We start from the raw sequence: 55,765 nt of genomic DNA on the forward strand, positions 1-55,765 counted from the left end.
ACAATCGCTTGAAGCTCATCAAACGCTCTGGCTACGGGTTCAGAAATTTTGAGCGATTCAAATTACGCTGCCTCATTAGCTGGCATTTTCCTACTGCAACTGCATAATCAACCCGGTAGAGCCAAAAATTTCTCCCAAGACTAGACGGCAAAGAACAGCACTTGAGGCTATAACCATTATGCTAAATGGCTTCTAGAACAGGCACCCTAGCCGGAATTGTCTGGTAGGTATTCCCGTTGACCAACTGCATCAGGTATGAGCCATAATCACTTTTAGCTAAAGGTTCAGCTAGGCGATGGAGTTGTTCGCTAGAAATATAACCCCTCTGATAGGCAATTTCTTCCACACAAGCAATTTTAAGACCCTGGCGCTCTTCTAAACTTTGTATAAAACTAGAGGCCTGATGAAGAGATTCATGGGTACCCGTGTCTAGCCACGCAAAGCCTCGACCGAATACTTCAACCTGAAGTTGCCCTCGATTGAGATAGCAACGATTGAGATCAGTAATCTCTAATTCTCCGCGAGCAGAAGGGGTTAGCGTAGCCGCCAAGTCACAGACTTGGGAGTCATAAAAGTAAATACCTGGTATGGCATAGTGAGACTTGGGGAACTCAGGCTTTTCTTCAAAGTCAAGCACTCGTCCAGCCTGATCAAACTCAATCACACCATAATTTTGCGGATTAGAGACCTGATAACCAAAGATTAAAGCACCCTGCTGCAGGCGGGCAGCCTGCTGCAATAGCCCCCCTAAGCCATCGCCATAAAGGATATTGTCTCCCAGAACTAAACAAGCCGGTTCGCCATCTAAAAATGAGCGGCCCAGGATAAAAGCTTCGGCAACCCCTCCCGGATGGGGTTGCTCCATATAGCTAAATTGCAAACCCCATTGACGCCCGTCGCCAAACAATTGTTGAAACAAAGGTAGAGAGTTGGGGGTAGAAATTATTAAAATCTCCCGAATACCTGCCAACATCAATACCGACAATGGATAATAGATCATCGGCTTGTTATATACAGGCATAAGCTGCTTATTTACGGTAAGCGTAAGGGGATAAAGGCGGGTTCCAGTTCCACCTGCTAGAATGATACCTTTCATAAAAATACTCCAAAAGTTTATAACGTCATCAATAGAAATAAAATCAGCGAGCAGAGGTGTATTTCAGAGGCCGCTTAAAGAGAGTAAGAATGCAGTTCTGGTCTCCCAGCAGTTCCTGCCTATCCTTTCAAAAAGAGAAGATCTAGAATTCGTTTCTCTAGGATAAGTCTAGATAAATTACAGCCTTTAATATGAGTAATGGCAGCCGAAAAACATTTAAATCACCGAATTGCATAATTTTTGTGCATCCAGTCGTGGTAGCTATCTGATTGCACTTGCTCGACCCAATCAAAATTTTCTAAATACCATTTAACAGTCTTTAAAAGACCACTTTCAAAGCTTTCATTAGGTTTCCATCCCAGCTGTGTGTGAATTTTGTCGCAGTTAATGGCATAACGTTTGTCATGACCAGGGCGATCTTTGACAAAGGTAATCAAGGATGAGTGCTTGATATCAGTCTTGGGGGCTAGATCGTCTAGTAAAGTACAAATAGATTCGACTACGGCAAGATTAGTTTTCTCATTAAGTCCGCCTATATTATAGGTTTCGCCTATGTTTCCTTGATTCAGCACTTGATATATTGCATCGCAGTGGTCTTCGACATAAAGCCAATCCCGAATGTTTTGGCCATCTCCGTAGATCGGCAATGGATTACCTTTAAGGGCACTGAGAATAGTTAAAGGAATTAATTTCTCTGGAAACTGATAAGGGCCATAGTTATTGGAACAATTAGTCGTCAGCGTCGGCAGTCCATAGGTGTGATGATAGGCTCGAACTAAATGATCCGATGCTGCTTTACTCGCAGAATAGGGGCTATTAGGTGCATAGGGAGTGTCTTCACAAAAAGGTAGATCATTAGGCCCAAGCGATCCATACACCTCATCTGTAGAAACATGCAAGAATCGAAAGAGACTACGGGCTTTCTGAGATAGATTACCCCAGTAGCTACGAGTAGCCTCTAACAATCGAAAGGTGCCCACAACGTTTGTCTGAACAAATGCCTCAGGCCCAATAATAGAGCGATCGACATGGCTTTCAGCCGCAAAATTGAGGATGGCATCAGGACGATGATGGAGCAAAATACTAGCAACCAAATCGAGATCGCCAATATCCCCCTGAATAAATTCGTAGCCCGGATCACCCGTCAGTACCGCTAGAGTATTGGGATTACTAGCGTAGGTGAGTTGATCTAGATTGATAATATTAGCCCATTGCCCATAGCGAGCTTTGAGTATGAAATTAGAGCCAATAAATCCTGCCCCACCAGTAACCAAAAAAGTTTTCATCGATTGTTCACTACGAATATAAGAGCAAAAGACTAAAGCAAGTTAGACAAGGACATATTTGTTTCTACCGAGTTAGCAATGGCTACTACTATGAATTGCTCTTGTGTGGGCAAAATTACACCAACGCTAGCGGCTTTGTAGTGTTAGCCAGGCTATGAGTAGCCAACCATTGCTGCCCATTGAGACTCTGATTGATCCATCGGTTGGCCAGGTCAGCCCATTTCACAGGTAGGCGCAGTTTATGCCAAGTCTCGTGGGAAGTTTTAGAGATACACTCATAGAGATTTGAGTTAGTCAAGACATCTTCAACACAGGCTGATAGCGCCGAGACATTACCCTCTGGGAAAATCATGGCGTTGACACCGTGTTTTAGGTAACCTCCAAACATTGGATGATCAGACGCCACGATAGGGGTGCAAGCTCTTAACGCATGATGAATGACTAGAGGAAATCCCTCGGGATATGTGTGTCGACTAGGAACAACAACTACATCGGCCTGATTCATCAAGGGTTCGACGGTATGGTTAGAGACAAAGCCCAACAACTCAACACACTCTCCTATGTCAAGCGTAGAGATTAGATCCTTGGCAAAGTTTGAATTATCTGAGCCCACCACACCTAGTTTGACGGGTATGGATTTTTCCTTTAAATCCTTAACAGCTTTAAGCAAATCGCCGACTCCTTTAGCTTCACAAATATTACCCACATAACATAAATTCCAGTTCTTTTTATCTGAAGGAAAAGGTTTTGGCAAAAAATCTCCCGGGTTAGAGTCAACCAAAAAATCCCAAGGTACGATTTTTTCTGGCTTTACTCCTAATCGCTGGAGTCTTTTTGATGAATTAATGCCGTAGCTACCAACCCAGTGAATATTAGGCTGATTTAACAGACCGACAATTCTCTGATTTTTAATTCTCCGAACCAAACTATGGACAACGCTAGCATTTTGGGTAGGAAGCGTACCCAGGAATGTGGTAATCGTCGGAATATGATGATTTACGGCCCAATTCAAGACATCTGTATCAAACAGAGACACAATTAGGTGAGTTGGGTTGTACTCTTCAATGCGTTGAATTATCCTTTGAATACTGATATCTTCATAATGTTGAAATCCACAGCCGATCGCCCGAATCCCATTAGAAAGCACCACATCATAGGCTTCTTGCGTTAGATAGACAAGGTTGGCAACGTCATCTGCGTACTGCCTGAGTTCGGCATAGGCGTTAATAGAATACTTTTGAGCGTAGTAGGTTTCATCGCCACCAGATACAAGGCGCTGAAAGTCTGTGCGGATATCACCCGCAAAGTTAACAATTAAGAGCCGCATGCAAATTAACTCTCCTTGAGAATTACTGAAAATAGCTTTTGCCTAGTGAGATATTTATTTTTTTGATTCTTAGAGCAGTGACTCATGTACCAGTGAAATAATGAAGTCTGCTTCTTCAGAAGTCATATTGGCAAACAGGGGTAGCCGGACAATGCGATCGCAAATTTTCTCCGTAACCATTAGCTCACCTGATTGGCGACCATACTTTCTTCCCGCTGGGGCACTGTGTAGTGGAACGTAGTGGAAGGTCGCTTGCACACCGTGGTGCTTCAGATTGGAGAGAATCTTAGTGCGAGTTTCTAAGCTATCTACCAGCAGATAATAGATATGAGCATTATGTTGACATTTTTGAGGAATTATGGGGCGCCGCACTTTTTGCTTTTTCTCAAGCGGTTCAAAAGCTTGATGATATCGATTCCAGATAGCTATCCGGCGCTGGGTAATGCTATCAGCGTCTTGAAGCTGAGACCATAAAAAAGCAGCGAGAATATCGCTGGGCAGATAGGAGGAACCAATATCAACCCAGGTGTATTTGTCAACATCACCCCGAAAGAATTGGCTACGGTTAGTACCTTTTTCCCAAATAATTTCTGCTCGCTCTATTAGGGAAAGATCGTTGATAGCTATTGCACCACCCTCCCCTGATACTATATTTTTCGTCCCGTGAAAGCTAAAGGCAGCCAGGCTTCCAAAACTTCCAATGGGTTGACCAGCATATTTAGAGCAAATACCCTGAGCCGCATCTTCAACTACTTTTAGCCCATACTGCTCAGCTAAATCAAGAATGGCAGTCATTTCACAAGCAAGCCCTGCGTAGTGCACAGGTGCGATCGCTTTTGTTCGTGTCGTAACTGCGGCTTTAATCTTAGCTTCATCTAGATTTAGCGTGTCCGGCCGAACATCGACAAAAACCGGCACACCTCCTCGAAGAACGACAGCATTTGCTGTAGAAACAAATGTATAGGATGGCATGATTACTTCATCACCCGGCTGAATATCAGCCAGGATAAAAGCCATTTCTAGAGCGGCGGTGCAGGAGTGGGTCAGCAGCACTTTTGCAGCGCCAAGATGTTCTTTCAGCCATTCCTGACACAGTTTTGTATAGTGACCATCTCCTATGATGTAACCACTAAGAATTGCTTTCTCAATGTACATCAACTCCTCGCCACTTGCACTTAACTTGCTAAAAGGAATGTTCTTAACTATATGTTCTGAAGATTGAGAGAGCATCTTATTATGAGGGAAATTTACGGATACTTCCTACTAAATGAGGCCTATAACTTGATTAACTCGAAGATATTCCCAGGGTCTCCGATCAAAAGACTTGTGGAAGAAACACTCAATGATGAACCAATTGTGCCAAACTGCAACACAAGCGGACTGTTAACTTCCGAACGCTTGATCTTAGGAGTTTCCTTTTGAGAATAAATAAGATCTGATTTTCAACTCATTGACAAATAACTTCCAAACCGTACTTCTTAATACTAAATATGCACTGCTACGAGCACGATCAAACTAGCCGTCCCAGCAACTGGCAATCTATTTATATTTCCACTTCAGTGGATAAAAGCTTTATGAAGCCGGGCTTATTGCTGACAGTTTGATTGGTTTTCCGATCGAGCATTATCACGTAGATTTCCCATTGCCATAATATTGATTTGCCGCCGTACAAGTTCTGGGCAGGCCCCTAGACTCCTTACAGAGACGCAGTTCAAATATCACTTTAGAAACATGCGTCTATATAAAGTATCGGAGGCATCGATCGCCGTAGGGTGCGTTCGCGCAGTAATGCACCAATAGGAAATATGACAACTGGCACCTTATTTTCTTGCGCGTCCCTTAGGCTTGGGGTTTCCCGACGGCAAGAGAAAATGGCTGTGTCAGGGCCGCTGGTTGACGCTATTAATCTGCAATCTGCTTCTTACTCTTCGCAGGCGCAACAGTAGCGAGATCTCGGCTACCCTGCTCCTGGAGGGTGGGGGTTAAATGAACTCATGCCCTCAAACGCGCTTGGATCGTCGCTAGAACCGACTGACTCAGAGCCTCATAGTCGTAGCCGCCCTCAAGGCCAAATAAAATCTTGTCGGTGATGGTCAGGCACTGGCGGGTAAAACTGCCAAAATCTTGGGGTTGTAGGTTGATGCTAGCCAACGGGTCGGTGGCGGTGGCATCGTACCCGGCACTAACGATGAGTAAATCGGGACTGAAAGCTTTGAGAAAGGGAATCACCTTTTGATCGAACTGTACCTGGTAATCGTCGCTGGCGCTGCCGGGGGGCATGGGCAGGTTGAGCACGTTGCCATGGCAGCCGGTTTCGCTGCTGCGGCCGGTGCCAGGATAGGCGGGCATTTGGTGCAGAGAGCAGTAGGCGATCGCCCCATTCCCTTCCACCAAAGCTTGCGTTCCGTTGCCGTGGTGGACATCCCAGTCAAGAATGGCAACGCGGTTGACGCCAGGTTGCTCTAGGGCGTAGTGGGCGGCGATCGCCGCGTTGGCAAACAGACAAAAACCCATGCCGCGATCGCGCACCGCGTGGTGTCCCGGTGGCCGCGCCAGCACAAAGGCCGAATGCCCCGTTTCTAGCACATAATCCACGCCATCTAGCCAGGCGCTCACCGCCAACCGCGCCACGGCATAGCTATTCTCAGAGACTACGGTATCGCCGTCGATATGCCCGCCGCCCGTGTGGGCGATTTCCCGCAGGGCCGTGACGTAGCGAGGGTTGTGGAGTTGGGCAATCAGGGTATCTACATCAGACCGCTGAATTACCGGAGTTGGTTCGCGCCAATCGAGATGGTCGGCCCAGGGTGCTTTCTCCAAAGCAGCCACAATTGCTTTCAATCGCCCCGCATTTTCGGGGTGAAAACTGCCGGTATCGTGGGTCAAAAATGCGGGCGAATAGATGACGGCAAAATCGGCCAGGGTGAGAGGAGGGTGCACGGCAAACTCAGGGGTAGTGAACTACTACAAATTAAGGATTCGGTCGGGGCGGCAAAACGTCGCTAAATCAGGCCTCTCGCGCCCCTAGATCTACCATAGCGCCCGCTGATTTGAACCGGGGAATTTGTGCTAAAATATAACTCAGATGAGTCCGCAAAAACACACTGATTAAGCGCTATTCAGCACCGCTCGGTGCGAGGGTCTGACTAGCGCTTTGTTGTTCGCAAATTCGGAGCTTTTTAGCCTATGGCAACCCCAGAAGAGCGCATCGTCCCTACCGATCTGCGCGTCGAAATGCAAAGCTCTTACCTGGAATACGCCATGAGCGTGATTGTGGGTCGGGCGCTGCCAGACGCCAGGGACGGGCTCAAGCCAGTGCATCGCCGCATTCTCTACGCTATGCACGAGCTGGGTTTGGCCGCCGATCGCCCCTTTCGCAAGTGCGCCCGTGTGGTGGGGGAAGTGCTGGGTAAGTACCACCCCCACGGCGACACGGCGGTGTACGACGCCCTGGTGCGCATGGCCCAAGACTTTTCCATGCGCGTGCCGTTGATCAACGGTCACGGCAACTTTGGCTCCATCGACAACGACCCCCCGGCGGCGATGCGATACACCGAGTGTCGTCTGCAATCGCTGACCAGCGACTCGCTGCTGCAAGATATTGAGTCTGACACGGTCGATTTTGCCGACAATTTCGATGGCTCCCAGCAGGAGCCTGTGGTGATGCCCTCGCGGCTGCCCCAGCTGTTGCTCAATGGCTCCTCCGGCATCGCCGTGGGCATGGCTACCAACATTCCCCCCCACAATCCAGGGGAACTCATTGACGGCGTCATCGCGCTGATCAACAACCCCGACATCTCTACCGCCGAGCTGATGGAAATCATCCCCGGCCCCGACTTTCCCACGGGGGGGCAGATCTTGGGTCGCAGCGGTATTCGCGATGCCTACATGACCGGGCGCGGCTCGGTCACCATGCGCGGCGTCGCCAGTATGGAAACCATTGAGCACCGGGGACGGCCCGATCGCGAAGCCATTATCATCACCGAGCTACCCTACCAGACCAACAAGGCGGGGATGATCGAGCGCATCGCTGAAATGGTCAACGAGCGCCGTCTGGAAGGGATTTCAGATATCCGCGATGAGAGCGATCGCGACGGCATGCGCATCGTCATCGAGCTGAAGCGTGACGCCTACCCCCGGGTGGTGCTCAACAACCTCTACAAGCAGACGCCCCTGCAAAACAACTTCGGCGTCAACATGCTGGCCCTGGTCAACAGCGAACCCCAGCTCCTCGGCCTCAAGCGCATGCTGGAGGTCTTTCTGGAGTTTCGCGAAGAAACCATCGTTCGCCGCACCCGCTACGAGCTGCGCAAGGCCGAAGAAAAAGACCACATTCTCCAGGGCTACCTGATTGCGCTAACGAATCTGGACGCCATCATCGCGCTGATTCGCGGGGCCGCCGATACCCCCGCCGCCAAGCAAGAGCTGATGGATACCTACAGCCTGTCAGACCTCCAGGCCGACGCCATTCTGCAAATGCAGCTGCGTCGCCTCACCGCCCTGGAGGCCGACAAAATCCAGCAGGAGCACGAGGAGCTGGTCGCCAAAATCACCGACCTGCAAGACATTTTGGCCCGCCGCGAGCGCATTCTGGAGATCATTGTCACCGAGCTGGGCGAGCTCAAGGCCAAGCACGACAGCCCTCGCCGCACCGTGATCGAGATGGACGATGCGGAACTGACCGACATCTCCCTAATCGCCAACGAGCAGGTGGTGATTTTGGTCACCGACCAGGGCTATATCAAGCGCATGCCCGTGGCCACCTTTGAGGCCCAGAGCCGCGCCACCCGGGGCAAAGCCGGTGCCAAGATGAAGGAAGACGACGGCGTGCAGCACTTCATTACCTGCTACACCCACGACTACCTGCTGTTCTTTAGCGATCGCGGCGTCACCTACGCCCTGCGGGCCTACCAGATCGCCGAGGGTTCGCGGGCCGCTCGCGGTATGCCCATCGTGCAAATGCTGCCCATCCCCAAAGAAGAGGCGATCACCTCGGTACTGGCGGTGCGCGAGTTTACCGACGAAGACTACCTGGTGATGCTCACCCAGGGCGGCTTTGTGAAGAAGACGGCTCTCTCAGCCTTTAGCAACATTCGCACCAACGGCCTGATCGCCATTTCCCTTGAAGAGGGCGACCATCTGCGGTGGGTGCGCCTGGCCCGCAACACCGACAGCATTTTGATCGGCTCGCGGCGGGGCATGACCATTCACTTTAAGGCCACCGACGACCAGCTGCGGCCCCTGGGTCGCCCCACTCGCGGCGTGCGGGCCATGTCTCTGCGCAACGGCGACGAGCTGATCAGTATGGATATTCTGCCCAGCCAGGTGGTCGAAGCAGTGCAGGCCGCCGAAAATGACGACGATGAGGACGATACCGTCACTAACGGTAACGAAAGCGGCCCTTGGGTGCTGGTGATCACCGCCTCGGGGTTGGGCAAACGGGTGCCGGTGGCCAAGTTCCGCCTGCAAAACCGGGCCGGGATGGGGCTGATGGCGATCAAGTTCCGCAAGGGCGACGACACGTTGGCCTCGCTACTGGTGGTGGGCGATGGCGACGAGCTAATGCTGGTTACCAACCGGGGCATCATCATTCGCCAGCGGGTGAACGATATCTCAATTCAGTCGCGCCCGGCGACCGGGGTGCGGTTGCAGCGATTGGATGCGGAAGACGCGATCGCAGCGGTCGCCGTTGTGCCCCCCGCCCTGCAAATCGAAGGTCTCGATGACGCTGAGGGCTCTACCGAAGAAGCCGAAACCGCAATCGAGGTATTCGCTGAAGCCTCGACTGAAGAAGAGTAACCCTGCATTTTTCCCCACCTTTGGGGAAGTGAGCCGCCGTAGTAGATCTTGGCCCAACCCACATCGCCCGACCTGTCGCTGACGTGGAGAATTTGGCTGACCTAACCTTAGGCGGCCTGGTCTGTAGCCTCAGCGGGTGCCGTTAGGGGAAGGATCACTGCGTCGGCAGACTGGGGGTTGAAACTGTCCCATCGATTGAGGTACTGGACGAGGTGATGGTCGCCCTGGGTAATGCGATCGCCCACCATCCCCCGCACCCGCCCTTCTTCCTCGATATATTGCGCTGCGCTAAAGAACCCAGCAAACCTGGCCGCCCGCAGCCACAGCAGGTAGGTACTCAGCGCGTCGAACTGGCTCTGCGCCACAATCGATCGCAAATCTCCCTCTACCCACCAATTCACCACATCGTGAGGTTCCGGCCCCACCTGGCCCGGAATACCCATCGCTGCCGCCAGTTCGTGCAGGGTGGGCGTCGCAATGCCCCAACCGCTAAGGAGGCTTTTCAAATCGACATGGGCATCACCATGGCGGCTAAAGTAGTCACTGCCCCAGCCCTTGTCGGCCCGGCGGCAGAACTCTGCCGCCGAGACACCTGACACCAGCCCCCGCTGAAGCAAGATCGGCAGATCAGCGGTTTGCGAATTAAAGCCCACGAGTTGAGGATGGTGCTGCCCCACATAACCCAGAAAAGTAGAAATCAGTTCGCCTTCATCCATGAGGCGATCGCCCTGTCTGGGCAAAGTGGTTAGCCGCAGGGTAACCTCCCCATTATTTTGCTGCTCTCGAACCACTGCCGAGACAGCAACCACGCGACACAGTGCTGTTTTGAGATGGGGCCGAGGTTTTTCTGCCGTGGCTCCAGCTTTGGCCCACATCACCTCAAACACCTCGGCATCCGGTAGCGTTGTGGGCAAGCCGTACACGCGCCGCCCCGATATTGGGTCGGGCACCCACTCTAAGTCAAAGGCGCATACGTGCCGACTAACGGATTTAAACATGGTTGCTCCCTGGGCTGCGCTAAAAACTTACCCAGGCCGTTGCCCAGGCGATATTTCTAGCATTCCCAGCACGCTTAGCCTAGGGAACCTGCCAGGCTCGCTGATGGTAGTCGTCGGGTTGGGGAAAAAGATCTACGGGTTCGCCGTGGTGATGCTCGTGACCGTGATCATGGCCGTGATTGTGATCGTGACCTTGTTCGTGAGTATGCCCGTGGTCATGACCATGACTCTGCTGACCGCCCCCGGCAGCGAGGCGAAATTTGCACATTTCACAGTTCATCGCCACCTGGCCCAGGTGGGTTTCGATCTCGCGATCGCGCAAAATCTGCATCAGCTGCGGGTGACTCCCCATCTCTGGCAGGTAGCTGACTAACTGCTCAGGATGAGCCGCCTGCTCTTGCTCACAGATGCCCATAATTTTTTTGATTAGCACTCCGGTAAAAAGAAAGTAAGGCAGCACAATTATGCGTTTCGGTTCATACATGCGGGCACGACGAAAGCCCTCTTCTAAGCGCGGATGGGTAATGCCAATAAAACAAATTTCTACCGTCTTATAGCGACTACCCTCCCATACAATGCGGGCTAGTTTGTAGACATCGCCGTTGGCATCGGGGTCACTAGCGCCCCGACCCACAAACAGCAGCACCGTGTCTTCGCGGGCAATGTTGTCGGGGTTAAAGCGCGGCGTATCTAGCTCTGCTAGACGCTCTTGCCAGAGCTGAATGATAGCGGGGGTAATGCCAAAGTGGCGACCGTAGTGAAATTTTACCTGGGGATGGCGCTGGCGAGCCCGATCCAATTCGTTGGTGACATCAAACTTGTTGTGGCGGGCGGCAAACAGCAAAATAGGCAGCACCGAAATGTCGGTATAGCCCTTTTCTATACACAAGTCTACCCCGTCTTGAATGGTGGGTTCCGTTAACTCTAAAAAACAGGGAATCACCGGGCGAGAATTGTCGAGTTTTTGGTAGGCAGCGGCGAATTCTAGAACGCGATCGCGCCCCTCCATATCTCGGCTACCATGGCCCACCAGCAGCAGCGGTCGTTGGGTCGGCAGCGGCGACCAGGTGCCCATTGCGCTGGGTGAAAAATCGTCAGGAGTGGTAATAATGGGTGCGATCGCCATAGGTGCTCAAATTGCCGCAGTAATACTAAATCTAACTCTCAGCCCAACCCAAAAATATCATCTATGGAAATTTAGCTAATCGCAGCCTGAGCCAAGGGGTGAACGTTAACCTAGACCCAGATCAGACCTTTAACACCAAATCAGCCACCAGATAACCCTAGTGCTAGAACCGAGGCAGCCAAAAAATCGCAGCCAGATAAAAATAAGTCTGCCCGGCTATCTTAGCCCAGGCCAGAGCACAGAACCATCCTGGGGGTGGGCATTTACACCATGAAGGAACCAATGGAATTGGAGCCAGCCACCTGGCGCGATCGCCTGCGCGGCAACCTAGACACCACTGACACCCTGACGGGGCGGGTGGTAAATGGGGCGATCGTGCTGCTGATCTTTATGTCGGCCGCTATTTTTGTGATCAAAAGCTATCCCATCGCTCCTGCCCTAGATGAATGGCTAGACATCCTCGACTGGCTAATTGTGGTGGCGTTCACCCTCGAATACGGTCTGCGCCTCTGGACAGCCCCGCGCCCCTGGCAGTACGCCTTTAGTCTCTACGGCCTCATTGACCTGATCGCCATTCTGCCCTCTTGGATTGGCGTCTTTGACATTCGGTTTTTACGCTTTTTTAGGTCATTACGAATTTTGCGCCTAGTGCGCATCTTCAACGACCGGCTCTGGTTTGGCCAAGTAACCAGCACCGACAGCCTAATTTTGATTCGCATTTTGCTTACTTTAGGGACAATTATTTTTATCTACTCCGGCCTGATTTTTCAGGTCGAGCACCCCAGTAACCCCGAAGACTTTGGTACCTTTTTAGACGCGCTTTACTTCGCCGTTGTCACCATGACCACCGTCGGCTACGGCGATGTCACCCCCATTTCCGAAGCCGGTCGCGGGCTTACGGTGATGATGATTCTTACCGGAATTGCGCTCATTCCCACCCAGGTCAGCAGCCTGATTAGGCAGTTGGGCCAAGTGGGGCAGCACCGGCCCTGCCCTAGCTGTGGCCTTACCCTGCACGACAGAGATGCCCAATTTTGCAAACGCTGCGGTACTCTTCTAGAGCTGTAGTCTTCCGGCGTCACTGGTCACTGATATAAGCCTTTCAGCCCTGCTGTTCTCTAGGTAACAAAGCATAACGATTATTGAAAAAACAAATATGCCTTTTGCCAGATACGGTCTTTCCGGTACAATAGCCACCCAAAAGCCCCGCTAGCCCTGTCCTCGGTGCTGGCCGCGCAGTTCATACGTTTTTGTCAGGCTCACCCCGAGTTTGTCTAGCCCATCTCAGTTAGGACGTTCCATGACTTCTGTGCTCCATCGCCCCACCGACGACACTAAACTATCCAGTCTTCCCGAAGACGTGAGAACCCGGCTACAGGATCGCTTCAAACTTGTAGTACCCGCCCGCTCCGCCGCCGACCCGTCACCATCCCCCGTGCTCGACGAAGCGCCCCCCAAAGCCCCCGACCTTCAGCCCATCGTTTCGCTCAACAACGTCGAAAAAATCTACGCCAACGGCAGCAAGGCTTTGGCTGGCGTAAACCTGACCGTCAACCCCGGCGACTTTCTCTTCGTCACTGGCCCCTCAGGCTCTGGCAAATCAACCCTGCTGAAGCTGCTCTACGGCTACGAGCGTCCTACGGGTGGCAGCATTCTGGTGGGCGATGAGCCGATTTCTAATCTGCGGGGCAACCGACTGGCCATGATGCGCCGCCGCATTGGCGTAGTGTTCCAAGACTACAAGCTAATTCCCAAGCGCACCGTGGCCGAGAATGTGGCCTTTGTGCTCTGGGCCCAGGGCTTTACCCGCAAAGAAATTCACCGTCGCCTCTGGCCCACCCTCAAAATGGTGGGTCTGCAAGGCAAAGCCCAGTGCTTCCCCGACGAACTCTCCGGCGGCGAACAGCAGCGGGTCAGCATTGCCCGCGCCGTGGTCAATACCCCACCCCTGCTGCTGGCCGACGAGCCCACCGGCAACCTCGATGCCGAAAACTCCCTTCAGGTGATCAAAATTCTCAAAAAGCTCAACTCCATCGGCATTACCGTCATGGTCACAACCCATGACGAGCACCTGGTGCGCATCTCTAACCATCCCGTGGTGCAAATTAAGAACGGGCGCTTGCACCATCTGCGCCGGTAACGCTACATTCCTTAACACCAAGCGGTGCGCCTTATCCAATCAATAGGATAATGATCAGAGCTAACGTTCAGAAGGTCTTGGCTTAGGCCACTGAACGACTTTGGACTCTGAGAGGAACGTGCTTTGGTCAGTACAGCCCCGTTTAAAACAGCGAAATCACAGGAAATTTTCTCTGCCGCCCAAAACCTCATGCCGGGTGGCGTTAACTCTCCGGTACGGGCCTTTAAATCGGTGGGTGGGCAGCCCATCGTGTTTGACCGGGTTAAGGGTGCCTACATTTGGGATGTAGACGGCAACCAGTACATCGACTACGTCGGTACCTGGGGGCCTGCTATCTGCGGCCACGCCCACCCTGAAGTACTAGCCGCCCTGTCGGCGGCGCTCGAAAAAGGCACCAGCTTTGGTGCCCCTTGTTTTCTCGAAAACGTGCTAGCCGAAATGGTGATCCAGGCGGTGCCCAGCATCGAGATGGTGCGATTTGTTAACTCTGGCACCGAAGCCTGTATGGCTGTGCTGCGGTTGATGCGGGCCTACACCGGGCGCAACAAAATTATCAAGTTCGCGGGCTGTTACCACGGCCACGCCGATATGTTCTTGGTGCAGGCGGGGTCTGGGGTGGCTACCCTGGGCTTGCCCGACTCCCCAGGGGTGCCCAAATCTGCCACCAGTGACACCCTCACCGCCCCCTACAACGATCTCGAAGCGGTGAAGGCCCTCTTTGCCCAAAACCCTGGGGAAATCGCTGGGGTCATCCTCGAGCCGGTGGTGGGCAATGCCGGGTTTATCACCCCCGATGGCGGCTTTCTAGAAGGGCTGCGAGAAATCACCCGCGAAAACGACGCTCTGCTGGTGTTTGACGAAGTCATGACCGGGTTCCGCATTGCCTACGGCGGTGCCCAGGCTAAGTTCAACGTTACCCCCGACCTCACCACCCTCGGTAAGGTGATTGGTGGCGGGCTGCCCGTGGGAGCCTACGGCGGTCGCCGCGACATTATGGAAATGATCGCCCCCGCTGGGCCGGTGTACCAGGCGGGCACTCTGTCGGGCAACCCCCTGGCTATGACCGCCGGCATTAAAACCCTAGAGCTGCTCCAGCGCCCCGGCACCTACGACGAACTCGATCGCCTGACCAAGAAGCTGATCGACGGCCTGCTTCAGGTGGCGCGAGATGCTGGCCATGCTGTCTATGGTGGCCACATCAGTGCCATGTTCGGCATGTTCTTCCATGCGGGGCCGATCAGCAACTTTGAAGATGCCAAAGGGGCTGATCTAGAGAAGTTTAGCCGCTTCCACCGGGGCATGCTAGAGCGCGGCGTCTACCTGGCACCGTCACAGTTTGAAGCCGGGTTCACCTCCTTGGCCCACACCGATGCGGATATTGACGCCACTATCGCAGCCGCCCGCGACGTGCTGGCGACGCTGTAGATAGCGAAGCAGTCTGTCAAACCAAAACCCCGGTTTCTTAGAGAAACCGGGGTTTTATCGAAAAAGCTCGGCTATGGGGGTGCTGAACTCGGGCAGCAGTGGGGAGGTGAGGGTGTCACCCATCAAGAGAGTGCTGACAAGCTGAAGCTGAGCGTCGGTGCGGCGATAGATTTCTAGGGTTTTAAGCTGCCAGTTGACGATCCAATATTCCTGCACGCCGTAGCGAGAGTAGAGTTTGGGCTTGACTTCTTTATCGCGCTGCTCGTTGAGGTCGCCGGGGGAGAGCACTTCGATGATGAGTTCTGGGGCGACGATTAGGTGACCGGCGTCGTCTATGCCGTTGACCAAGCGCTCTTGGCTCACCCACACCACATCGGGAATAACCGCATCAGTTGGGGAGAAAACGACTCCGGGGGCTTGAAATGCTGCGCCTAAACCAGTTTGCTCGGACCAATGCTCTAAACGCATGTACAGCTTTCCGGCTGCACCCTGATGGCGAATGTGGGGGGCGCGGGTCACGCAGAGTGCTCCGTCGATGATTTCGTAGCGCTTCCAGCCGCCGTCATCGGGCATGGCGGCGAGATCGCGGATTGTCCAGGGCTGGGAGTTGGCAACCATGGCAGGTAAAGGTTGGTATGCCTCTAGTGTAATGGGTCTGCTGAGATGCGTTAGCGGACTGGTGGGGAGGCTCCTCCATACAGGTGGTTTCTACCAAACCTATCCAAAACAAAGCCCCAGACTCGTCAAGAATCTGGGGCTTTAGTATTTCTGGCTGGTAGACTAAGACCTACGACATCGCTTGGATAATGTAGTCGAAATAAGGCTGGGCCTCGGCAGCGTCTTCGTCAGACAGCAGATTTAGAGACGATTCCTTGAGGCAGCGGATGGCTTCGGCCATGCCGGGCACAGGCACCTCTAGAGCGTTGTACATTTCGCGAACGCCCACGATGCCAATGGCTTCAATCGGGGTTTGGTCGCCAGCTAGTACCCCGTAGGTAACCAAGCGCAGGTACCAGCCATAGTCGCGAATGCAGAGGGCGCGCTGCTTTTGGCCGTAGGCATTGCCACCGGGGGCGATGAAGTCTGGCCGTCGCCGCCATAGCTCTCTGCTGGCCTGGTCCACAATCTTTTTCTCATTCTCAGACAGAGTGGCGGCAATGCGGGTGCGCTGCTCGCCAGTCTTCAAAAAATCTTCAATGGCCTTGAGCTCGCCGGTGGTTGGGTAGCGCAGCTCGTCGTCGGCATTCAAAATAACTTGGCTAACAACAGACATAGTTAAAAATGACGGGGATGACCTTTTTCATTGATAGTTTAGCGACTTGGGGGGCATCAAGGAAAGTTAAATTCTCATTTAGTTAGCTACAAAGCCTGGCTAAATGAGGGGTATTGGTGACTAGCTTAGGAGCTGAATCGCTTGAATCTTAAGGGAATTTCAACCTCTGAACTGGTTTTTGGAGAATGAGAACGGGGTGGGAGATTTGTAACTTTTTCGACATATAGTTGCAGTACCGAGTGAGCCCGCTGCTGCCTTTGTGTTTCTGCCCAGGCCTCTGCTAACGCTGTCTGTTTAGCGAATGCTCTGGTAGAAGCAGGGTTGAAAATAAAATTATGGAATGGGTTGGCGAGGTGCTAAGGCGATAGCCTTAGGTATTGGGCGCGATCGCCCAAGGCCGGTCTTTGACCATCGCGCCCACCCCCAACCACCTCCTTTGCCCCTATGGACAAGCGATTGACCGATGACCAGGTGCAGCGCCTAGTGGCCGAGGTACAGCGACTCTCCGATCGCCACCACGCAGAGTTAGACACCGCCGAGGTGCAGGATATTTTGCAGCAGCTCGACCTGTCGCCCGAGTTTTTAGACGATGCCCTGATTCAACTCAAGCGCCAGGATGCCCTGGTGGTGCAGCAGCGTCGCCGACGCTGGCTGGTCGCCGGGGTGGCGGGAGCGGTGGCGCTGGGTCTAGCGAGCTGGCTGTGGCTGGGGAATCAACAGCAGCAGGAGCTAAGCCAGGTGGTGGCCCAGGGCGATCGCATCACCCTGAGCCAGGACGACGGCGGCAGTCTCAGCCGGGTGACGCCCCAATCGGGTGGCAGTGAGCTGGTCTACCGCATTACCCTGGCCGACGCCCCGGTGGGTGAGCAGCTAGCGCTCTCCTGTAGCTGGAGTGACTCCGATGGCCAGGTGGTGCACCAAAATCAGTACCGCACCAAGACCATTACCACGGCGGTGTGGCCCACCTACTGTCGCTACACCGTGGGCTCTGAGTCGCCCAAGGGAAACTGGACGGTGGCGGCCTTTGTCGGCGATCGCCAGCTCAGCGACGCTACCTTTACCGTGGAATAGAGGCTCTATGGGGTGGGATGCGATCGCAGCCATAGCGATCCAGGCCCAGGGCTGCCTCGGCTACTGGGGCTATGGTGATGAAGACTTTCTCCGGCCAACCCTGAGTGACCTGGTGGCCCAAACGCAGCTAAGCGACTGGCAGCTCCCATCTGTCCAGGGAGATTGCCGGATTGCCCTCTCGGCTTCTGGGATGCATGCTGATGCCTGGGTCACGGTGACTACCGACCGCCTCACTCTAGGGCGCGATGCCTTTGGTCGCATGACCCTGTATTGGATGCAGCGCGACCAGGGGATCTGGTTTGCTTCGCGGCTGCAATGGCTGCTGCCCCTGGTGCGTTCTCAGGGGAAATCGCCCCCGGTCAACTTGGCGGCGCTGTACGGCTACAGCTGCTTCTCCTACGTGCCGACGCCCCTTACCCCCGTAGAAGATGTGATGGCGCTACCGGCAGGCGTGGAGCAAACCTGGGCGGGACAGGTGCTCTCTCCCACCTGCCACAACCTGGTGAACTGGCGGGAGAGTGCTAGCCAACTAGACGATGAGGCGACGGCGATCGCCCAACTTCAGGCATTACTAAAAACCGCTGTGGAGCGCCAGGTTGCTGACCTGGGGGATGAGCCAGTCGGGGTGCTGCTGTCGGGCGGGCTGGATTCTTCCATTGTGGCAGCGCTGCTGGTGCAGGCGGGGGTGCGGGTGCGGGCCTATACCCTCGATTTTGGGTTCGATTTTGGCGAGGGCAGCCTGCCCGAGTGGCCCTACGCTGAGCAGGTGGCCCAATCTCTGGGGATTCCGCTGGTCAAGGTAGAGGCGATGCCCCGGCGCATTCGAGCCGCCCTGGGGGCAACGGCTAAGGCGCTAGATTTGCCCTTTGGCGATGGAGTCACCGTGCCCCTATACCTGCTCAACCAGGCCGCCAGCCAGGAGGTGGGGGTGATTTTTAACGGCGAAGGGGGCGATCAGCTGTTCGCCGGGTGGACGAACAAGCCCCTGATTGCCGCCAGCCTCTACCAGGCCGACCACCCCGAGGGCATTGAACCCTTTGCCCAGCAATATCTACGCACCTTCCATCGGCTGTGGGGCTACGAGGCCCAGGTGTTTCAGCCTGCGGTGCTGGGCGAAATTCAGGCGCTGAATTGCCAGGACTGGCTGTACCCGGCCCTCGAACCGACGGCGGCCCAGGGACTATTGCATCGGCTGCGGCGGGCGAGTTTGATGCTAAAGGGGGCGCAGAATATTCACCCTCGGGCGACCAATTTGGCCCTGGCCCAGGGGCTAAGGGTGCGATCGCCCTTTTGTGACCCCGACCTGGCCCAGTGGACCTTTGGCCTGGCCGGTACCCTGTGCCTTCAGGGGGCCTGCGAAAAGTACATTCTCAAGCGGGCGGTGGAACCCTGGCTACCCGCCGACATTGTGTGGCGGCCCAAGCGCGGCATGGGGGTGCCCTTAACCGCCTGGTGTTTAAATGAGTGGTGGCGCGACCTAGGCCAATGGCTGAATCCTGGGGTGCTGGCCGCCGAGGGCCGCTGGCAGCCGGATCTAGCCCTGCGCACGGCCCTGGGCGACCTCAGCGGTACCATTCAGGGGCGGCGGATGGGCGAAGTTCTGTGGCTGCTGGTGATGTGGCAGCAGTGGCGATCGCAAGTGCTGGGCGAACCCCTAGAAAATCCGCTGTGGCCGCATCCATTTTGGTTGCCCCCCCAAGTTTGGAGATACCGCAAGCGATGGCCCTAACCACCCAACCTAGACCCCAAACCGTCCCCATGCCAACTGCGTTTCAGCCCTCGACGGCGCTGGCGGCAGATCTCTTGCGGGTCTACGGGTCGCCGCTGTATGTCTACGACGGCGATCGCTTCCTCCAGACCCTACACCACATTGCCCAGGCCATTCCCTACCCCCGCACCCGCTTTCACTTTGCCACCGTCACCAACGGCAGTGTGGCGCTGCTGCAAATTGTTCGGGATGCGGGCTGGGGGCTGCACGCCAACACTCCGGGTGATATTTACCTGGGGCTACAGGCGGGGTTTGAGCCGAGGGCAATCGTCTACAGCGGCAGCAACCTCAGCCGCGATGATATGGCCCAGGTGTTGACCTGGGGCGTCGCTACTCTCAACCTAGACAGCCTGACCCAGCTTGAGCAACTCTGCGAGATCTATCAAACTCAGGACAGCGCTGCTAAGCACCCCTCCCTACGCCTGGGCCTGCGCCTTAACGATCCTGCTCTCACGGGTGACAGCCGCATTGGGGTCAGGCCCGAAGAGTTTGCGATCGCCCAAGCTCTCGTCACCAGGGCCAACGAATCCATCGGTGCTGCAAACCTTAAGCTCTGCGGACTGCATTTTTACCGGGGCACCGGCACCAACGCCACCCAGGCCTTTACCCAGGTGATTGACCGGGTGGTAAGCCTGGGTCAGCAGCTCCCCGACTGGGCCTATCTCGATTTTGGCGGCGGCTTTGGCCACCCCTACCGCCACGGGGGAGCGGTGTTTGACTGGGCAGTGTTTGGGGAAGGCATCACAGCGAAGTTAAACCAGCTGTCGCCGCCAGTGGAACTGGTGATTGAGCCGGGGCGGGCTGCGATCGCCGGATGCGCCGCCCTACTGACCACCGTAGTCTCGGTGAAATGGCAGGGCGATAAGCAAATCGCCGGGGTCGATACCACCGTGGCCAACCTGTCGGTGCCCTCCGTCCATGGCGGCTACCGCGAGATTGTCGCTCTGGCTCCCAGCTCATCCCCCCAGACCTACCCTACCGATGTCTGCGGCAACACCACCTATTCCCGCGACTACCTGGGGCGCAACTGTCAGCTGCCAAAGCTGGCCCCCGGTGACACCCTGGCTGTTTTGGATGTGGGGGCCTACGGCTACGCCATGGCGTCTCACTTTTTGCACCGTCCGCGACCGGCGGAAGTGCTGCTTCAGGCCGGTCAGCACCGCCTGATTCGTCGGCGAGAAAGTTACCAAACGCTCATTCACAATCAAATTTTTTAGCTTCTATTTTTTAGTTCAAGGGCAAGGGAAACGGCTATGAAATGCATTCAATGCGCCGCTGAAAACAATCTCAAAGACCGCACCGCTAACTCGGGTCGCTGCAAAAACTGCAACCACCCCTTTGCCTTTGAACCCACTATTATGGATGTCAAAATCCGTTTCACCGATGGGTTCTTTGCGAAGGCGCTATCCGATATTTCAGCCAATGACACGCTTTATTTCACCCCCAAACAGCTGCTCTACCTATTAGAAAAACGGCTAGGTCGCAAAGTGGCTATGGGTGAGCGGGTTGCTAGAATTATTCCTGGCGTTTTCTTAGTCGCAATTGGCTTTTTTACCGCCGTCTTTGGCATTGGCCTGCTCATAATTCCCATTGGCCTGTGGCTGATTATTTCCGGTCTGCGCCGACCCGTTCGGCGATCTGAGCCCCATCGAGATGTTGTCCTAACCAACACCATGGTGAATACCTGGCTCCAGCAGTGGCAGCGATATAATCCACCCCCAACTAAACTGCTGCCGCCCCCCAGTGCTGCCGCATCCCTAGCCCCTGCCGCTGACGATGTGACGGCCTACAGCTTTGACCGAGTGCTGGTGTGCGACAGCGTGGCGATCGCCCAACTCCTGATCGCCAACAACATTCACTTCGAGCACAACTGCGCAGTGCTGAGCATCACTGGCTACCCCCGCACCATCTTTGCCACCACCATGGCCATGCTGCGCCGCAACCCAGATTTGCAAGTAATCGCACTGCACAACTGTAGCCCCCGAGGCGTGGCCCTGGTACAGGAACTGCGCACCAGCCCCGACTGGTTTGCCGAAAATACCCCGATGATTTTTGACCTGGGCCTGCTGCCCCGGCAGATCGAAGCGGCCCGGCAGCAGGCCTATATTCAGGTTTCGACCGACTCGGCCCAGGCGGCTAAAACCATGTCAGCCGAGGTGCGTCAATCGCTGTCGGAGACCGAGTTGCAGTGGCTAGAAGCAGGGTATTTTGTCGAGCTAGAGTCCTTCACTCCCCAACGGCTGATGCAAATTGTCAGTCGTGGCATTGCCAGGCTGCAAAACCTGGGCGAAGACGTTGACGACAATTTGATTTTGGTGGGCGATGTCGGCAGCAGCGGCGGCACCTTCATTTACGCCGCTGACAATTTTGGTTGACCTGTAGCCAAATTTCTAGACTGACCAGCAGCCACAGCTTGACGCCGTAGCGTCGCCAGGGGTCGCCCTGATAATTCAGCCACTGTTGAATCAATGTTTGATTGAGGTAGGGGGCGATCGCCGCCCGACGACTCAGCAGCAACTCCCTGGCTGCCCGCTGCCATTCGCGCTGAAACCCGGCCTGCACGGGCACCATCATGCCGCTTTTGGGGCGCTTGAAAATGGCCTCGGGCAGCAGATCGCTCACCGCCTGCTTGAGCACAGCTTTTTCCTCCACCCCCGACAGCTTGTATTGCGGGGGAATAGTCATGCTCAGCTCGACAATGCGCTGGTCAAACAGGGGCGATCGCCCCTCGACCCCGGCGGCCCGGGTGAGGTTATTAACCTTGGTCAAAATCTGGTCAGCCCCTTTAAATTTAATGTTTAGCGCCATCAACCGATTTAGGTAGCTAGCCGAGCTGTGCAGATCTTCGGCAAAGCAGTAGGGCTCATGCTGCACCGCTGCCCAGAGATCAGGCTTGAGCAACTGGGGCAGGTCGGCGGCGCACTTGCGAAAGGCCAGCAGGTACGCCTGAAGCGGGTCTTGCGGACTGATGGAACCGTAGAGCTGGTTGATCAGCATCGGCTGGTTTTTGGGGCCGCCAAAGCAGGGGTCGCCCCCTTCGCCATTGAGCACCACCGCCACCTGCTGCCGCGCCAGCTGCCCCAGCAGCAGGTTCGGCACAGTTAATGGGTCGCCGATGGGGTCGTCGAGCCAGGCCATGGCCTCGGGCAGCTGCTCCCACATTTGGGCTAGGGGAATTTCGAGAATGTGGTGCTGGGTGCCGCAGTGCTGGGCCACTAGGCTCGAAAACTCTAGCTCGTTGGGGTAAGGGTCGCCAAAGTGAATGGAGTAAGTGTGGACGGGATCATGGTGATATTTAGCGGCCAATGCGGTGATGGCGCTGGAGTCGAGCCCGCCGGAGAGAAATACGCCCACTGGAGCGTCTGGCAAAGAGTCTTGTACGACCTGGTTCAGGTGCGATCGCAGCCGCTCCCCATGCCATTCCAAAGATTCTCCGTTGCCCTCAGCCTCCAGCCGCTCCTCCAGGTGCCAGTAGGCTTGGCAATCATCCCCAGGCCAGGAGATCCGGGTGCCGGGGCGCAGCTCGCGCACATCTTGCCAGAGGGTGCGATCGCCCGGCACAAAGGCGCAGCACAGATAGTCGCGCAGGGCGATCGGGTCAAGCGCATTGGAGCGGTAGGGGGCGAGCGATCGCAGATCCCCCGCCGCCCACCGGGTTGCCCCCTGGGCAGTGTAGTACAGCGTTCTGGCCCCCGCTGGATCGCGCCCCAGCTCCAGCACCTGCTGCTCCCGATCCCACACCGCCAGGCAAAAGGAGCCCACCAGCTTGGTCAAAGTTTCGCCCTGCCACCGTTCCCAGGCGACAGCCACCAGCTGCATATCTGACTGGTGCAGCGAATTCTCTAAGGCAAGGTCGGTGAGTAGCGATCGCCGCTCCCGCAGCCATACATCCCCCACCACCACGTAGCGCCCCGAGGGGCTGAGCACCAGCTGGCTCTCCACTGACCGACCTGGATTGAGGGCGATCGCCAGCGGCCCCTCCTGCCAGGCGGCTCCCTTAAGGTTGGCCCCCGGCCCCCAACCCAAACACCAGGTCGGCGCTACCGGCAGTGGGTAACGGATAGGTTGCCTGGGAAACCGCAGCATGGTGACTACATTTGCAAGTCAGATTAGGGATGCGACCATCCTACGCAGTTTGGTATTGAATACTATCTGGCCACTACCCTTCGATACTCAATGATTGATAGCACATAAGCTATCATAAACGCATCATGGTGAATCGGATTGTCGTTGACACCAGCGTTTTTGTCAGCGCTCTCATTGGGTCAACTGGCCCTAGTCGAGAGCTGATTCGCCGTTGTCTGCTCAAAGACTATCAGCCCCTCATGGGCAATGCGCTCTTTTCTGAATATGAAGCTGTCATTGGGAGGGATTATATTCTCGATCGATGTCGCCTGACTAAAATTGAAATAGACACTCTGTTTCAAGCTTTTATAAGCGTGTGCAAATGGACATTTATTTACTACACCTGGCGTCCCAATCTCAAGGACGAAGCAGATAATCATCTCATTGAGCTAGCGGTGGCGGGTAATGCCCAAATTATTGCTACCCAAAATATTCGAGATTTTCAAAACGCTGAGTTGCTCTTTCCTGATCTCCAAATTCTTACCCCGGCAGACCTGCTCAATCGGTGAAATTATGGCTACTTTAACCATTCGCCTACCCGACGATAAGCACGAAAGGCTCAAAGAACTCGCCCAGAGTCGAGGCATCAGCGTCAACAAGCTGATGGAAGAGCTATCGACGATCGCCCTTGTAGAATTTGACACCTACACTCGGTTCAAGGCCATGGCCGTTCTTGGCAGCCCCCAAGCGGGGTTACAGATTTTAGATAAGCTCGATGCGCTGGAGCAGAATTAATCGGAGATATAGCGGTAACCAGTTTGGTTGAAAATTTTTCCAATAAGCGTTTCAACGTTTCTACTTGCTTCACAGCAGGTCGGCGCGGGGGCGGAAGCGTTCGGTTTGGCGCAGTTCTTCGTAGAGGGCTTTTTCGCGATCGCTCAGCCCGGTCGGCACCACTACCTCTAACTCCACAATCTGGTCACCGCGATGTTCTCTGCCGATGGGGTAGCCCCGTCCCGCCAGCTGAATGATTTGCCCAGTCTGTGTCCCCTGGGGCAGGGTTGTACGCACCGGGCCATCCAGCGTGGGGATGTCGATGGTGCTGCCCAGGGCGGCTTCGCTGGGGGTAATGGGCACCCGACAGTACAGGTCATTGCCTTGGAGGGTGTAGAAGGGGTGCGGGTCAACCTGGATGCGCAGGTACAGGTTGCCGCCGCCTACGCCCTGCCCCCGCAGGCGAATGCGCTGGCCGGTGACCATGCCAGCGGGCATGTTGACTTCCAGCGATCGCCCGTCTTCAAGGCGAATGCGCTCACGCCCGCCGCGAAAGGCTTTTTCGAGGGGAACGGTGAGGTCGGCCTCGGCATCGCGAGGATCTCGGGTTGGGCTAGTCTGATAGGCCCGCGGGCTCTCTGACCCGTAGCCATTGCCGGTGGCTGTATCCCCCCGACGGGTGGGCGTACGGCGGTTGAGCAGTTGATCCACAAAGACATTGAAGTCGGGAAACTCTCCAAACCCAAAGTCTTCGAGGGAAATGCGCCCGCCGAAGAGATCGCCAACGACAGATTTGCCCTGGCCTTTTTTAAAGCCCTCCTGCTGCCAGTACTCACTAAATTTCTCGTACTGGGCGCGCTTTTCGTCGTCAGAAAGTACAGTGTAGGCTTCGCTGACGAGCTTGAACTGCTCTTCGGCAGCCTGGTCACCGGGGTTGAGATCGGGGTGGTACTGCCGGGCTAGTTTGCGATAGGCCTGCTTGATGTCGCTAGAGGATGATTCTCTGGAAACCCCCAGAATGTCGTAATAGTTCCGAAAGTTCTCCATCGAGGGGTGGGTGAGTAGGGGCGTAGGTGGGTGGATGGGTAAGGGGTTGGAATTTCCTCGGCGGGGGATTTGCCTGCCTCAGAGTTTAGGAGGATTAGAGCCACTCGTCGCGATCGCTCCAGTTGTCGCCGTCGTAGCGGGGGGCCGGGCGACGGTTGTCTGGACGTGGGGTAGACGGCCTGGCAGCATCGGCCCCTCGCTCGGGGGAAGCCGGGCGAGAGCGGTTCTCGGGGGGCTGATCTTGAGCGGGGCGATTCGCCGAGGCGGGTTGCCCCCAGGGGTCATCATCCCAACTGCCGTCTGGGCGCGGGGGCGCGGGGCGGTTCCCTGAGGAAGCCGCTTCGCCAGCGTAGGGGTCATAGCCCTGATTGTCGTAGCCCCGACTGCCAGGGCGGTCGGTTCCAGAGTTGCGGTACCTAGACTCGCCATAGCCTGGCTCAGGAGCACCGGGTTCGTTGTAACTCTGGCGGTCGTAACCTAGGCTGTCGTAACCCTGGCGGTCGTAGCCCGGTTGACCGTAGTCTGGGTCGCCATAGGCGGGGCGAACAGGCCCAGAATTCTGCGCTCGCGGCGCGTCTGCTGGGGGAAATTGCCCGTAGTCTTGGCGACCGTAGCCAGACTGGTCGTAGCCAGATCGATAGTCGTCAGGGGCAGATCGTGGCGCATCGCCAGACTGCCTGTAGTCCTGGCGATCGTAGTCTTGTTGACTGTAATTTTGGCGATCGTAGCCAGATTGGCCATAGTCCTGGCGGCCATAGTCTGCGGCAGGCGGCTGGGAGCGGCTGGGTTCGGGGCGATCGTAGCCCTGGCTGTCGTAGCTCTGACCACCATAGCCCGGGCTGCCGTAGCCCTGATTGCCGTAGCCCGGGCTGCCAGAGGGAGGACTGTTGTAGCCCTGGCCGTTGTAGCCGGTTGTGCCGTAGGCGCGATTGTCGTAGGCGGGGCTGCCGTAGCGCTGGCCGCCTGCTCCGCTGCGGTTGTCGTAGTCCCAGTCGTCATCCCAGTTGCCCCAGGAGGTAGAGCCTTGATAGCCGTAATTGGGCCGGGCATCTAGGTCGTCGTCGAAGGTAAAGGTTTTCTTGAGGGTGCTGCCGATCTGGCCGAGAATACCGCCTTCGGGGGCATCGTCGGCTTCGTAGAGGTAGGCCTCGCGGTTGAGGTCATAGAGTTCGTCTTGCAGCTCGGCTTGGGCGATGTCGATGCCCCGCTCGTCGCTTTGCTCCAGGTAGTCGCGCAGCTCCTGCACTAGACCTTCAATGCGGCGGCGGCGATCGCGGGCAAACTGCATGCCAAAGTCGAGGGCCACCTCCCGCAGCAGTCGCTCGGCCTGGAAGGTGAGGGCTTCGGCCCGGTTGCGCTTCTCGACTCGCTCTCGCTGGAGGCGATCGGTTTCGGCAAACTCCTCCGCCTCGCGGATCATCCGCTGCACTTCGCCTTCTTCGAGGTTAGATGCGCCTTGGACGGTCAGACTCTGCTCGCGCCCGGTGGTTTTATCCATCGCCGACACCTGCAGAATGCCGTTGGCGTCGATATCAAAAGAGACCAGCACCTGGGGCACGCCGCGCGGCGCGGGGGGAATGCCCATCAGCTTAAAGCGACCCAGAGACTTGTTGTCGGCCCCCATCTCGCGCTCGCCCTGGAGCACGTGGACTTCTACGGAAGTCTGGTTGTTCTCAGAAGTCGAGAAAATATCCGATCGCCGCACCGGAATCGTGGTGTTGCGCGGAATCACCTTCTTCATCACGCCCCCAATGGTCTCCAGCCCCAGGGACAGTGACGTGACATCGAGCAGCATGATGTCCTGCACTTCTTGGGTGATGATGCCCGCCTGCACGGCAGCCCCCACGGCGACGGCTTCATCAGGGTTCACATTCTGGCTGGGTTCGAGGCCGATCAGACCACGCACCAAGTCCTGCACCATGGGCATGCGGCTGCCGCCCCCCACCAGCACCACCTCGTCAATGTCGTTGGGGGTGAGGCCTGCATCGCTGAGCGCCTGCTTGAGGGGAGCGCGCAGAGCGCTGACCAGATCGCCACAGATGCCTTCGAACTGCGATCGGCTCAGGCGCGTCTCAATGTGCTTTGGGCCTTCGGGGCTAGCGGTGATGAACGGCAGGCTAATTTCGGTGCTGGCCACGCCAGAAAGCTCAATCTTAGCTTTCTCCGCTGCCTCAGTCAGCCTCTGGAGAGCCTGGCGATCTTTGCGTAGATCAATGCCCTCTTTTTCGAGAAACTCATCGGCCAGCCAATCCACAATTTTGGTGTCGAAGTTGGTGCCGCCGAGCTGGGTATCGCCGGAGGTCGATCGCACCTCAAACACCCCATCACCCACGTCGAGAATCGACACGTCGAAGGTGCCGCCCCCCAGGTCAAACACCAAAATAGTCTCGTTTTGAACCTGATCGAGGCCGTAGGCCAGCGCTGCCGCCGTCGGTTCATTCAAAATGCGCTTGACTTCCAGTCCCGCAATCCGCCCAGCGTTGCGAGTAGCCTGGCGCTGGGCGTCGTTAAAGTAGGCGGGCACGGTGATTACCGCGCCGGTCACCGGCTGGCCCAGGTAGCGGCTGGCCTCATCCGCCAGCTTGCGCAGCACAATGGCCGAAATTTCTTCGGGGGCAAAATCTTTTTCGAGGCGGGGGCAGCGAATTTTGACGTTGCCCAGGTCATCGCGGCGAATGGTGTAGGGCACCCGCTTAGACGATGGGTCAAGCTCGGCGTAGCGGCGACCCATGTAGCGCTTGACGCTGTAGAAGGTGTTTTGAGGGTTGAGCACCGCCTGCCTGCGAGCCATCTGCCCTACCAGCCGCTCGCCCTCTTTGCTAAAGGCCACCACCGAGGGCGTAGTTCGCATCCCCTCGGCGTTGGCAATTACCACCGGCTTGCCGCCCTCCATTACAGAGACCACGGAGTTGGTCGTGCCCAGGTCGATGCCAACTACTTTTCCCATTCGCTCTGGCGTCTCCTTATCTGTCGGACTGCGTGCTCAATGAAGGTTAGCACCGAGGGGGCATCGCTTCTGCCAACCTACTTACATCAACTTTCTTAATGATAGTCTGTCACAGGCTGGCCTAGATTCTACCGCACGGCTTTTGGAGGCTGGTTGGGGAGCGGTAGGGAGGGCTGGGGAGATGAGGGGGGGATAGGAAGTAACAGTGCCTCTGGGTTTGGGAATGACCTAGACTGGAGCTATCTTGAAGCTCAGCTTTCTTCTCTATGGTGCAGACGCGGCCCAGGTTCTATAGCTTTGACGAGTATCTGGCCTACGACGACGGCACGGAACATTTTTACGAGCTATTTAATGGAGAACTGATTGAGGTGCCGCCAGAGTCGGGCTACAACACCAGCGTTGCTTTTTTTCTATCTATTCAGCTAGCGGCTCTGGTGGGGCATCTGCGGGTGCGGCTTCATGGCCTGGAGCTTGAGGTTAGGGGCGAACCGAAGAATCGCTACCCTGACCTGACGGTAATTCAGCCGGAGCACATTCAGCTGTTGGCCAAGCGCAACACCATTCGTCTGACGATGCCACCGCCAGCCCTTGTGATGGAAGTAGTTAGCCCTGGGGAATTGCAGTGGGAGCGTGACTACGTGGCCAAGCGTGCCCAGTACGAAGATTTAGGTATTCCTGAGTACTGGATAATCAATCCTCAAGACCAGACAGTGCTGGTGCTGGCGCAGCAGGGGCAGGGGTTTGCTCCGGTGGGGACGTTTGCAGGGGAGCAACCGATCGCATCGGCCCAGTTTGCCGGTCTCACCCTGACCGCCGCTCAGCTTTTTGCGGCAGGGTTGCCAGAATAGCGCACCATAGCTAGAGGTGCTGTTTCATCTACCGGCGATCGCGCCCCTTCACCGCCTCTCAACAACAATCCTCGCGGTCACTGCCCGCTATGCGTATCAACCTGGATATTCCCGACGGCATCGCCCAATGCCCATCCTTTTCTAGGGCCGACTGGCTGCGGGAAATGGCGATTTCTCTCTTCGAGCAGGAGCAGGTTACCTTGGGCATTGCCAGCCAGATTGCGGGCATCCACCTGATGGAGTTTCAAAAAATTATCGGCAGTCGCGGCGTCTGTGCTCACTACGATGCCGTAGAGTTTGCTGACGACATGGAAAACCTGCGTCGCCGGGGCTGGCTATGACCATTGTGAGCGATACTTCATCCTTAGGCAGCTTGGCTCTGATTGACTACCTCTGGCTGTTAGAGGCAATCTACGGCACCGTGGTGATTTCAGAAGTGGTGGCACGGGAACTGGCAACGGCCAAGAATGCCCGCATTCAGGCGGTGCTGTCGGTTAGCTGGGTCAAGGTACAGGTGCCAACGGAAGGCGCGATCGCCCAGGTTCAGCAGCAAGGGCAACAGTTCGATTTGGGTGACACCCACACCCTGGCCCTAGCCCTTCAGCTCAACGCCGACGAACTGCTCATCAACGAACGGCGGGGACGGCAGGTGGCCCAAGAGCTGGGACTATCGGTGATTGGCATTGTTGGCATTATTCTGATTGCCAAGCAGAGGGCACTCATCCCCAGCGTGCGGCGGGTGATGGATACCCTGGTTGAGCTAGCCGGTTTTCGCATCAGCCACCAGCTTTACCAAAAAATCCTTAAGTTTGTCGATGAAATCTAAAGTGTCCGATTTGCAGGTTCAAGGTTTAGGGCTGTATCTGACACATTGAACCTGCCCGCCCCCGATACCCGCAACTCCCCAGGTTCACCATCAAAATGGCAGAATCCCTAGGTACACTGTTTTTAATGCAATAGTCCCCGCGCTCCAGGTTTTGTGATGACGGCCACCGTTCCCGCTCTCTCCGCCCAGTACGACCCCACGCAGACCGAAACCAAGTGGCAGGCCCAGTGGGAAGAGAACCAGGTCTTTAAAGCCGACCCCGACCACCCCGGCGAACCCTACTGCGTGGTGATTCCACCGCCGAACGTGACCGGCAGCCTGCACATGGGCCACGCCTTTGAGAATGCGCTGATCGATACTCTGGTGCGCTACCAGCGTATGGCCGGGCGCAATACCCTGTGGCTACCGGGCACCGACCACGCCAGCATTGCCGTGAGCACGATTTTAGATCGGCAGTTCCAGGCTGAGGGGTTGAAGAAGGAGGATGTGGGGCGCGATCGCTACCTAGAGCGCGCCTGGGACTGGAAAGCCGAATCCGGCGGCACCATCGTCAACCAGCTGCGCAAGCTGGGCGTCTCGGTGGACTGGAGCCGCGAGCGCTTCACCATGGATGAGGGGCTTTCCCACGCGGTGCTCACTGCCTTTACCCAGCTCTACGACGAGGGGCTGATCTACCGGGGCAACTATATGGTCAACTGGTGCCCCGCCAGCCAGTCGGCGGTATCTGACCTGGAGGTGGAGCAGCGCGAGGTCGATGGGCATCTGTGGCACTTCCGCTACCCCTTCACCGACGACTCGGGCTACTTAGAAGTCGCCACCACCCGCCCCGAAACCATGCTGGGCGACACAGCGGTGGCGGTCAATCCCAACGACGATCGCTACCGGCATATGGTCGGCAAAACCCTGCGGCTGCCGATTGTGAACCGCGAGATTCCGGTGATTGCCGACGACTATGTCGATGCGGAGTTTGGCACCGGCTGCGTCAAAGTCACCCCCGCCCACGACCCCAACGACTTTGCCATGGGCCAGCGCCACAGCCTGCCCCTAATCACCGTCATGAACAAAGACGGCACCATGAATGAGAATGCGGGGCCATTCGAAGGGCTAGACCGCTTCGAGGCGCGCAGTGCAGTGGTGCGTCGGCTGGATGAGGAGGGCTTTTTGGTGCGCATTGAGGATTATCACCATACAGTGCCCTACAGCGATCGCGGCAAGGTGCCCGTTGAGCCGCTGCTCTCGACTCAGTGGTTCGTCAACATTCGCCCCCTGGCCGACAAAGCGCTGGATTATTTGGACAATCGTCAAGAGCCCAAATTTGTGCCCGATCGCTGGACTAAGGTCTACCGCGACTGGCTGGTAAACCTGCGCGACTGGTGCATCTCCCGCCAACTCTGGTGGGGCCACCAAATTCCCGCCTGGTATGCCGTGAGCGAAACCGGCGGTGAAATCACCGACAACACCCCCTTCGTGGTGGCCGCTACGGAAGAAGAGGCCAAGGCCAAGGCCACCGAGCGGTTTGGCGAATGGGTGACCCTGACCCGCGACCCCGACGTGCTCGACACCTGGTTTTCCTCCGGTCTGTGGCCCTTTTCCACCATGGGCTGGCCTGACGAGTCGGCCAAAGACTTCCAGACTTACTACCCCACCACCACCCTGGTCACCGGTTTCGACATCATCTTTTTCTGGGTGGCTCGCATGACCCTGATGGCGGGGCACTTCACCGACACCATGCCCTTCGAGACCGTCTACATCCACGGCCTGGTGCGCGACGAAAACAACAAAAAGATGTCGAAGTCGTCGAACAACGGCATTGACCCCCTGCTGCTGATCAACAAGTACGGCACCGACGCCCTGCGCTACACGCTAATTCGCGAAGTCACCGGGGCGGGCCAAGACATTCGCCTGGAGTACGATCGCAACACTGACGAATCCGTTTCGGTCGAAGCCAGCCGCAATTTCACCAACAAGCTGTGGAACGCCTCCCGCTTTGTGATGATGAACCTGGGCGGTCAGTCCCCCACCGAGCTGGGCGCACCGGCACCAGAGCAACTAGAACTCGCCGATCGCTGGATTCTCTCCCGCTACAACCGGGTGGTGCAGAGCGTGCGCAGCAATCTCGACGCCTACGGCATGGGCGAAGCCGCCAAAGACCTCTACGAGTTCACCTGGGGCGACTTCTGCGACTGGTACATCGAACTGGTCAAGCCCCGCCTCCAGGGCGATAACCCGACCTTAAAGCGCGTCGCCCAGCAGACCCTGGCCTTTGTGCTCGACGGCATTCTCAAGCTGCTGCACCCCTTTATGCCCCACATCACCGAAGAGGTGTGGCACACGCTCAGCCAGGTGGGCAACGACCAATTCTTGGCGGTGCAGCCCTACCCCAGGGCTTTCCCCGGCCTGGTGGATGACGGATTGGAGCAGCAGTTTGCCCTGGTGTTTAACACCGTGCGCACGGTGCGCAACCTGAGGGCCGAGGCGGGCATCAAACCAGGTCTGCGCATCGAGACCATTCTCGAAAGCGAGAGTGCCGACGAACGCCACATTCTGCAAGCTACCGCTGACTACATCAAAGATCTGGGCAAGATCGACACCCTGGTGATCCTCGGCGGCAAACAGCCGGTGTCAACGGCCCATGCCGTCGATGGCACCGTGGGGGCAGCAAACTCCTTAGATAAGCTCAGCGATAACCCCGTCGTGGCCGAGGTGCAAGACTTTTGGCACACCATGCTGCCCCTGTTTGAAGAGCCGCTGCACTACGCCGGATCGTTCTTCGCCGACATTCGCCGCCCGGCCTACACGCTGCTGTGGATTCTGGCGGGGGTAATTTTGCTGCGGTTCTCTGGGGCCGTGGTGACGGCGGTGGATAGCACGCCCATCTTTGGCACGCTGATGGAGCTGGTGGGCCTGTGGTTTGTGTTCAACTTTGTGCGGCAGAACTTGCTGACGGGGGGCGATCGCGATCGCCTCGCCCAGACCTACCAGCAGTGGCGGCGCAATATCTTTGGCCCTGACACAGCTACTCCCCAAGCGACTACCCAATTGCGCCCGATGCCCTCGGCTACCAATCAATCCAGTCATAGCAGCGCCGCTGAAGCGTCTGCGGAACCGCCGCAGAAGTTGTTTGCCGGGGTCACGGGCACCGTGCAGGTGCTGATTCCCTTAACCGGCGTTGTGGATATCGAAGCCCTGAGGGCCAAGGTAGAAAAAGATCTGGCCAAGGTAGAGGCCGAAATCAAGTCGCTCTCAGGGCGGTTGAGCAACTCTGGCTTCGTAGATAAAGCCCCCGCCGATGTCGTGCAGGGAGCCCGCGATGCTCTCGCAGAGGCCAAGGCTCAGGCGGCGATTCTCAAGTCACGGCTGGGGATGCTGTAAAGGATTTTGCCAGGCATTCAACTCAACTGGGCTCGATCTTTCGATGCGTACACAGGATAGATCTATCGCCCAAGTCAAAACCGGCTCAGAGGTGCGAGCCTTTCTCGCCCTGGCGGTGCCCCTGGCCGGGGCTCAGGTGGCCCAGGCTGCCGTGGGCTTTGTGGATACTTTAATGATGGGACGGTTGGGGGCCAACACCCTGGCCGCAGGCGGGCTGGCAGCAATTAGCTTTCAGCTGCTGCTGGCGGTGATTGGCGGGTTTGTAATGACGGTGGGGCCGTTGGTGGCTCAAGCCTTTGGGGCCGGGCAAAAAGACCAGGTTGAGGCGATCGCCCGCCAGGGATTTTGGCTCTCCCTGGGGCTCAGTCTGCCGATGATGGCGGTGCTGAGCCAGCTCGATCGGGTGATGCTGGGGCTGGGGCAGCCCGAGGCGATCGCCACCCTGACCGGCCCCTATTTTCAGTGGATCTTATGGGGCGCATTCCCTGCCCTGGGTTTTGCCATGCTGCGGGGCTACGCCTCGGCCCTGGCTGAGGCCCAGGTGGTGATTGTGATTGTGCTGGTGGGCACGGCTTTTAACATTGCGGGCAACTACGCCCTGGGATTTGGCAAATGGGGCTTCCCCGCCCTGGGGCTGGGGGGGCTGGGGCTGGCCAGCGGACTAAGCTACTGGCTGATGTTTGGGCTGTTTTTGATCTACACCCTCAAGCATCCGCGTTTGAAGGTATACCGTTTTTGGCGGGGGTGGCACCGGGTACAGCCCCGACTAGTCGGTCGGCTGCTGGGCATGGGGAGCGAGATTGCTGTCACCATCGCCCTAGAATTCAGCCTGTTCGCCGTGGTTACGTTTTTGATGGGGATCCTTGGCCCTGAGGTGCTGGCCGCCCACCAGACCGTGTACCAAACCATCTACCTAATTTTCATGGTGCCGCTGGGCATGTCCTACGCGGCAACGGCCAGGGTGGGGCAGGCGCTGGGCCAGCAAGACCTGGGCGCGGCGCGGCGGGCGGGGTATGTGGCGATGGCGATCGCCGCCGCCTTTATGCTGCTAGCCACCCTGGGGCTGCTGCTGTTTCGCCAGTCCATCATTGGTCTATATCTAGACCTGCGCGACCCGGTCAATGCCCCGGTGGTCGCCCTGGCCCTGCCGATGATCGTAGTCGCCGCCCTAGCCCAGCTCACCGATGGCGTCCAGCGGGTGGCCTCTGGGGCACTCTACGGGCTGCAAGATACCCGCATGCCCATGGTGCTCAGCGGGGTGGCCTTTTGGGGAGTGGGGCTGACTACGGGCTACATTCTCGGTTTTTGGCTGGGCCTCGGCGGGGTAGGGCTGTGGATTGGCCAATCCATTGGGGTGGCCACCGCTGGCATAATTTTTGTAGTCCGGTTCCATCGCTTGACTCGCCCCAGTCGGGCGATCTGACGGTGGCGGAGTATAGCTCCAGGGCCATGGTGAGATAGGGTAGTTTATGGACGCACGGTTTCGTAACGAATGAGGCGACGAATGGTGCCTGGAGAAACATTCAGCCGCTGCGCCATTTCTGCCTCAATGGCCGACGGCGATCGCAGCGGTAGGTAAAAGTCGAGGGTGCGAGGCACCGGCTGCACCACAATCACTTCAACTCGAGTCGCCCGGCGATCGCCCTCAGCAGCCGGATTCTGACCCTCGTTGTCGATCACAGCGCGAATGCTGAGAATGCCTTCGTTCTGCGCCGCCGTATTGGTCGCTAAGACCAGAGGGTCGATCGCCCGGCCCGCCACCCCCAGGTAGTGATGAGTCCAGCCGTAGCCAGCCAGCCAAAATGCAGCCCCCAACAGCCCTAGAGGTAGCCAGAACTCTAGGCCAGAGTGGGTGAGGATACGTTTGAGCGCAGGCATAGGCGATGGGGAAGGTTGGGAAGTGGGTAATGTAGATGAGTCAGGGATGGGGTGGGGATGATTCTAAAGCTTAACGTCACCGACATAACATCGACCCACCCATTCACTTACTCATCTCCCCATCTACTCCCCTCTCCCTACTTCCCTTGAGTAAATTAACTAATGGTGAACAGCAGGTTAAGCTAGCAAAGCGAGGGTTTCAGACTTTAGAATACCGGCTGCGTTATCCCAGTCAGGTGATAACCCATAGTCAGCTAGAACAAGCCCTGTAGGCCATGAGCACCGAGCCCGAAAGCAATGCTCGCGCGACGCCTGAGGCTGCGCTGAGAGCAGCTAGGCACCGACACCTAGCTTGCACCCATCGACGGCAGGGGCGATCGCGTTAGCATTGGCGATCGAACTCTATCCCTAAGCCCGTCTTATCCCACCGACTCACCTCCCATTCCTTTGTCTCTCCCTATACCCATGTTTACCCGCAGCCGCAAACATCTCACCCAGTGGCTCATGCTAACCATGGGCAGCGTTTTTGTAGTGTTTGGCGGGCTGGTCTACGTCATTGAAGTCGAGCGAGAGCTCAACAAACTCGACCAGCAGCTCTACCGCGAAGCGGAGCTCATGATTAGCAGCGGCGGCGCTGGCTCGTCGCCCAACCCAACTTACCCCGTGCAGTTTCAGATCAAAACGGTGCCGCTGCTGGGGGGCAGCACCCTCAGCATTACCTCAGATCTGGCCTACGCCCGCTGGTACGACACCAACAACCACCTGCTGACGTTTTTTGGGCCGTTGCCGGGCGATCAGCGCAACATTCAGCCCGGCTACAAAACGCTGACCTACGAGGGCCAACGCCTGCGCCAGATGACGGTGCCCATTGAGTCGGCGGGGCAAACCCTGGGCCACCTAGAACTGGCCACCACCCTGGTGCCGGTGGAAACCGCCCTTAACCAAATCCGGCTAGTTTTAAGCCTAGGGCTGCCAGTGGGGGTGGGCCTGATTGGGCTGCTGAGCTGGTGGTTCGCGGGCCAGGTGATGCGGCCCATTCAGCTGTCGTACCAGCGATTAGAACAGTTTAGTGCCGATGCCAGCCATGAGCTGCGGTTGCCGGTGGCCTCCATTCTCAGCCAGGCCGAGCTGGGGCTGATGACGGCTTCGCCCCAAGAACAGGTGGCGCGGCTCCAGCACATTGCCGGGCTGGCCCAGTCGACGGGGCGGCTGATTAACAGCCTGCTGGTGCTGGTGACCGCCGATCGCTGGTCGGGCACCCAGCGGTGCAACCTTACCCTCTTGGTGAAAGAACTCGCCCGCGAGTATCAGTCTCAAGCTAAGGCTAAGGGACTGTGGTGGCGGCTAGAGCTGCCCCAAGCTCCCCTCTGGGTGAATGGAGACGCCAATTTGCTCCGGCAGGCGATTGCCAACCTGCTCAGCAATGCCTGCCGCTATACCGCGACCGGGGGCGAGGTCGCCCTCTCCCTCAGCCACCGCCTCGACCGGATTATGATTACGGTGCAGGACAGCGGCATTGGCATTCCAGAGGCCGATTTGCCCCGCGTGTTTGACCGCTTTTACCGGGTTGACAAGGCGCGATCGCGCGATACCGGCGGCGTTGGGCTAGGGCTGGCGATCGCCCAGCAAATTGTTCAGGCGCACCAGGGCAAGCTTACAGTCGTCAGCACCGAAAACGAGGGGTCAACCTTCACCATTACCCTGCCGTTACTCCTGCCTGCCCGTGCCCAGGGGCAACCTGTCTCCCCGCAGACCTCGAGCCGCAAGGCAAAGTGTTAGGCCAAAAACGTGTTAGACCAAACCCGTCATGGATTTCTCGTCGGCCAGATTACGACGGAAGATTCCTGAAACCTTCGTTCTGCCGTTGACCGTCAAAACCTGTCCAGAGTGTTGTTCCTATGATTTTTAGTCGCAAAGTATGGCTAGCGGCATCTTTGCCAATGGTTTTGGCGGTGGCGGCCTGCGGTGGTGGCTCTGCTCCTACCGCCGACCCCGATGCTCCCCCGGTGTCTGCTGGCGACGGCAGCGGCACCACGATTCCGATCAGCGGGGCTGGGGCGACATTCCCCGCACCGATTTTCCAGCGCTGGTTTGACGCCTACACCCGAGAAGTTAACTTCGATGTGCAGGTGAGCTATCAGTCAGTGGGCAGTGGCGCTGGCCTAGAGCAGTACATCGCCGGCACCGTAGACTTTGGCGCGTCTGAGGCACCCATTACCGCTTCCGCCGATCGCACCCAGGCTTTTATCGATGCCTTTGGCTATGCCCCCATTCAGGTGCCGATAACCGGCGGTTTGCTCTCGTTCTCCTATAATTTGCCTGGAATTGGCGATCTCGAACTCAGCCTTTCCCGCGAGGTCTACTGCGGCATCGTCACGGGCGACATTACCCAGTGGAGCGACCCGGCGATCGCAGCAATCAACCCCGATCTCGAGCTGCCTGACCTGCCCATCACCTGGGTTCACCGCTCCGACGGTTCGGGCACCACCTTTGTCTTTGTCAACCACATTGACACCGTTTGCGACGGCTGGGCCGGGGGCGTTGGCACCTCCGTTGACTGGCCCGTGGGCATCGGTGACCAGGGCAATGAGGGGGTAGCCGCGACCATTCAGCAAACCGAAGGCGCGATTAGCTATCTGTCCTACGCCTATGCGGCCCTCAGGGACATCGATTCAGCGTTGGTAGAAAACAACGCTGGCAACTACGTTGAGCCTTCCCCTGAAACCGCAGGCAATGCCCTTCTTGATGAAGAAATACCGGACGACTTTGCCCTGCTGGTGCCCGACCCCACGGGCGAAAACGCCTACCCCATCGTCGGTCTCACCTGGATCTTGATCTATAACAGCTACGAAGACGAAGCCAAGTGGAACGCCATGCGCGACGTGTTTGAGTGGTCCCTCGGCCCCGAAGGCCGCGCCATAGCTGAAGAGCTGCTCTATGTGCCGCTGCCTGAGCCGCTAGTAGAGCGGATTCAAGAGGTGTTTGATACCGTTAACGCGGGCTAATTGAGCCCCCATTGCCCCCAGGAGAGACAGGTTTAAAGCACAATTGATCTACTCCTCTCCGCCAAGGTCATGGTTCAGAATCTCAAGTTTGATGCGGTCAGCGATCGCCTGCCACCCCAAAACATTGAGGCCGAAGAGGCCATTTTGGGCGGCATTTTGCTGGATCCTGAAGCCCTTAGCCGGGTGATGGAGATTCTCACCCCCGACGCCTTTTACATCGGTGCCCACCGCGATATCTACAAAGGGGCGCTGGCCCTCCACGCCAAGGGGCAGCCCGCCGACCTGATGACCATCGCCGTGTGGCTCAAAGACAACGGCAAGCTTGAGCAGGTGGGCGGTCAGACCCGCCTCGCTCAGCTGGTCGATCGCACCGTCAGCGCCGCCAACATCGACCAGTACGCCACCCTGGTGATGGATAAGTACACCCGCCGCCTGCTGATTCAGACCGGCGGCGAAATTTCTCAACTGGGCTACGACACGACATTGCCCATTGAGAATGTGATGGATCAGTCGGAGCAGCGGCTGTTTGGCATCACCCAGTCGCGGCCCCAGGGAGGGTTGACCTCCACGTCTGATATTTTGATTGAGACGTTTTCGGAGATCGAGCAGCGATCGCTCGGCGTCGTCCTCCCCGGCATCCCCTGTGGCTTCTACGATTTGGATGCCATGACCCAGGGTTTTCAGCGATCAGACCTGATCATCGCCGCTGCGAGACCGTCAATGGGCAAAACGTCCTTCGTTTTGAACATAGCTCGCAATATCGCCGCTTTGCAAAAGCTTCCAGTAGCGATCTATAGCTTAGAAATGTCCAAAGTGCAGCTCGTCTACCGCCTGCTCTCCAGCGAAGTCGAAATGGAAAGCAGCCGCCTGCGCACCGGGCGCATCGCCCAAAACGAGTGGGAAAAGCTGGGCCACGCCATCAGCATTCTCTCCCAGATGCCGATTTTCATTGACGACACCCCCAGCATTTCGGTGACTGAAATTCGCTCTCGCTGCCGCCGTTTACAAGCAGAGCAGGGCGGTGCCCTGGGGCTGATTTTGATCGACTACTTACAGCTGATGGAGGGCGGCGGCGACAACCGGGTGCAGGAACTGTCGAAGATGACGCGATCGCTCAAAGGTCTCGCCCGCGAACTCAACGTACCAATCATCGCGCTCTCCCAGCTCAGTCGGGGCGTCGAATCGCGCACCAACAAGCGCCCAATGATGAGCGATTTGCGGGAGTGCGTCACTGGCGATACCCTAGTTGTCCTCGCAAACGGTCAACGAGTACCGATTCAAGATTTGGTAGGCAGTACCCCAGACGTGGTGAGTTTAGATGAACAGGGTAAGTTGACCCAGGCTAAGGCCGATTTAGTTTGGCAGGTGGGTACTCGCCCAATTTATGAGTTGACTACAGCCAGTGGACGCAAAATCCGTGCGACTGAGAAGCACCGACTCTACACCCTCGATGGCTGGCAACGATTGGAGCGGTTGAAGCAGGGAAGCCGTATCGCTGTGGCTCAGCATTTGCCTGAGCCCCCTGTTGCTGAGACCTGGCCTGAGTTGAGGCTGGCATTACTAGGGCAGCTCATTGGCGATGGTAGCTACCTCAAGGGGCAGCCCCTTCGATACACCACCGGCTCCGAAGACAATAGCCAGATCGTCAAATTAGCTGCCGAGCAAGAATTTAGCTGTGAGGTGAAGCGCTACAAAGGTAGAGGTCAGTGGCATCAGCTTTTGATCTCTGGTAACGGCAATCGCTGGCATCCTGCTGGAGTGAATCGTTGGTTACGGCAGCTTGGCATCTTTAACCAGCCTTCTCGGGAGAAACGCATTCCTGCCGAAGTGTTTCAGCTTTCCAATCAACAGATAGGTCTTCTCTTACAACATCTGTGGGCGACCGATGGCTGTATCTCCGTACGCAAGGGCAGAGGCGGAGATGCCGTATTCTTCTCCACCAGCAGTGAGGGCTTGGCCCGTGATGTTGCCGCTCTACTCCTAAGGCTGGGCATTTGGGCCTCTGTGTTTTGGCAGCCAAGTCAGTGTTTTACCGTCAACGTTCAGGGCAGCGTCAACCAGCTGAGGTTCTTAACTCGGGTGGGGGCTTTCGGCCCTAGGGTAGAACCCGCCGTAGCTTTACGGCTCAAACTGGAGAGCATCATCTCAAACCCTAACCGAGACACATTGCCCAGAGAAGTTTTTGACCGAGTCAAGGCTGATATGAAAGCCCAGGGAATTAGTCAACGCCAAATGGCAACCTTACGAGGCACCTCCTACGGCGGGACATCCCACTTCAAATTTGCTCCTTCACGGCAAACACTCCTCAGCTACGCAGAGATTTTAGACAATGAATCCCTCAAAGAAATTGCCGCCGCCGACATTTTCTGGGATGAAGTGCTTTCTATTGAGCCTGCGGGGGAAGAACCCGTGTATGACCTGACTGTACCGGGGCCTGCCTCCTGGTTAGCAGACGGCATTGTGTCCCACAACTCAGGTGCGATCGAGCAGGACGCCGACTTGATTATGATGCTCTACCGCGAAGAGTACTACGACCCCGACACCCCCGATCGCGGCATCGCCGAAATCATCATCACCAAACACCGCAACGGCCCCACCGGCACCGTCAAGCTGCTGTTTGAGCCGCAGTTTACCCGCTTCCGCAACCTGGCTACCCCTGGCATGTAGACGGACGGGCAGGGCTCAGAGCACAAGGGACATGACCTAGCCCTGAACCCTAACTGCGGGGAAAGCTTTCTATAATTGCAGCAACTCCTCCGTGTGGTCAGTCAATGCAGTCTCCTACCACCTCAGAGCAAAAGCCTAGTCTCTACGACCAAGACTTTTATCGCTGGATTCAGCAGACTGTCCATGCGCTTAAAAACCGCGAACTAGAGCAGGTGGACTGGGAAAACTTAATTGAAGAAATCGACAGCATGGGCCGCAGCGAGAAAAAGGAGCTAAAAAGCCGTCTGCTGGTCATTCTTGAGCACCTGCTAAAGCTGATGTTTTGGGAGTCAGAAAAAGCCCAGAACAGCCGGGGTTGGCGCAACACCATTATTGAACAGCGGGGCCAATTGGAGCTGCTGCTAGACGACAGCCCCAGCCTCAGGCCCATGGTGCAGGAGATTTTTGTGGAATTCTATGCCAAGGCTAGAAGCCAGGTTTTGCAGAAAAGCGATCTGCCAAGCAGCTGCATTCCCACCCTGCCGCCGTTCTCCGCCGATGACGCTCTCCATGCCGATTTTCTGCCGTGCTGAGCTTCAGGCAGTCTTGGCAAGGATTGCGACACCCAACCTCCGGCGCTTAGATTTTGCTCCTCTGAGAGGTAATCTAGCGTTGGTGCAGCCTCTCTTTTAGAGAATCGCACCTCAACCTCAGGAGACTTTCCATGGGCGACATGATTAGCTTTAAGCGGCCCGATGGCCAATCTTGCCAGGGCTACTACGTCGAGCCAGCCAGCGGCAGCACCGCCCCCGGCATTGTCGTGATTCAGGAGTGGTGGGGCCTCAACGACCAGATCAAGGGCGTGGCCGACCAGCTGGTGCAGCAGGGCTACCGGGTACTGGTGCCCGACCTCTACAAGGGCGAAGTCACCGTCGAAGCCGCCGAGGCCGAGCACCTGATGAACGACCTCGACTTTGGCGACGCCGCCACCCAAAACATTCGCGGCGCGGTGCAGCACCTCAAGGCCACCAGCCCCAAGGTGGCGGTGCTGGGCTACTGCATGGGCGGCGCGCTGACAGTACTGGCGGCGGTGTACGCCCCCGAGACCGACGTGGCTATTAGCTGGTATGGGGTGCCTCCGGCAGAAGCTGCCGACGCCAGCACCATTGCAATTCCCTTCCAAGGACACTTTGCCCAGCGGGACGAATTCTTTCCCCCGGACGCAGTGAAGGCATTTGAGGCTCGACTAGAAGAGGGTAGCGCCCCCAGCGAAACCTACTGGTACAACGCCCACCACGCCTTTGGCAACGAAAATAACGACATCCACGACCCCGAAGCCACCAAATTGGCCTGGGAGCGATCGCTAAACTTTCTCTCCACCCATTTAACCTAGGCCTTAGCGACAATTCCTTACACCTGGTCAACCGGGCCGATACCGAGGAACCACCTCAGGGGTTAACGCTGTTGCCCCCTGACGCCAAGACGACATTTAACTTACCTAAATTTTTGGGCAAAAATAACTGGATAGTTATATAGTAAATGAAAGATCTCAGGCATATACAGGAGCGTTGCGACATGGATCAAGCCTTAATTTTTCGTCAACTCTTCGACACAGACTCCTCCACCTATACGTACCTGCTGGCTGACCCCAGCTCTAAAGAAGCGGTGCTGATTGACCCAGTGTTTGAGCAGCATTTGCGCGATCGCGCCCTAATCGAAGAACTTGGCCTCACCCTGCTCGCCACCCTCGACACCCACTGCCACGCCGACCATGTCACTGGGGCCTGGCTGATGCAACAGGCGGTAGGCTCTAAAATTGGCATCTCGGGCCGCTACGGCGATATGGTGAGCGGGGCCGATTATTTGCTCGACCATGGGGATAGGGTGACCTTTGGCGATCGCACGCTCGAAGTGCGCGCTACCCCCGGCCACACCGACGGCTGCATCACCTACGTGCTTGACGACCACGCCATGGCCTTTACCGGCGACTGCCTGCTCATTCGGGGGGCAGGTCGCTGCGACTTTCAGCAGGGCGATGCCCTAACTATGTACGCCTCTATTACCGAGCAGATTTTTAGCCTGCCCGACGATTGCATCATCTGGCCCGCCCACGACTACAGCGGTCGTACCTCATCTACCGTGGCCGAAGAAAAAGCTCATAACCCCCGCATTGGTGGTCAGGCCGACGAAACCGATTTTGTCGGCTATATGGAAAATCTGGGCCTGCCCCACCCCAAGAAAATCGACATTGCGATTCCGGCCAACTGCGTCTGCGGCCAGCCCGAAGACGGCAAAATGCCCACCGTAGCCGACTGGGCTCCCGTACGCCTCACCTACGGGGGCGTCAAAGAAATCGATCCCCAGTGGGTGGCCGAAAATTTGGGCAAAGTCCACGTCCTCGATGTGCGCGGCCTCGACGAGTTCAATGCTGAACTGGGTCACATCAGCGAGGCTCAGCTTCTTCCCCTCGGCGAGCTAGAAGGGCGCGTGGACGAAATTCCCACCGACCAGCCTGTGGTGACGGTGTGTAAGTCGGGGCGGCGATCGGCCCAGGCTACCGCTATTCTCAAAAAGCAGGGGCGGGCCGAGGCCGCTAGCCTGCGAGGTGGCATGCTGAGCTGGCATGAGGCCCACCTGCCCGTGGAGAAAGCCTAAACCAGCGATTTCATCAGCTGTGTTGGTTTGCCTTGGAGGGCGATCGCAAAAATCACTCTTTCGAAAGATAAAAACTGCTGCCGGTTTCAGCACTATGGGATGGGAATGAGCGATCGCGCCCCTTGCCCAGAAAGACGCTGAAACCTGGAGAATTCATGAAAGTTTTGGTTGTTTATTACTCTATGTATGGCCATACCCTAAAGCTCGCCCAAGCAGTAGCCGAAGGCGCTGGGCAGGTGGCTGGAGTAGAAGTGATCTTGCGCCGGGTGCAAGAGTTTGACGCTGTCAACCAGATCATTGACCAGAACGAGGCTGCCCGCGCGATGCGAGACCAACAGCAGCAGATTCCTGTGTGCGCCGTAGATGACCTCAAAGCAGCCGACGGCGTGGTGTTTGGTTCACCCACCCGCTACGGCAACATGACGGCCCAAATGAAGCAGCTGTTTGACTCTACCGCCAGCCTCTGGCTCAACGGCGACATGGAGGGCAAACCGGCAGGGGTGTTTACCTCTACCGCCTCGACCCACGGCGGCCAAGAGACCACCCTGCTCACCATGATGGTGCCCCTGCTGCACCTGGGCATGCTGGTGGTGGGTGTGCCCTACTCGACCGACGGCATGATTCACACCGAGGCGCGGGGCGGCACTCCTTACGGGGCGACCACTATTGCCGGAGGGCAGGGCGAACTGCAACCCCAGGCAGAAGATTTAGCGATCGCCCGCGCCCTGGGTCATCGCGTAGCAGAGATCACTACCAAAGTACGGGGTTAGACATTGGGCACAATCATCGACAGGGGGCGTGGCGATCGCCGCTACCCCCTGCCATAACTCACGGCATCTACCGCACAGCTACCGATGATAGCCGCGCCCTTTGCAGGCTCTCGGCCAGCTGGCGCACTACGGCAACCATAGCTAGAGGGTTGTCGAGCTTGTTGACCGCAGAGCCAACCCCGATACCGGCTGCACCGGCGGCGATCGCCATCGGTGCCGTCACATCCGACAGCCCCGACGCGCACAGCACCGGCACGCTCACCGCGCGAGAAATGGCGTGGGCCGCCGCCAGGGTAGGAGCCGCCTTCTCAATTAAGCCCAGGGTGCCGGGGTGAGTCGGCTGGCTAGAGGTGCCGCCCTCGGTTTGAATGATGTCGGCTCCGGCGGCCACCAGCGCTTCGGCCAGGCTCACCTGCTCATCCAGCGCCAGAATGTGGGGCACGGTGACAGACAGGGTGATCTCGGGCAGCAGCTCGCGGGTGCGGCGGGTCAATTCCAGCACCTCGGGCGCTTCAAACCGCCGACCCTGGGCATAAAAGGCGTCAAAGTTGCCGATTTCGATCAGGTCGGCCCCGGCGGCAACGGGGGCGAGAAAGGCCTCTGCCTCGACGGCAGAAACACAGATGGGCAGCGTCGTCGCGGCCTTGGCCAGGCGCACCAGCTCGGCATCGGCAGCAATATCCACAAAAGTGGCACCGCCCTGGTCGGCGGCTTTGACCACCGCGACTACCCGCTGGGGGTCAAAGTTGGTAAGCCCGCTGATGATTTTGATGGCGCTGCGGGTGTCGAGGGCGCGTTGTAAGTCAGAGCGCATAGGTCTATCTCTCAAGATTGGGCAGTGACCCGCCCAGGTCGAACCAGTCGGGCGGGCGCTAATTCGACCTATTGTCGCATTGTCAGCCGAGTTGCGGATAGCCCATTTTTTGGCGGGTTGACGACTAGAGTGGCAGCCTTGGACAACGGCATCGGCGATGGGATATCGAGGGCGCTTCCGGGACGGATACTCGTTGCGAGTCGGTTCCCGTTTCTGGGATGCCGTTGGCTTGACGCTTCGCAATTGCCGCCCAGAGCTAGGCTCTCGACTCCTGGGCGATTTGCGCCGAAATCAACGCCTTAGGCTGTGTCCACCGTCGCCAGCGCTGCCGCCACAGCCGCTGGGTGATATAAAACGGGCTAGCCAGACTGTACAAATACAGCGTCATCTCGCAGGCCGTGACGGTGTCGCTGACCACCTCGCCCCGATATTTGACCCAGTGGCGCAGAATTTTGCGCCCATCGTTGACCAGGTAGGCAGGAGCCATCAGCGGGCGTTGCCATAGGGGCACGCTGAGCATGCGGGTGCGATGGCGACTGAGGCCAATTCCCCGAAACATTCGCAGCAGATAGGCGCGCTCAAACCGACTGGCCGGAATCTCGTGCCGCATGCGCATGGCCGGGTTGTACCAAATCTCCCAGCCGTGGCGCTGCATGTGGAGCACCACCTCCAAATCTTCCCCCGCCGCTCGAAAGCCAATGGCGTCGGCCAGCGACAGATGATCGGGCACGCTGGCCAGCCAGGCCTGCCGCCGCACCACCAGCCCCGCCGCTGGCGGCAAAACCTTCTGCTGAGGCGCGTAGATCAGCGGCTCAGGCCCGCGCTCGGTCAAGGCCAGCATCGAGCCAATGCGGCCAAAATTTGGCGGTGGGGTAGCTTCAAAATCGCCCCGAATGCGGCTGCCGAAGGCTCCTGCCTGGGGGTGAGCCTGGCCAAACCGATGGGCCGCCACCACCCACCCTAGGGCCGGGTGGTTGTCATCGTCCAAAAAACCAATCAGGGGGCTGCGGGCCAGGTGAATGGCAGACTGACGGGCGTAGCCAGCGCCCTGGCGCGGCTCAAAGGCATAGCGCAGGGGAATATCCTGGGGCCACTGCTGCTGGTAGTCTTCGACCACCTGGGCGGTGCCGTCGGTGCTGTTGTTGTCTACCACAATCACTTCCCAGGCCAGGTGCTCGGTGCCGAGCTGGGCCAGCAGACAGTCGAGCACCTTGGGCAGGCGGTGCTCACCGTTGTAGGTGCAGATCACCACCGACAGATCGAGGGTTTCTCTATGGGGGGAAGCATTGGCCAGCTTGAGCCGCAGTCGCCGCAGCAGGCTTTGGGTGTAGCTGGGCAGCGATCGCCCCACCATGGCCGGTTGCTTTTTCGGGCCGACCGGGAGACGGGCGGGCGGAGCGACTACCTCGGCACAGGATGCAGCCGACGCCGCCAAAGAAGACTCAGCCATGGGTAGCAAACCCTCCGCGCTACTGGGTGACGCTCCCCAGTGTGCCCGGCGGGAATCACCCAATATCTCGGCTGGTCGCTAAGTCTAGCGAAATAAACCTGGCGAAACAAAGCTGGCGAAAGTTGCCGCTGGTCTAGTGCAGCCCCGGCTCAATCTGGCTGATGGGCACAAAGCACTCGTTGGGCAGCAGCACAGGTTTGTCGCCAAAGATCAGCTTGCCGCGATGGGTCTTGGTGCTAATGGCAATACCGATGGGGCGCTGTACGTCTTCGGGGTGCACCTCGTAGTAGGTGCGGTAAATTTGCCGGGCCGACTTGAGCAAAGCCGGGTTCAGCGCCGCTGGCAGGGGGCCGACATCCGGTAGCTGGCTGGGCAATGGGCTAGAAGAAGGGGGTTGCTGTAGACCGTACACGGCTCACCTGTGCGCTTATAGACAAGACTTTAATCGATCTTTCCAGGGGCCGCAAACTCTAGAGGGGCTTCTAGAGAGAACTTTACGCCAGGGCACGCAGCAGGGCTTCGCCCATTGCTTTGCAACCCACCTGGGTCATGGTCTCCGACATGATATCGCCAGTTCGATAACCCTGATCGAGGACTTTTGTCACGGCCTGCTCAATGCGATCGGCGGCGACGGGCTGGTCAAGGGCGTAGCGCAGCATCATAGCAGCGCTCAGCACCTGGGCCAGGGGGTTGGCCTTGTCTTGCCCAGCAATGTCAGGGGCTGACCCATGGACGGGTTCGTAGACACCCGGCCCGCTGGCCCCCAGGCTGGCAGAGGGCAACATGCCAATGCTGCCGGTGAGCATCGCGGCGGCATCGGAGAGAATATCGCCGAACAGGTTACCGGTAACGATAGTGTCAAACTGCTTGGGCCAGCGGATGAGTTGCATCGCCGCGTTGTCTACATACATGTGGGTGAGGGCGACATCGGGGTAGTCGGCGGCGAGGGCGGTGATGCGATCGCGCCACAGCTGCGACACCTCCAGCACATTGGCCTTATCGACCGAGCACAGCTGGCCCCGGCGCTTTTGGGCCGTCTCAAAGGCGACCTTGCCAATGCGATCGATCTCGCTGTCGGTGTAGGCCATGGTGTTGACCCCCCGCTTTTGCCCCGTCTCGCTCTCAAACACCCCCTTGGGGCTGCCGAAGTAAATGCCCCCCGTCAGCTCCCGCACCACCATAATGTCCACACCTTCCACCACCTCTCGCTTCAGCGACGAGGCATCGATCAGCTGCGGCAGAATGGTGGCCGGGCGCAGGTTAGCAAACAGCTCCAGCCCCGCCCTCAAACCCAGCAGCCCCGTCTCAGGCCGCTGATGCCGAGGCAGCGCATCCCATTTGTAGCCACCGATCGCCGCCAGCAGCACCGCATCGCTGGCCTTGCAGATCTTCAGCGTTTCCTCCGGCAGCGGCTCCCCGGTTTCGTCAATCGCCGCCCCGCCAATCAGCGCCTCCTCAAACTCAAAGGCCAGATCCATCTGGCTGCCCACGGTTTTGAGCACATCCACCGCCACCGCCATAATTTCAGGGCCAATACCATCACCGGGCAGCAGCGTAATGCGATACGTCGAAGTCATAGCGTCGGAGAAATGTGATTTACCGTAGGGTGGGCAATGCCCACCAACCCATTGGCGCAAGGAAAACTGAACACGCCAGTTCAATATCATACCCCCAGGGGTTTCCCCCTTCACCGACTCATCCACCCCACTCCACTCTGGCCGAGGGCCGAGACCCCACAGGGGCAAACAACCATCTTGCCCCTACGAGATACCTTCCCCACCCCATCACCCATCCACCCGCCCACCCATCCACCATGCCCCAGTACCTCTATCTCCACGGCTTCGCCTCCAGTCCTCAGTCCGCCAAAGCTCAGGCCATGAAAGCCCGCTTTGCCACCCTGGGAATCCCCCTGCGGATCCCCAACCTCAACCAAGGCGACTTTGCCCACCTCACCCTCAGCCGCCAGATCCAGCAGGTCAGCGCCTTGATTTTGGCCCAGAGTGAACCCACGATACTGATCGGCTCCAGCCTCGGGGGCCTCACCGCCGCCTGGGTCGCCCAGCAGCCTGCTATTAGCGATCGCATCGAAAAACTGGTGCTGCTAGCCCCCGCCTTCCAGTTCCTCGCCCAGTGGCTGCCCCGCCTTGGCCCTGAGGCGATCGCCGCCTGGCGCACCGAGGGCACCCTCTCGGTCTACCACTACACCGAGCAGCGGCAAATTCCCCTCGACTACCGCTTCATCACCGATGCCCAGAGCTACCACGACGAAGATCTGCGGGCCAACATCCCCACCCTGATTCTCCACGGCACCCACGACGAGACTATATCTATAGAAGCCAGCCGCGCCTACGCCGCTACCCGCCCCTGGGTGCACCTGGTTGAACTGCCCAGCGATCATGCCCTGACAGATGTAGAGAAAGAAATCTGGCAACACACTCAAGCGTTTCTGAACCTTTGAGCTTTATTGGGTTATGGGATTTTTTAGAGGTGAACGATGAACGTCTTAATCCTGGGTGGCACATCATTTACTGGGCCCCACACAATACAGCACTTGGTCAAGGCCGGTCACCAAGTGACTGTTTTCCACAGAAGCCGTTCTAGTCAGCTCGCAGACACCATTAACCAAATTCAAGGCGACAAGGCCCATCTGGCTGAGTTTGCAGATCAGTTCCGCGCGGCCAAACCTGATGTCGTCATCAACATGATTTGTTTTACAGAAAGCGACGCGCACCTGTTTGTGAATACCTTTAGTGGCCTGGTTTCCCGCGCAGTGATTATCAGCAGCGCTGATGTGTATCGCGCCTACGGACGGCTGCACCGCACCGAGCCTGGCATTCCTGATCCTGTACCACTCACCGAAGACTCTCCCCTACGGGGAAAAATCTCTATCGATGGCGAGAACTACAACAAAACTGCTGTCGAACGAATTGTGGTAAACGCCTCCGAATTGGCCACGACAGTATTGCGTTATCCAGCTGTCTACGGCCCCAAGGATGCCAAAAACCGCTTATACCCATTCCTCCGGCGCATGGATGACGGTCGTCCCACCATTTTGATTGAAGACGTGATGGCCAACTGGCGCTTCACCCACGGCTATGTCGAAGACGTTGCCTACGCAACGTTCCTAGCGACGACACAAGAGCAGGCCACAGGGCGGATCTACAACGTTGGGCAACAGGACATGCCACCCTGGGGAGAGTGGATACGGCAAATTGGAACAGTAGCGGGATGGACTGGTGAGGTGGTGCCTCTGCCGCGCCAAAAACTGCCTGCGTTCTTAAGGTGGGACGAAGATTTTGCCCAGGACTGGCTGTTAGACACCACGCGCATTCGTCAAGAGCTGGGGTACTCGGAACGAGTGACCTCCAGTGAAGCGCTGCGACGTACGATTGAGTCGGAGCGAGCTCATCCACCTGAGCATATTGCCCCCGCAGAGTTTGACTATGCCGCAGAGGACGAGGCACAGCTAGCGTAATATCAATTCTGGCAACAGGCCAGACCCTAGCCCCATGAGCCAATAGGTATGATGGGAGTGATTTCTAAACTGTCGGATCAAACGGCAAAGTCCAGTTCATGAACCAAGCCACGGCGCAAATTCGCTGGACGATTCACGATCTGGAGGTGCTGCCCCAGAGCGAAGGCACCCGCTATGAAATTATTGATGGAGAGCTGTTTGTGACTCGATCGCCCCATCGTCGTCACCAGCAGTCCGCTGGCAAGGTTTTTGCAGCTTTGGATACTTGGTCTACGGAGACTGGTCTGGGTGAGGCGATTCCGGCTCCGGGTATTGTGGTGTCCGATGCCGACAGCGTGATTCCCGATGTGGCATGGGTGAGTAGCGAGCGGTTGGCCGTAATTGAGGACGATGCTGGGCACCTGACCGATTTCCCGGAGTTGGTGGTCGAGGTTTTGTCGCCGGGGCCGAGCAAGATTCGCCGCGATCGCGAAGCTAAGCTCAAGCTCTACTCTATTCGAGGCGTTCAAGAATATTGGATCTGTGACCGGTTTACTCGGCAAGTTGAAGTCTATCGCCGCCAGGCTGCTCAGTTAGTTTTGAGTGCAACGCTATTTGGCCAAGATGCTTTAACCTCACCCCTGTTGCCGGGGTTTAGCTGCCAGGTAGAACACCTATTTAGCCGTTAGACCACTTGTGCTGGGGCGCGGACGACAGGAGATACTAAACCCGTTTCAAGAACTGCAACCCCCGTGCCACAATTAGCCCAATCCTCTACGTTAGTAACAGGGCAGCCCGGTGGAACCGTTTTCCCCCAGAGAGCTAAACAGTGAGCCAAGTCTAGGCCCAACCCAGGGGCTACCAACCCCACGGCAGTTGAGCAGCATTAAAGCCCAGCTCGACCTAGTGCTGCTGGCCCTAGAAGCCCTCACGGGCCTTGGATCCGACGCTATGCTGGCGGCGGCAGACGCTCTGGGGGTGTCGGATTTGCTGAGCGATCGCGTCAACCTCTGGCGCTTGCGCCAGGCTAGCCCCCTGCGCAAAGGCCAGGGCCGCAAAAAGCTCGATGTGGACGAAGCCCGTGCCCTAGTGCTGGTAAGTTGCCAATTGGCTGTCAACCACCGCGACAGCATCCGCCAGGCCGTGGCCCGCCTCGAACAGGCGCTGGCCCAGGGGCAAGCGCCCCACCGTACCGCCCAGTTGGGCGACTACCTCGATGCCTTTAGCAACGCCTACCAGGATCGGATGGAGGGCGACCAAACCGCCACCACCGACGAACTGACCACCCTGGGGCTCAAGCTATTGGTCGATCTGCTGTTCTACAGCGGCTCCGGCGGCAGCCGGAAGCTGTGGGTGGCGCTGCTGGAGCGGGCGGGAAAATAAGGATTTGGGATTGGACGTTTTCGACTGTGATGATGGTTTTGGGGTGTTATTGAGCTGAGTGCTATGGCTGCGATCGCATCGGTCACTTCCTACGAATATGCGGCGGGCACCTGCACCCTACGGCTGGTGGGCGAGCTGTCGCCCCTAAGCCAGGTGACGGGGCAGCCGGTGCTGGCGCGATCGCGGTTTCACTTGCAAGTGCAGGGGGGCGATGCGTTCAGGGAAGCCCGCACCATCCCTAGCCAAGCCATGGTCCTGGAGATCAGTGGCCGAGAGCCGCAGTTTTCAGCCCTGGCAGATTTGGTGCAAACCTACGTCCAAAGACACCTCAGTGCCGACGCGCTAGCCGCTGGCGGAGCCGTTTTTCGGGGCGAAAATTCGCTTCAGCCTGTGGGGTTAACTCGCCATCGGCTCACCCTAACTGTGCCCCCAGAATCACCTAGAGTAGTTGAACTCTCTACCCTGCAACTCTCTGACCTGGCCGATGCCCTAGAGCAGGCCGACGGCAACCTCCAGATTCTTCCCGATGCGGCGGTGCCTAAGGCACGCCGAGTTCGCCCCCAACTGCCGCTTTGGCTGGGGTCGGTGGCGGCGGTGGGCATTGCGGCGCTGCTGGGCAACCAACTGCTCACCACCGCCCCTAGCTCTGTAGTGCTTTCCCCTAGCGAGTCTCAACCGACCAATGGGTCAACGGCTCAGAATCCTGCCGATAATCCAGAGCTAGCCCGCGAAGAACCTGCGCCCACCGCCGCCAACGATACCGCTGCGGCAGACTCTGCCCCCGCTGCCGCAGGCGAGGCTCTGCCAGCGCCCATTACAACGGCCCCGACCAGCCCAGCCGCCGCCTCAGGCGATTCTGGCGCATCGCCTCAGACGGGAACGCCCAAGGTATCGCCCGCGCCTTCCCCTGCCACCTCAGCCCCGGCACCCCAAGCCTACCCACCTGCCCCCGCCTACCCACCACAGGCCGAGGCCCGCGCTGGGGGTGAGGCCGCCAGCCCTGACACAGATATGGCGGCGGAACGAGCTCCGAATGCTGCCCGTTCCACGCCCGAGGCCCTAACGGCTCCCACAGGCCCTGAAACCTTTGACAGTAGCCCTAGCGCTGCCGCCACCAGCGCCCCCGATTCGGCCCTTGCTTGGATGAGCAATCTCACCCAAGCCCTTGAGGAACAGTGGCGACCACCAGCCAACCTGGCCGCACCCCTGCGCTACAACCTTAGCTTCGACCCCGATGGCACCGTAACAGCCCTAGAACCCCTCAATGACTTCTCGGCCACCTACCAGACCAACGCCACCCTGCCTCAACCCGGCGAAACCATTCCTGGAATCGGCAGCGACGCCTCAATCACTGTGGAGGTGCAGTTTTTACCCACTGGAGCCGTAGTAGTGGTACCGCCGGAATCGAATCCTTAGGACGATCGCTCTTATGAGCCCGTCTCTGATCGTCGCTGGCCCCTGCGCTTAGCCTTGCGCATATGCAGGGTAGACATCGCTTTATCCACCGGGAAGCCAGCGACGGGAATTACCTGGTGCTGGCGATCGCGCTCTAGCTGCTTGAGTTCGGTGTAATCCGTCCAGTGGATGCAGTCCACCGGGCAGGTGTCGATCGCCTCTTGAATCAGGTCTTCAGAGTCGCCATCCTGGCGGTAAACGCGCGACCTGCCGTAGTCAGGCTCAATATAAAATGTGTTGCGGGCGACGTGGGCACAGTGCTTGCAGCCAATGCAGGTAATTTCATCCACATAGACGCCCTTTTGGCGGAGCTGACCGCCCAGTTCTGGCTCATAGCCAGTGCGGTCTTCCGTCTGGCGCAGTCGACCACCCAGTTCTGGCTCATAGCCAGTGGCCTCGGGTTGCCCATCAAATTGTGTCATCGGGTTATGCCCCTTGTGGTTCAGAACGCCCAATGGGTGGGCCAATACAAAGAAAGGGGCCAAGTAGCCCCTTCCCAAGCTTCAGAAGGCTGATGCGTTAGCCATTCCAGCGCTGTACCACCAGCCGCACCGAGCCATCTTCGCGCACCTGCTCTTCAGCCAGCTGAAAGCCCTGCCGAGAGGTCTCACTTACCACGGTGTTGTAGGCATAGCGCTGGGTCACCTGGCTCAGAAACCCTTCAACGGTCAGCGGCTGACGCCAGTATTGCAGGTCGGCTACCAGTTCGTAGTCGCAGGTTTCGGGGTTGCGGCGAAAGCCAATGTCATAGCCGTTGTCTTGGGGAATCACCACATCCGCAGTCTGTGTCTGGCCCTGGTAGCCTCTCACGTCACAGGGGCCTGCCTTCCAGTCAGTACCCAGGTCATTTAGAGCCAGCTTGAGAGAATCTAGATTACGGATTTTGGTTTTGATTTGGCTAAAGTGTGACATTTTCTACGGGTGATATAGGGGACTATAAGAATCGAAAAATTACCACTGACTGTAGGCAGTTTGGGCAGCCACAGTATCGGTAGCCGTTTGTTCATTCCGCTGAGCGAAATACTCAGAAGTCGTTTGCTGCGCCACCACGATACCTAGCTGAGCCTCAATGGCCGCAGTTACCTCAGCGCAAGAGGCACCCACAATACCAGTCACCGTCTCTTTAACCCGACCATCGGGGTAAATAATGAACTCTAAGGTTTCCACAGTTGCTCAGCCTCTAAAAAATGCGGAATGGAGCTAAAGGTGGTCAGTGCATCAATCCGCAGGGATAACCCTTAGCTAACAATACAGGCGACCTCTTACCCCAGTCCCGAGCCAATCGCCGGGCAGGCAGTTTCGCCATCTTTCATTGCAAAAGTCAATGCGTTGTATTGATCCTAGGAGCGGCGTATCCATTAGATGTAGTGTCGCGTAACTTTAAGAGAGCGTCAAGGCAATTTTCGTTACATATCGCAGCGCTTTTGGCGATGTATAACCCAGAAACAGGCATTGTGGCCCCGTCGCCAGCGAGGCAGTTGTTAAGAAAGTTAAAGGTCAGCTTCTGCACGCTGCTGCTACAACCGCAGGGAGGCTGGTGTTACTAAACTTTTACAGCACCGTTGCCAAGCTCAGGTTATGACCCCTTACTTGCACAATCTCAAGACTCTATTCGAGCAGCAGGCTAGCCCAGAGCAGGCGGGGCCGATGAAGCAGTACATGAGAAATCAGTTTGAGTTCCTCGGTATTAAGGGGCCGATGCAGAAGGCCCTAGTTAAGCAATTTATTGCCGAGCATGGCTTGCCCGACCTAGCTCAGCTAGACAGCATAGTGCGAGAACTCTGGAGTTGGCCTGAGCGCGAGTACCACTATATGGCCCTGACGTTTTTAGATAGACACCAAAAGCAGTTAACCCCCGAGGATGTTCCTCTACTGGAATATCTCATCACCACCAAATCGTGGTGGGACACGGTGGACTCTCTAGCTAGCCACAACGTCGGCAAATTGCTGAGTCAGTATCCATCGAGCCGAAAGGCTGTGATCGATGCCTGGCGAGAGTCAGACAATATTTGGCTACGCCGTACCACCCTATTATTTCAGCTGGGCTACAAAGCACAAACTAACGAAACGCTGCTCTTTTCTTTGGTTGATCAAAACAAAGGCTCCAAAGAGTTTTTCATTCAGAAGGCGATCGGGTGGGCGCTGCGAGAATATTCAAAAACCGCGCCAGAGTCGGTGCGGGGGTTTGTGTCTACGGCGTCGCTGGCCCCCCTGAGCCAGCGAGAATCTCTCAAGTGGCTCAAGGCAAAGGGCCAGCTATTATAGAAAGACTAGATCCTAGAGTTCTGGTGGGGGCTGTGGTCGAGATAGGGGCGCTTGCACCGGAACCTTAGGATCTGAGTCTGCCCGCTATTCCAGCAGTACGGTTTTGGTCATGATCACCATCCATTGGGCGGCGGTGGTTGCCCCTTCAGCGCTGGGCGGCACGGGGATGGGGTCGCTCCAATCGTTGGGGTCGGCATAGCCAAGGGCATGGAGAATTTTGATGGTGCGATCGACCCCGGCGAGGCTGCCGTAGAGCATGTGGCGCACTTTTTCGGGGGTTAGGGGCCGGGGGCCGGGGTTGGTTGCCCCAGATCTGGGCGGTAGCGGCAGGGAGTCGGCCTCTGGTCTAATCGGGTTGTCGTTGGAGTCGGGTTCGAGATATTCAAACATCGGTTCTGTTTCCTTTGTGGTTGAGGAAGACAGAACGCGAAAACCCTAGCCATCCGCAGCGGTCGTGCAAACTGAGGGGGCTAGGGTACGATGAGCCCAGCCTCGCAATCTGCCTGTTAGATTTGCGGGGTTAGCGTGCGATTCGTTCTCTCGAAATGGATCTAGCATCCAGGGATGAGAGGCAGGCTTGCCTCGGTAAGCCTGACAACTCAAGGATGGTGAGGGTGCGATTCCCTCCCTTCAGGTGATGAAGTGACAGCATAAGCCCTTCGGTAGCGACTGGTCCTCAATCCGAAAAGCGGGCTTAACCGCAGGTAGCTGCTAGCCGTACGGTGGTCATCCTGCCAGCACAGAGGTCAACGGATACGAACAGAAAGGGATTTAAGGGTCGTCACGCAATACTAGCCAAAAC

General features: G+C 57.3%; 49 protein-coding genes and 1 pseudogene. 29 read left to right on the top strand and 21 right to left on the bottom strand.

The features are described from left to right. Positions 1-107 (top strand): transposase (locus VB780_RS12925; RefSeq protein ID WP_323351618.1); only part of this gene is annotated, 107 nt, incomplete at its 5' end. Between the two features lie 74 nt (positions 108-181). Here VB780_RS12925 and rfbA read toward each other — a convergent pair. The 5 genes from rfbA to VB780_RS12950 form a co-directional block, all read right to left on the bottom strand. Beyond that, the gene (gene rfbA / locus VB780_RS12930) at positions 182-1,096 is read right to left on the bottom strand and encodes a glucose-1-phosphate thymidylyltransferase RfbA (protein WP_323351569.1); all 915 of its coding nucleotides are present in this window, start codon (positions 1,094-1,096) and stop codon (positions 182-184) included. 221 nt (positions 1,097-1,317) lie between these two features. Continuing rightward, complete coding sequence (gene rfbB / locus VB780_RS12935; RefSeq protein WP_323351570.1) at positions 1,318-2,382, bottom strand: dTDP-glucose 4,6-dehydratase; 1,065 nt, start codon at positions 2,380-2,382, stop codon at positions 1,318-1,320. Positions 2,383-2,497: 115 nt separating this feature from the next. Then, complete coding sequence (locus VB780_RS12940; protein ID WP_323351571.1) at positions 2,498-3,709, bottom strand: glycosyltransferase; 1,212 nt, start codon at positions 3,707-3,709, stop codon at positions 2,498-2,500. Between the two features lie 69 nt (positions 3,710-3,778). After that, on the bottom strand, positions 3,779-4,939 hold the full coding sequence (gene rffA / locus VB780_RS12945; RefSeq protein WP_323351572.1) for a dTDP-4-amino-4,6-dideoxygalactose transaminase: 1,161 nt from the start codon (positions 4,937-4,939) through the stop codon (positions 3,779-3,781). Positions 4,940-5,701: 762 nt separating this feature from the next. After that, complete coding sequence (locus VB780_RS12950) at positions 5,702-6,649, bottom strand: histone deacetylase (protein ID WP_323351573.1); 948 nt, start codon at positions 6,647-6,649, stop codon at positions 5,702-5,704. A 246-nt stretch (positions 6,650-6,895) separates the two neighbouring features. Between VB780_RS12950 and gyrA the strand changes: the two genes are divergently transcribed. Further along, complete coding sequence (gene gyrA, locus VB780_RS12955) at positions 6,896-9,508, top strand: DNA gyrase subunit A (protein ID WP_323351574.1); 2,613 nt, start codon at positions 6,896-6,898, stop codon at positions 9,506-9,508. Between the two features lie 107 nt (positions 9,509-9,615). Here the strand turns inward: gyrA and VB780_RS12960 are convergent, their stop codons facing one another. Then, positions 9,616-10,506, bottom strand: coding sequence for a hypothetical protein (locus VB780_RS12960; RefSeq protein WP_323351575.1), 891 nt, complete (start codon positions 10,504-10,506; stop codon positions 9,616-9,618). A 79-nt stretch (positions 10,507-10,585) separates the two neighbouring features. After that, entirely contained in the window at positions 10,586-11,632 is a 1,047-nt protein-coding gene (locus VB780_RS12965; RefSeq protein ID WP_323351576.1) for a sirohydrochlorin chelatase, read from the bottom strand. Positions 11,633-11,914: 282 nt separating this feature from the next. On the opposite strand from VB780_RS12965, the gene VB780_RS12970 reads away from it, so the two are divergent. The 3 genes from VB780_RS12970 to hemL all read left to right on the top strand — a co-directional run bounded on the left by VB780_RS12970 (position 11,915) and on the right by hemL (position 15,197). Beyond that, positions 11,915-12,700: an ion transporter gene (locus tag VB780_RS12970; protein ID WP_323351577.1), complete on the top strand. Its 786-nt coding sequence runs from the start codon at positions 11,915-11,917 to the stop codon at positions 12,698-12,700. A 232-nt stretch (positions 12,701-12,932) separates the two neighbouring features. Beyond that, positions 12,933-13,772: a cell division ATP-binding protein FtsE gene (ftsE, locus tag VB780_RS12975; protein WP_323351578.1), complete on the top strand. Its 840-nt coding sequence runs from the start codon at positions 12,933-12,935 to the stop codon at positions 13,770-13,772. Between the two features lie 123 nt (positions 13,773-13,895). Further along, positions 13,896-15,197, top strand: coding sequence for a glutamate-1-semialdehyde 2,1-aminomutase (gene hemL, locus VB780_RS12980; protein WP_323351579.1), 1,302 nt, complete (start codon positions 13,896-13,898; stop codon positions 15,195-15,197). Positions 15,198-15,251: 54 nt separating this feature from the next. Here the strand turns inward: hemL and VB780_RS12985 are convergent, their stop codons facing one another. Together VB780_RS12985 and apcD are read right to left on the bottom strand one after the other, a co-directional pair. Further along, positions 15,252-15,815, bottom strand: coding sequence for a Uma2 family endonuclease (locus VB780_RS12985; protein WP_323351580.1), 564 nt, complete (start codon positions 15,813-15,815; stop codon positions 15,252-15,254). Positions 15,816-15,984: 169 nt separating this feature from the next. Further along, positions 15,985-16,470 carry an allophycocyanin subunit alpha-B gene (apcD, locus tag VB780_RS12990; RefSeq protein WP_323351581.1) on the bottom strand — a complete coding sequence of 162 codons (486 nt, stop codon included), beginning with the start codon at positions 16,468-16,470 and terminating at the stop codon, positions 15,985-15,987. A gap of 444 nt (positions 16,471-16,914) precedes the next feature. Here apcD and VB780_RS12995 point away from each other — a divergent pair, with 444 nt between their 5' ends. Genes VB780_RS12995 through VB780_RS13010 form a run of 4 tightly spaced genes read left to right on the top strand, consistent with a single transcriptional unit; the run spans position 16,915 to position 21,684 of the window. Next, positions 16,915-17,541 (top strand): DUF3859 domain-containing protein, encoded by a 627-nt coding sequence (locus VB780_RS12995; RefSeq protein ID WP_323351582.1) that lies wholly within the window; start codon positions 16,915-16,917, stop codon positions 17,539-17,541. 7 nt (positions 17,542-17,548) lie between these two features. Next, positions 17,549-19,270, top strand: coding sequence for an asparagine synthetase B family protein (locus VB780_RS13000; protein ID WP_323351583.1), 1,722 nt, complete (start codon positions 17,549-17,551; stop codon positions 19,268-19,270). Between the two features lie 29 nt (positions 19,271-19,299). Further along, positions 19,300-20,526, top strand: a complete 1,227-nt coding sequence (locus VB780_RS13005; protein ID WP_323351584.1) for a decarboxylase — start codon at positions 19,300-19,302, stop codon at positions 20,524-20,526. Positions 20,527-20,562: 36 nt separating this feature from the next. Beyond that, positions 20,563-21,684 carry a hypothetical protein gene (locus tag VB780_RS13010; RefSeq protein ID WP_323351585.1) on the top strand — a complete coding sequence of 374 codons (1,122 nt, stop codon included), beginning with the start codon at positions 20,563-20,565 and terminating at the stop codon, positions 21,682-21,684. Here the strand turns inward: VB780_RS13010 and VB780_RS13015 are convergent. Continuing rightward, positions 21,656-23,395, bottom strand: coding sequence for an asparagine synthetase B family protein (locus VB780_RS13015; protein WP_323351586.1), 1,740 nt, complete (start codon positions 23,393-23,395; stop codon positions 21,656-21,658). The two genes, VB780_RS13010 and VB780_RS13015, sit on opposite strands and share 29 nt — an antisense overlap. A 125-nt stretch (positions 23,396-23,520) precedes the next feature. Between VB780_RS13015 and VB780_RS13020 the strand changes: the two genes are divergently transcribed. Continuing rightward, the gene (locus VB780_RS13020; RefSeq protein ID WP_323351587.1) at positions 23,521-23,943 is read left to right on the top strand and encodes a putative toxin-antitoxin system toxin component, PIN family; all 423 of its coding nucleotides are present in this window, start codon (positions 23,521-23,523) and stop codon (positions 23,941-23,943) included. Between the two features lie 4 nt (positions 23,944-23,947). Beyond that, positions 23,948-24,169 carry a ribbon-helix-helix protein, CopG family gene (locus VB780_RS13025; RefSeq protein WP_323351588.1) on the top strand — a complete coding sequence of 74 codons (222 nt, stop codon included), beginning with the start codon at positions 23,948-23,950 and terminating at the stop codon, positions 24,167-24,169. A gap of 69 nt (positions 24,170-24,238) precedes the next feature. Here VB780_RS13025 and VB780_RS13030 read toward each other — a convergent pair whose 3' ends face one another. Both VB780_RS13030 and dnaK read right to left on the bottom strand, forming a co-directional pair. After that, positions 24,239-25,195: a J domain-containing protein gene (locus VB780_RS13030; RefSeq protein WP_323351589.1), complete on the bottom strand. Its 957-nt coding sequence runs from the start codon at positions 25,193-25,195 to the stop codon at positions 24,239-24,241. Positions 25,196-26,174: 979 nt separating this feature from the next. Further along, a pseudogene (gene dnaK, locus VB780_RS13035) lies at positions 26,175-28,142 on the bottom strand (molecular chaperone DnaK); the annotation flags it as partial. 266 nt (positions 28,143-28,408) lie between these two features. On the opposite strand from dnaK, the gene VB780_RS13040 reads away from it, so the two are divergent. From VB780_RS13040 to VB780_RS13060, 5 genes are all read left to right on the top strand, one after another. Further along, positions 28,409-28,990: a Uma2 family endonuclease gene (locus VB780_RS13040; protein ID WP_323351591.1), complete on the top strand. Its 582-nt coding sequence runs from the start codon at positions 28,409-28,411 to the stop codon at positions 28,988-28,990. Between the two features lie 89 nt (positions 28,991-29,079). Continuing rightward, on the top strand, positions 29,080-29,331 hold the full coding sequence (locus VB780_RS13045) for a UPF0175 family protein (protein ID WP_323351592.1): 252 nt from the start codon (positions 29,080-29,082) through the stop codon (positions 29,329-29,331). Next, complete coding sequence (locus VB780_RS13050) at positions 29,328-29,816, top strand: DUF3368 domain-containing protein (protein ID WP_323351593.1); 489 nt, start codon at positions 29,328-29,330, stop codon at positions 29,814-29,816. Before VB780_RS13045 ends, VB780_RS13050 begins: the two co-directional genes overlap by 4 nt. A gap of 156 nt (positions 29,817-29,972) precedes the next feature. Beyond that, on the top strand, positions 29,973-33,188 hold the full coding sequence (locus tag VB780_RS13055) for a valine--tRNA ligase (protein ID WP_323351594.1): 3,216 nt from the start codon (positions 29,973-29,975) through the stop codon (positions 33,186-33,188). A gap of 43 nt (positions 33,189-33,231) precedes the next feature. Continuing rightward, positions 33,232-34,611, top strand: coding sequence for an MATE family efflux transporter (locus VB780_RS13060; RefSeq protein ID WP_323351595.1), 1,380 nt, complete (start codon positions 33,232-33,234; stop codon positions 34,609-34,611). A 44-nt stretch (positions 34,612-34,655) separates the two neighbouring features. Here the strand turns inward: VB780_RS13060 and VB780_RS13065 are convergent, their stop codons facing one another. Beyond that, positions 34,656-35,066, bottom strand: coding sequence for a hypothetical protein (locus VB780_RS13065; protein ID WP_323351596.1), 411 nt, complete (start codon positions 35,064-35,066; stop codon positions 34,656-34,658). Between the two features lie 465 nt (positions 35,067-35,531). Here VB780_RS13065 and VB780_RS13070 point away from each other — a divergent pair, with 465 nt between their 5' ends. The 7 genes from VB780_RS13070 to wrbA all read left to right on the top strand — a co-directional run bounded on the left by VB780_RS13070 (position 35,532) and on the right by wrbA (position 44,142). Then, positions 35,532-36,845 carry a HAMP domain-containing sensor histidine kinase gene (locus tag VB780_RS13070; RefSeq protein WP_323351597.1) on the top strand — a complete coding sequence of 438 codons (1,314 nt, stop codon included), beginning with the start codon at positions 35,532-35,534 and terminating at the stop codon, positions 36,843-36,845. 119 nt (positions 36,846-36,964) lie between these two features. Further along, on the top strand, positions 36,965-38,071 hold the full coding sequence (gene pstS, locus VB780_RS13075) for a phosphate ABC transporter substrate-binding protein PstS (protein WP_323351598.1): 1,107 nt from the start codon (positions 36,965-36,967) through the stop codon (positions 38,069-38,071). A 69-nt stretch (positions 38,072-38,140) separates the two neighbouring features. Continuing rightward, positions 38,141-40,738: a replicative DNA helicase gene (locus VB780_RS13080; protein WP_323351599.1), complete on the top strand. Its 2,598-nt coding sequence runs from the start codon at positions 38,141-38,143 to the stop codon at positions 40,736-40,738. Positions 40,739-40,842: 104 nt separating this feature from the next. Then, the gene (locus VB780_RS13085) at positions 40,843-41,310 is read left to right on the top strand and encodes a DUF29 domain-containing protein (protein WP_323351600.1); all 468 of its coding nucleotides are present in this window, start codon (positions 40,843-40,845) and stop codon (positions 41,308-41,310) included. A 131-nt stretch (positions 41,311-41,441) separates the two neighbouring features. Continuing rightward, positions 41,442-42,110, top strand: a complete 669-nt coding sequence (locus tag VB780_RS13090) for a dienelactone hydrolase family protein (protein WP_323351601.1) — start codon at positions 41,442-41,444, stop codon at positions 42,108-42,110. 182 nt (positions 42,111-42,292) lie between these two features. Further along, positions 42,293-43,372, top strand: a complete 1,080-nt coding sequence (locus tag VB780_RS13095) for an MBL fold metallo-hydrolase (RefSeq protein WP_323351602.1) — start codon at positions 42,293-42,295, stop codon at positions 43,370-43,372. A 155-nt stretch (positions 43,373-43,527) separates the two neighbouring features. After that, positions 43,528-44,142: an NAD(P)H:quinone oxidoreductase gene (gene wrbA, locus VB780_RS13100; RefSeq protein WP_323351603.1), complete on the top strand. Its 615-nt coding sequence runs from the start codon at positions 43,528-43,530 to the stop codon at positions 44,140-44,142. Positions 44,143-44,209: 67 nt separating this feature from the next. Here wrbA and VB780_RS13105 read toward each other — a convergent pair whose 3' ends face one another. From VB780_RS13105 to leuB, 4 genes are all read right to left on the bottom strand, one after another. Next, the gene (locus tag VB780_RS13105) at positions 44,210-44,956 is read right to left on the bottom strand and encodes a DUF561 domain-containing protein (RefSeq protein WP_323351604.1); all 747 of its coding nucleotides are present in this window, start codon (positions 44,954-44,956) and stop codon (positions 44,210-44,212) included. Between the two features lie 256 nt (positions 44,957-45,212). Then, a complete protein-coding gene (gene hpsE / locus VB780_RS13110) occupies positions 45,213-46,406 on the bottom strand; it encodes a hormogonium polysaccharide biosynthesis glycosyltransferase HpsE (protein WP_323351605.1) in 1,194 nt (397 codons plus the stop codon). A gap of 133 nt (positions 46,407-46,539) precedes the next feature. Then, on the bottom strand, positions 46,540-46,782 hold the full coding sequence (locus VB780_RS13115; RefSeq protein ID WP_323351606.1) for a hypothetical protein: 243 nt from the start codon (positions 46,780-46,782) through the stop codon (positions 46,540-46,542). 118 nt (positions 46,783-46,900) lie between these two features. Next, complete coding sequence (gene leuB, locus VB780_RS13120) at positions 46,901-47,983, bottom strand: 3-isopropylmalate dehydrogenase (protein ID WP_323351607.1); 1,083 nt, start codon at positions 47,981-47,983, stop codon at positions 46,901-46,903. Between the two features lie 236 nt (positions 47,984-48,219). Here leuB and VB780_RS13125 point away from each other — a divergent pair, with 236 nt between their 5' ends. The 5 genes from VB780_RS13125 (at position 48,220) to VB780_RS13145 (ending at position 52,659) form a co-directional block, all read left to right on the top strand. Beyond that, a complete protein-coding gene (locus tag VB780_RS13125; RefSeq protein ID WP_323351608.1) occupies positions 48,220-48,864 on the top strand; it encodes a YqiA/YcfP family alpha/beta fold hydrolase in 645 nt (214 codons plus the stop codon). 36 nt (positions 48,865-48,900) lie between these two features. Next, a complete protein-coding gene (locus tag VB780_RS13130; protein WP_323351609.1) occupies positions 48,901-49,881 on the top strand; it encodes an NAD-dependent epimerase/dehydratase family protein in 981 nt (326 codons plus the stop codon). 98 nt (positions 49,882-49,979) lie between these two features. Next, positions 49,980-50,549 carry a Uma2 family endonuclease gene (locus VB780_RS13135; protein ID WP_323351610.1) on the top strand — a complete coding sequence of 190 codons (570 nt, stop codon included), beginning with the start codon at positions 49,980-49,982 and terminating at the stop codon, positions 50,547-50,549. A gap of 187 nt (positions 50,550-50,736) precedes the next feature. After that, positions 50,737-51,243, top strand: coding sequence for a DUF3038 domain-containing protein (locus VB780_RS13140; protein ID WP_323351611.1), 507 nt, complete (start codon positions 50,737-50,739; stop codon positions 51,241-51,243). Between the two features lie 63 nt (positions 51,244-51,306). Then, the gene (locus VB780_RS13145) at positions 51,307-52,659 is read left to right on the top strand and encodes a DUF4335 domain-containing protein (protein ID WP_323351612.1); all 1,353 of its coding nucleotides are present in this window, start codon (positions 51,307-51,309) and stop codon (positions 52,657-52,659) included. 11 nt (positions 52,660-52,670) lie between these two features. On the opposite strand, the gene VB780_RS13150 is transcribed toward VB780_RS13145, so the two are convergent. The 3 genes from VB780_RS13150 to VB780_RS13160 form a co-directional block, all read right to left on the bottom strand. Continuing rightward, positions 52,671-53,120, bottom strand: a complete 450-nt coding sequence (locus tag VB780_RS13150; protein WP_323351613.1) for a ferredoxin — start codon at positions 53,118-53,120, stop codon at positions 52,671-52,673. Between the two features lie 97 nt (positions 53,121-53,217). Further along, on the bottom strand, positions 53,218-53,610 hold the full coding sequence (locus VB780_RS13155; RefSeq protein ID WP_323351614.1) for a DUF1257 domain-containing protein: 393 nt from the start codon (positions 53,608-53,610) through the stop codon (positions 53,218-53,220). A gap of 39 nt (positions 53,611-53,649) precedes the next feature. Then, complete coding sequence (locus VB780_RS13160; protein WP_323351615.1) at positions 53,650-53,865, bottom strand: DUF2997 domain-containing protein; 216 nt, start codon at positions 53,863-53,865, stop codon at positions 53,650-53,652. 411 nt (positions 53,866-54,276) lie between these two features. Here VB780_RS13160 and VB780_RS13165 point away from each other — a divergent pair, with 411 nt between their 5' ends. Continuing rightward, the gene (locus VB780_RS13165; RefSeq protein WP_323351616.1) at positions 54,277-54,963 is read left to right on the top strand and encodes a DNA alkylation repair protein; all 687 of its coding nucleotides are present in this window, start codon (positions 54,277-54,279) and stop codon (positions 54,961-54,963) included. Between the two features lie 84 nt (positions 54,964-55,047). Here VB780_RS13165 and VB780_RS13170 read toward each other — a convergent pair whose 3' ends face one another. Beyond that, on the bottom strand, positions 55,048-55,353 hold the full coding sequence (locus VB780_RS13170; protein ID WP_323351617.1) for a hypothetical protein: 306 nt from the start codon (positions 55,351-55,353) through the stop codon (positions 55,048-55,050). Positions 55,354-55,765: the final 412 nt, after the last annotated feature.

This window comes from Leptolyngbya sp. CCNP1308 (assembly GCF_034932455.1).
Taxonomy (GTDB): Bacteria; Cyanobacteriota; Cyanobacteriia; order Phormidesmidales; family Phormidesmidaceae; genus Nodosilinea.

Bases quoted from the DNA above. Each gene is read 5' to 3' on its own strand.
- rfbA (WP_323351569.1), bottom strand. From the start codon at position 1,096: ATGAAAGGTATCATTCTAGCAGGTGGAACTGGAACCCGCCTTTATCCC.
- rfbB (WP_323351570.1), bottom strand. From the start codon at position 2,382: ATGAAAACTTTTTTGGTTACTGGTGGGGCAGGATTTATTGGCTCTAAT.
- VB780_RS12940 (WP_323351571.1), bottom strand. From the start codon at position 3,709: ATGCGGCTCTTAATTGTTAACTTTGCGGGTGATATCCGCACAGACTTT.
- rffA (WP_323351572.1), bottom strand. From the start codon at position 4,939: ATGCTCTCTCAATCTTCAGAACATATAGTTAAGAACATTCCTTTTAGC.
- gyrA (WP_323351574.1), top strand. From the start codon at position 6,896: ATGGCAACCCCAGAAGAGCGCATCGTCCCTACCGATCTGCGCGTCGAA.
- VB780_RS12960 (WP_323351575.1), bottom strand. From the start codon at position 10,506: ATGTTTAAATCCGTTAGTCGGCACGTATGCGCCTTTGACTTAGAGTGG.
- VB780_RS12965 (WP_323351576.1), bottom strand. From the start codon at position 11,632: ATGGCGATCGCACCCATTATTACCACTCCTGACGATTTTTCACCCAGC.
- VB780_RS12970 (WP_323351577.1), top strand. From the start codon at position 11,915: ATGGAATTGGAGCCAGCCACCTGGCGCGATCGCCTGCGCGGCAACCTA.
- ftsE (WP_323351578.1), top strand. From the start codon at position 12,933: ATGACTTCTGTGCTCCATCGCCCCACCGACGACACTAAACTATCCAGT.
- VB780_RS12985 (WP_323351580.1), bottom strand. From the start codon at position 15,815: ATGGTTGCCAACTCCCAGCCCTGGACAATCCGCGATCTCGCCGCCATG.
- apcD (WP_323351581.1), bottom strand. From the start codon at position 16,470: ATGTCTGTTGTTAGCCAAGTTATTTTGAATGCCGACGACGAGCTGCGC.
- VB780_RS12995 (WP_323351582.1), top strand. From the start codon at position 16,915: ATGGACAAGCGATTGACCGATGACCAGGTGCAGCGCCTAGTGGCCGAG.
- VB780_RS13000 (WP_323351583.1), top strand. From the start codon at position 17,549: ATGGGGTGGGATGCGATCGCAGCCATAGCGATCCAGGCCCAGGGCTGC.
- VB780_RS13005 (WP_323351584.1), top strand. From the start codon at position 19,300: ATGCCAACTGCGTTTCAGCCCTCGACGGCGCTGGCGGCAGATCTCTTG.
- VB780_RS13010 (WP_323351585.1), top strand. From the start codon at position 20,563: ATGAAATGCATTCAATGCGCCGCTGAAAACAATCTCAAAGACCGCACC.
- VB780_RS13015 (WP_323351586.1), bottom strand. From the start codon at position 23,395: ATGCTGCGGTTTCCCAGGCAACCTATCCGTTACCCACTGCCGGTAGCG.
- VB780_RS13020 (WP_323351587.1), top strand. From the start codon at position 23,521: ATGGTGAATCGGATTGTCGTTGACACCAGCGTTTTTGTCAGCGCTCTC.
- VB780_RS13025 (WP_323351588.1), top strand. From the start codon at position 23,948: ATGGCTACTTTAACCATTCGCCTACCCGACGATAAGCACGAAAGGCTC.
- VB780_RS13030 (WP_323351589.1), bottom strand. From the start codon at position 25,195: ATGGAGAACTTTCGGAACTATTACGACATTCTGGGGGTTTCCAGAGAA.
- VB780_RS13040 (WP_323351591.1), top strand. From the start codon at position 28,409: ATGGTGCAGACGCGGCCCAGGTTCTATAGCTTTGACGAGTATCTGGCC.
- VB780_RS13045 (WP_323351592.1), top strand. From the start codon at position 29,080: ATGCGTATCAACCTGGATATTCCCGACGGCATCGCCCAATGCCCATCC.
- VB780_RS13050 (WP_323351593.1), top strand. From the start codon at position 29,328: ATGACCATTGTGAGCGATACTTCATCCTTAGGCAGCTTGGCTCTGATT.
- VB780_RS13055 (WP_323351594.1), top strand. From the start codon at position 29,973: ATGACGGCCACCGTTCCCGCTCTCTCCGCCCAGTACGACCCCACGCAG.
- VB780_RS13060 (WP_323351595.1), top strand. From the start codon at position 33,232: ATGCGTACACAGGATAGATCTATCGCCCAAGTCAAAACCGGCTCAGAG.
- VB780_RS13065 (WP_323351596.1), bottom strand. From the start codon at position 35,066: ATGCCTGCGCTCAAACGTATCCTCACCCACTCTGGCCTAGAGTTCTGG.
- VB780_RS13070 (WP_323351597.1), top strand. From the start codon at position 35,532: ATGTTTACCCGCAGCCGCAAACATCTCACCCAGTGGCTCATGCTAACC.
- pstS (WP_323351598.1), top strand. From the start codon at position 36,965: ATGATTTTTAGTCGCAAAGTATGGCTAGCGGCATCTTTGCCAATGGTT.
- VB780_RS13080 (WP_323351599.1), top strand. From the start codon at position 38,141: ATGGTTCAGAATCTCAAGTTTGATGCGGTCAGCGATCGCCTGCCACCC.
- VB780_RS13085 (WP_323351600.1), top strand. From the start codon at position 40,843: ATGCAGTCTCCTACCACCTCAGAGCAAAAGCCTAGTCTCTACGACCAA.
- VB780_RS13090 (WP_323351601.1), top strand. From the start codon at position 41,442: ATGGGCGACATGATTAGCTTTAAGCGGCCCGATGGCCAATCTTGCCAG.
- VB780_RS13095 (WP_323351602.1), top strand. From the start codon at position 42,293: ATGGATCAAGCCTTAATTTTTCGTCAACTCTTCGACACAGACTCCTCC.
- wrbA (WP_323351603.1), top strand. From the start codon at position 43,528: ATGAAAGTTTTGGTTGTTTATTACTCTATGTATGGCCATACCCTAAAG.
- VB780_RS13105 (WP_323351604.1), bottom strand. From the start codon at position 44,956: ATGCGCTCTGACTTACAACGCGCCCTCGACACCCGCAGCGCCATCAAA.
- hpsE (WP_323351605.1), bottom strand. From the start codon at position 46,406: ATGGCTGAGTCTTCTTTGGCGGCGTCGGCTGCATCCTGTGCCGAGGTA.
- leuB (WP_323351607.1), bottom strand. From the start codon at position 47,983: ATGACTTCGACGTATCGCATTACGCTGCTGCCCGGTGATGGTATTGGC.
- VB780_RS13125 (WP_323351608.1), top strand. From the start codon at position 48,220: ATGCCCCAGTACCTCTATCTCCACGGCTTCGCCTCCAGTCCTCAGTCC.
- VB780_RS13130 (WP_323351609.1), top strand. From the start codon at position 48,901: ATGAACGTCTTAATCCTGGGTGGCACATCATTTACTGGGCCCCACACA.
- VB780_RS13135 (WP_323351610.1), top strand. From the start codon at position 49,980: ATGAACCAAGCCACGGCGCAAATTCGCTGGACGATTCACGATCTGGAG.
- VB780_RS13145 (WP_323351612.1), top strand. From the start codon at position 51,307: ATGGCTGCGATCGCATCGGTCACTTCCTACGAATATGCGGCGGGCACC.
- VB780_RS13150 (WP_323351613.1), bottom strand. From the start codon at position 53,120: ATGACACAATTTGATGGGCAACCCGAGGCCACTGGCTATGAGCCAGAA.
- VB780_RS13155 (WP_323351614.1), bottom strand. From the start codon at position 53,610: ATGTCACACTTTAGCCAAATCAAAACCAAAATCCGTAATCTAGATTCT.
- VB780_RS13165 (WP_323351616.1), top strand. From the start codon at position 54,277: ATGACCCCTTACTTGCACAATCTCAAGACTCTATTCGAGCAGCAGGCT.
- VB780_RS13170 (WP_323351617.1), bottom strand. From the start codon at position 55,353: ATGTTTGAATATCTCGAACCCGACTCCAACGACAACCCGATTAGACCA.